Source organism: Actinoplanes rectilineatus (assembly GCF_000962825.1).
GTDB classification, from domain to species: Bacteria; Actinomycetota; Actinomycetes; order Mycobacteriales; family Micromonosporaceae; genus Actinoplanes; species Actinoplanes rectilineatus.
Genome location: NZ_JZKF01000007.1, coordinates 115,062 through 171,881, shown reverse-complemented (window position 1 = coordinate 171,881; position 56,820 = coordinate 115,062). Strand labels below are relative to the sequence as shown.

Genomic DNA, 56,820 nt, shown 5'->3' with positions numbered 1-56,820 from the left:
GCCGCCCGCTGCGGCTCGGGCAGCTCCGACGTGCGGGACAACAGCGGCCGCAGCAGCTGGTGGAGTCCGGCGAACGGCAGATGCGACTCGGCCGGCACGCCCACCGTGGCGAGCACCAGCACACCCCGCGACCGGGCGTGCCCGGCCGCGGCGGCGAGCAGATGCGACTTGCCGATCCCCGGTTCGCCGCGCACCAGCAGCACCCCACCGGCGCCACGGGCGGCGTCGTCGACGACTCCGGTGAGGATCGCCATCTCCCGCGCCCGGCCCGTGACTGTCGCCTCCACGGGTCGGAACAGTACGACATCTCCCGATGCAGTCGCGATACAGAAGCCGACAGTCCGGCCACCGCGATCTCCTGTCAAGGACAGTCACACAGACGGGGGATGACATGACGATGTTCCGGTTCTCGCTGCTCGGCCCGGTACGGGCCTGGCAGGACGGGACGGAGGCCGACCTGGGCGGTCCCCAGCAACAGGTGGTCCTGGCCGCGCTGCTGCTGCGCGAGGGAACACCCGCCACAGTGGACGAACTGATCCGCGCGGTGTGGGGCGAGGACCCGCCGCCGACCGCGGTGGGGACGATCCGCACGTACGTCTCCCGGCTGCGCCGCGTGCTCGGTGGCGCCGCCTCGCCGATCCGGTCACTGGCCGGCGGCTACGTGCTGCGGCTGCCCGCCGAGGCCGCCGACTGGACGGTGTTCCGCCGCCGGGTGGCGGCCGCGCACATCGCCCGCCGCGACGGGGACCCGCGGGCCGCGTACACCGCACTGGTCGAAGCCCTTGATCTGTGGCAGGGCTGCCCGCTGGCCGGACTTCCCGGTGAGCACGTCACCGCCCACCGCGCCCGGCTGTCCGAGGCCCGGCTGTTCGCCCTCGCCGACCGGATCTCCCTCGACCTGGAGTTCGGCCGGCACGCCGCGCAGACCGTCGAACTGGCGCTGCTGGTCGCCGAGCACCCGCTGCACGAACGGTTCCGGGAACTGTCCATGCTGGCTCTCTACGGCTCCGGCCGGCAGGCCGAGGCGCTAGCCGGGTTCCGTGACATCCAGCGGCGTCTGCGCGCCGAACTCGGCCTGACACCCGGACCGGGACTGCGCGCGCTGCACCACCGGATCCTGACCGCCGACCCGGCCCTGCTACCCGCGACACCCGCAGCCCCGGAGCCGGTGCCGCCGGTGCGCAAGCCGCACCGGGCCGCGGCCACCGACCTCCGGTTCACCCTGCTCGGTCCGCTCGGCGCGGTCCGCGACGGGGTGCCGCTGCCGGTCGGTACCCCGCAACAGCGGGCACTACTGGCCGCGCTGCTGCTGCGCCCGGGCGCGGTGGTCGCCGTCGAGGAACTCGTCGCCGTGGTGTGGGGCACCCGGGCTCCGGCCGGGGCGGGGGCGGTCGTCCGCACGTACGTCTCCCGGCTGCGCAAGACGCTGGGAGCCGCCACCGTCACCGGGACCTCCGGCGGATACACCGCCGCGATCGCCCCGGACCGCATCGATCTCGGCGTGCACCGCGACCTGGTCACCCGGGCGGCCTCCCTGCGGCGTGCCGGCCGGCCTGCCGCCGCACTGCCCCTCTACGGTACGGCCGGAGCACTGTGGCGTGGCAGCGAGCCCCTCGGCGGGGTGCCCGGTGAGTTCGCCGCCGCCCAGCGGGGCATGCTGCGCGAACTGCGGTTCGCCACCGAACTCGACGCCCTCGCCGCCGCCCTGGACGCCCCCGGCCACGACCCCGCCCCGGCCCTGGCCCGGTTGCGGATCCTGGTCGCCCGGCATCCGATGCTGGAACGCCCCCGGGAACTGCTGATGCTGGCCCTGACCCGGTCCGGGCAGCCGGCCGCCGCGCTGGCCGCCTTCGACGACGGCCGGAACCTGCTCGCCGACCGTCTCGGCGTGGACCCCGGCCCGGGACTGCTGCGGATCCGTCACACGATCGCGGCCGTCAACCGCATGTCAACCGGAGATCGGCGCCCGGCCGGTGTGCTGAACGCATGACTTCGCTCTCACCTGCGGCCCGCGGCCGGCTGGCCGACCTGATCGCCGGGCCGGTGTTCACCCCGGGCGACGACGCCTACGCCGTGGAGACCGCCGGTTTCAACCTGACCCTGCCGCACCGGCCGTCCCTGGTGGTCGGCGCGACCGGACCCGCCGACGTCCAGCACGCGGTCCGTTTCGCCGCCGACCACGACCTGGCCGTCGCCGTGCACACCACCGGCCACGGCGCGGTGGTCTCCGCCGACGGCAGCCTCATGATCACCACCCGGCGGATGTCCGGCGTGACGGTCGACGCGCCCGGCCGGTCCGCCCGCGTCCAGGGTGGCGTCCGGTGGGACCAGGTGATCCCGGCCGCCGCGGTCCACGGCCTGGCCGGCATCTCCGGATCGTCGCCGCAGGTCGGGACGGTCGGCTTCACCCTCGGCGGTGGACTGAGCCCGGTGTTCGGGCGGACCCGCGGATTCGGCGCCGACCACGTCCGGGCGTTCGACATCGTCACCGCCGACGGGCAGCTGCGCCACGTCACCGCCGACCGGGAACCTGACCTGTTCTGGGCGGCCCGCGGCGGCAAGGGCAACTTCGGCGTCGTCACCGCCCTGGAGTTCGGCCTGTTCCCGATCAGCCGCCTGTACGGCGGCGGCCTGTTCTTCACCGAGGCGCAGGCGCCGGCGGTGCTCGACGTGTGGCGGCAGTGGGCGCCGACCGTGCCGGAGAACCTGTCCACGTCGTTCTGCCTGCTCCGGCTGCCGGGCGACCCGCTGATCCTGCACGTGCGGATCGCCTTCCTGGGCAGCACGGAGGAGGGCGCGGCACTGATCGCGCCGCTGCGCGCGGCGGCACCGGCGTTCCAGGACACGGTGGCGGAGATGCCGTACACCGCCACCGCGACGATCCACAACGACCCGACCGAGCCGGGCGCCGGCATCGACCGGTCGGCGCTGCTGCGCGACCTGCCCCGGCAGGCGCTGGACACGCTGCTGTCCGCCCCGGAGGACGACCTGATGATGACCGAGATCCGGCTGCTCGGCGGGGCGTTGCAGCGCCCGCCGGCGGTGCCCGCCGCGGTCGGTAACCGGCAGGACGCCGCCTACTGCCTGTTCACCGCGAGCATCCCCGCCCCGGTCCCGGGCGACGCCGAACGGATCCGGGAGGCACAGCGGCGACTGTTGGAGCGGATGGCGCCGTGGAGCACCGGCGGGGCGTACGCCAACTTCCAGAGCACCGAGGACACCGGCCCGGCGGCGGTCCGCGCGGCCTTCGCCCCGGACTCCTGGGACCGGCTGCTCGACATCAAGAAGTACTTCGATCCCGCCAACCTGTTCCGGATCAACCACAACATCCGCCGCTGACGAGGGGCGACGACGGCGTCCCGTCCAGCCCCGGGCCGGGACGGACACCTCCCACGCGTACCGGCCGGACGGCACGTCCTCGCCCCGCACTCGGGACACGACGTGCCGTTCACCGGCCCGGATGTCGTGGCCGACGGGATCCGCCGGTACGTAGGCTGAGGATCATGACGAATGACGCGATCAGTACGACGGTGACACTGCTGCACGGCGCCGAGATGCCGCGGATCGGCGCGGGCACCTGGCCGCTGAAGGACGACGAGGCCGAACGGGTGGTCGCCGACGCGCTCACCGCCGGCTACCGGCTGATCGACACCGCGCAGGCGTACGGCAACGAGCGCGGCGTCGGCCGGGGCCTGCGCGCCGCCGGTGTGGACCGCGGCGACATCTTCGTGACGTCGAAGTTCAACAAGGAGTGGCACGGACGCGACCTGGTCGCCGAGGCGGCGAAGAACAGCCTGGACACCCTCGGTCTGGAATACCTCGACCTGCTGCTGATCCACTGGCCCAACCCGGGACACGACCGGTACGTCGAAGCCTGGGAGGGCCTGGTCCAGCTGCTCGAGTCCGGCCTGGTCCGGGCGATCGGCACCAGCAACTTCAAACCCGCCCACCTGGAACGGATCATCGCGGCGACCGGGGTGGCCCCGGACGTCAACCAGATCCAGCTCAGCCCGGCGTCCACCCGGGCCGCGTCCCGCGCCTTCCACGCCGGGTACGGCATCGTCACGCAGAGCTGGTCGCCGATCGGCGGCCAGGGTGTCCGGGTGCTCGACCTGCCGGAGGTCGGCGCGATCGCCGAGGAGACCGGCCGCACCCCGGCCCAGGTGGTGCTGCGCTGGCACCTGCAGACCGGCCTGACCGCGGTGCCGAAGTCGGCCGACCCGCAGCGCCTGCGGCAGAACCTCGACGTGTACGACTTCGCCCTCACCGACGCGCAGATGGCCGCCCTCAACGACCTCGACCAGGGCGAATCCGCCGTGGTCGACTCGGACGTCGCCGGTCACTGACGGGGACCGCGCCGTCTCGACTCCCCGGGTGAGAGCCCGCCTGTCGGGGCCGGGCTTCGCGGGTTCCGGGCGCGGCCCGGCTAGCCTCGCCGGATGGCCGCCGCGCGGTCGACCACGGGCGGGCCGGCGTCGTTGCTGCGGGACGTCGTCGCCGACATGAAGACGATGAACCGCCCCGGCGACGTCTACGACATCCTCATCCCGCCCCGGCACGACTGGCGGCGCTGACCACTGTTCACCCGCGTGTGGCCGGGTGGCCGCCGGGCGGCGATATCGTCCGGCAGCCAACTTGATCAGCGGGGAGTGACAGTGGAACCACCGTGGCGCCGGGCAGTCGCCGGCATCCTGGGCGGCGTCGTGATGCTCACCCTCTGGTTGTGGCTGGCCCACCTATCATGACCGCTTGTGATCGACATTCTTCACGGGACTGACTGGGCCGGACTGGAACATGCGCACGGGCCCGCCGGTGACGTTCCCGCGCACCTCGCGGCGCTGCTCGGCGCCGGGCCGGAGGAGCGCACCGCTGCCCTGCACTTCCTGTACACGACGGTGACCCATCAGGGTTCGGTGTATCCGGCGACCGCTCCGGCCGCCCGGTACGTGGCCGCGATCCTCACCGACGAACGGACCACCCCGATCCGGGCGGACCTGCTCGAGTGGCTGGACGACGTGGCGGCCAACGCCGTCGAGTTCGCCGGCGCCGAGGACGTCGAGGAGGACCCGGCCATCGACGACTGCTACGCGCTGATCCCCGAGTGGTACCGGGCCGTCACCACCCAGTTCGCTCACCCGGACCCGGAGATCCGGGTCGCCGCCCGGCAGGCCGCGTTCACCATGCTGGCCGCGCCGGAGCTGACGAACGAGCGCCCCGCGTCGATCCCGCACCTGACGGCCGAGCCGGATCTGCTGTCCGAGTCCTTGCGGGACCTGCTCGAGGAGACCGTGGAGGAGTGGCGCGAGCAGTGACGTGGCCGGTCCGGAGTTATGCTGGTCGGGCATGACAGATGCACAGCAGCCCCCTCGTGACACCGCCATGCTTCCGGAGGTCGACGCCGCCCGGCACGTGGCCGCCTACAGCGCGGCCTTCGCCGCCGGGTCGAGTGCCATCGTGGACCGCTTCTACGAGCCCGGTGCGATTCTCATCCCTCAACCGGGAACACCACTGACGGGTACGGCCGAGCGCCTGGCCGCGTACGAGCATCTGCTCGGATTCGGCGTCCCGATGGTCGCGGACACCCGGCACCTCTATGTCGCGGGCGACATCGCCCTGTCGGTCGTCGACTGGTCGATGCGGGGCACCGCCCGCCAGGGCTACCCGCTGAACCTGGCCGGGACAGCCGCCGATGTGCTTCGCAGGGGAGACGACGGTCGCTGGCGCTATCTCATCAACAACCCGTTCGGCACCGCCTCCTGAGTGCGATCACCGCGGCGAGTGTGCCACGTTCCTGGGGCGACGATCGTGTGGTGCCTTCGGTCACCACACGATCGCGTCTCTCGAGCGGTGTGCCCGGTCGGCCGCGAACGCCGCCGGCTCCGCGTTCCAGCTCCAGGAACGTAGGCGGCGGTATCCGAGTGGGAGGACTTCGTCGCCCTGGCCCGGCAGATCGTCAGTGCTCCTTCTTGATGACGAAGTAGGAGCCGCGGATCGTGCCGGCCAGCTTCGACTTCTGCCGGGCGAACTTGAACCCGCCCAGCTCCTCCGGAACATCCATGCCGTCGGACAGTTTGAAACCGACAGCGCGTTTGCCGCCGTCGTCGAGCGTGTACATCACGTTGATCGACAGGCCGCTCTCGTAGAACACGTACGCCATCCTGATGTTCTCCACCTGGAAGGCGGTCGCCTCCAGGGGCCGGGACGCGATGACCAGCCCGCGTTCGTCGGCGAGGATGCCGTGCACCCACTCGACGACCTCCGGAACCTCCGCGGCGGGCGACACGGTGAACACGTGGTCGTACTTCGTCTTGAAGTAGCGGGCCTCGTTGGCCCGCAGGCCGGCGAGCGCGTCCGCGACCGGTGACGACTCCAGGCCGGTGGTCGAGACGGTGCCGAAGTCCACGACAGTAGGCATGACATCCGACGCTACGGCACCCGGCGCAGCCGTCACCAGGGTTTGGTCAGGGTCGTAGCCGGCCGGGGGAATGCCCGAACTCGCGGCGGAACGCGCGATGGAAAGCGGTCACGTCGGCGAACCCGGCGTCGGCGGCGATGTCCGCCACGCGCAGGTGGGCGCGGGCCGGGTCGCGCAGGTCACGGGCGGCGCGGTCCAGGCGCAGCCGGCGTACGGTCGCCGCGTACGACAGTGGCTGCCCGGCGAAGAGGGCGTGCACCGAGCGTACCGAGATCTCCAGGCGCCGGGCCGTCGCCGGCGGTGACAGGTCGTCGTCGGTCAGGTGTTCCTCGATGTCGGCGACCGCGCGGGCGTGACTGCGCGGCGCCCGCCGTGCCGCGGCAGCCGGTGGTTCGGACAGTGCCAGGGCCAGCAGCGCGGCGGCGTGCGGGGCGAGCCGTGGCGAACCGCCGGGCAGGGCGGTCAGCAGATGCCGCAGCGCCGCACCGACCCCGGACGTGGTCGGGATCCGGGTGGCGGTGGCGACCGGGCCGCTGACCTGCGCCCGCAGTAGCCGGCCGGGCACGAAGAACGACAGCTGCCGGAAGTCGTCGCCGAACCCGAACGTGAACGGCGCGGTGGTGTCGACGACCGCCACGTCACCGGGGTGCAGCACGGTGAGCCGCCCGGCCTGGCGCATCGTGCTCACCCCGGTGAGCTGCAGGTTCGCGTAGAAGCCTGGTGGTGAGCCGCCGCCGTCGAGGTCACGGTCGACGCGCTGGCGCTGCGACGCGATCCGGGCGATCGACAGTGCCCCGAGCGGCCACTGCGTGACGGAACCGGCGAATCCGTCGCGTAGCTCCGACTCCGGGGTCAGCGCCAGGAACGCCTGGCAGATCATCTCGCGCCAGTGACCGAACTGCCGGGCCGGCGCAACCTCACGGGTGGACCAGGTCTGCGGCATACGTCCCCCTGTCCGGTGCCTGACTTCCGCACGCCATGCAACTCCGGCCGCACGCCCTGCGACACCCCGGCGCCCACGATCCGACACCGTGAGAATCATGCGGATCACCACCAGATTCTCCGAGGGGTACGGCCTGCGAATACCGATCGTGCAGGCCGGCATGGCGTTCGTCGCGTCGGCGCCGGACCTGGCCGTGGCGGTCGGCAACGCCGGGGCGATGGGTGCGCTCGGCGTCGGACTGATGCCCGCGCCGGAGGTGGCCGCCACGGTCGCCGCGATCCGGGCCGGGACCGGCGGCCCGTTCCACGTCAACCTGATCACCCCGTTCGCCACCGACGCGCACGTCGACGTGCTGTGCGGGGCGGCCGTGCCGGCTGTCTCGTTCCATTGGGGTCACCCGCCCCGGCGCTGGATCGACCGGCTGCACGACGCCGGGATCCGCGTCTTCGAGCAGGTCGGCACGGTCGACGACGGCCGTAGGGCGGCCGGCGACGGGGTGGACGTGATCGTCGCTCAGGGGCTGGAGGCCGGCGGGCACAGTCTTGCGACGCTTCCCACGTTCGTGCTGGTGCCGTTGATGGCGGACGCGGTCGCCCCGGCCATGGTGCTGGCCGCGGGCGGCATCGCCGACGGTCGCGGTCTGGCGGCGGCCCTGATGCTGGGTGCCGACGGCGTGTGGATCGGCACGCGGCTGGTCGCCACCGGCGAGTCCGGCGCCCACGACGGCTACAAACGACGGCTGGTCGCCGCGCCCGCCACCGCCACCGTGCGGACCTCACTGTTCGGTCCGGAGACCCCGGACTTCAACCCGATGCGCGTCCTGCGCAACCGGGTGACCGACGAGCACCCGGACGGTGGCGGCGACCGCCCGGTGATCGGCCACACCGTCCTCGGCGGCCGGGACATCGAGCTGCGCCGCTACACCGATGTCGTGCCGGTGCGCGGGGCCACCACCGGCGACCTGGACGAGATGCCGCTGCTGTCCGGGCAGGGCGTCGGCCTGATCGACGCCGTCAAGGACGCCGCCACCGTCATCGCCGACATGACGGCCGGGGCGATCACCATGCTGAACCGCCACCACACCCTCGGGAGGACCTCATGAAACGACTGCTCGCACTGCTCACCGTCGTTGCGGCGGCGGCCGGGACGACGGTGGGCACGGTGACGCCGGTGTCCGCGGCCGTCCTCGCCACCCGGACCGTGACCCTGTCCCAGAACGACGCCGGACGGTTCCTGGACGCCCACGAGATCGAGGAACGCGACTGGAACGTGGTGACCCGGCCGTTCCAGAACGACAGCACCCAACGCTGGGTGCTGACCGACCTCGGCACCGGCGAGTTCACCCTCCGGCAGGTCAGCAGCGGCCGGTACCTGGACGCGCACGAGGTCGCCAGCCAGTTCTACCGGGTCGTCACCCGCCCGGCGCAGGGCGACGCGACCCAGCGGTGGCGGCTGTGGAGTTACGGCGGCGGCTTCTACGAACTGCAGCAGGTCAGCAGCGGCCGTTACCTGGATGCCTCCCTGTCCAGCGCCCAGGACTTCCGCGCGACGACCCAGCCCCGCAGTTCCGGCAGCACCCAGATCTGGCGGATCGCCGACGTCTGAGTCACCCGTTGCGGAAGACGTGCCCCCGCCACAGACCATAAGAGATCCTTTCCGGGTACGCGGTGACGACGTCGACGGTGTCGAAAACGCGGGTGAGCTGCTCGCCGGCGCTCCAGGCGGGCCAGCCCGGGTCGCCGTGGGCCGCGAACGCGGTCCAGGCGGCCCGCATCCGTGCGGACAGGGCAATCGCGTCGTCGCCGGGTGGGTCGCCGATCAGCATCGCGGGCTGGGTGCCTGTCAGGTTGCCGAACACCAGCGGGACGTCGAGCCCGTGACAGGCGCCGAGAGCGCCGTCCAGTCCGGGGGCGGGCCAGCTCAACTCGTACACGAAAGCGGTGCCGTTGACCTTGAGCTGATTATCGGCGAGATGGATCGTCGGCATGCGGAACAACCAGTCCGAACCGACGATCTCGAAAAGCTGTTCCGGGGCGGCGCCGGGGAACGCCTCGCGGTAACCCCGGCCGCCGTCCGGCGCGAGCATCTCCAGCGCGGTGGCGGCCTGCTCCGCGGTGACCTCGCCGAGCAGGCCGGACATCGCGGTGAACAGCCGTTGCTCGTCGCGGGTGTGCCCGGCCAGCAGCGTGACGCCCGGATCGAGCGTGGCCTCCCACGGGCTCGTCGGCAGCACGTCGCCGTCGATCACCGGGGCGATGCGGATGTCGCGGTATCCGGCGGCACCCCAGCGCTCGGCGGGCGCGTCCGGGTTCGCAGCGATGGCGGCGGCCAGCTCGGCGGAGAAGAACGTGCCCGGCACACTCTGCGCGATGGCCCGCTGGAACAGTCCGGCCGCGCGGGGCATGGCCAGCAGCGCGGCGACCGAACCGCCGCCCGCCGACTCCCCGAAGACCGTGACCCGGCCGGGATCTCCGCCGAACGCGGTGATCGCGTCGCGTACCCACTCCAGGGCGGCGACCTGGTCGAGCAGCCCCCGGTTGGCCGGGGCGCCGTCGACGTGACCGAACCCCTGCACCCCGAGCCGGTAGTTGAGGGTGACCAGCACGACGTGGCCCTCGGCGGCGAGGAGACGGCCGTCGTACTCCGGGCGGCACGCGCTCCCGATCACGTAGGCGCCACCGTGGATCCAGACCATGACCGGCAGTCCCGCGCCCGGCCCGGGATCGGGCGACCAGACGTTGACGGTCAGGCAATCGTCGCCGGCCCCGGTCGCCTCCGCCTGCGGCACGGGCGGCCCGAACGCGGTGGCGTCCCGGACCCCGTCCCACGGCTGCGCGGGTTGCGGCGCGGCGAACCGGTGCGGGCCGACCGGGGGAGCGGCGTACGGGATGCCGCGGAACACGGCGACCCCGCCCTCCCAGGAGCCGCGCAGTGTTCCCGTGCCCACCCGGACTTCCGGTGCCGCCATGGCATTCCCCCCGCTCAGGACGGCAGCGCCGCCGTGAGGTCGATCTCGATGAGTTGCCCGGAGTAGCCGAGAGACGCCACCCCCAGCAGGGTGCTCGCCGTGGTGAAGGCGTCCGCCAGCGGCGAGGCCATGAGCTGCGCCCACACCCCGCCCAGGACGAGACTGTCGGGGCTGACCACGTAGACCACCGAACGGACCACGTCGGACGGTTTCGCGCCGGCCGCTTCGAGGACCGCAAGACAGTTCACGACGACCTGCTCCGTCTGCGCGGCGAAGTCACCCGGCGCTCCGACCACCTTGTCGTCCAGGTCGACCGGGCACTGCCCGGCGAGGTGCGCGAGCCGCCCCACCTCGGAGATCGTCACATGGCTGTAGCCGTCCGGCGCGTGCACCGTCGCGGGATTGAAGCGTTCGACCATCCGCCCATTATCGAAACCCCACCCCGATCAGACCACCGATTTTGTACGCGGAAACAGACCGTCCTCCTCGTCGACCCAGAAGGTGTGGCGCCCGTCGTCGCGCGCGGTGAACCCGAAGCGGGCGATACCGGGCCGTCCCCGCGCGTTCCACCACTCCCAGGCGTCCGCGACGTCCGGCCACCACGCCCGCGGCCCACCGAAGGCGACCGCCGACCGGCCGCCGGCGGGCAGGCCGACCTCGGCCCAGGAGCGGTCGCCGGCGACCAGGAAGACCCCGTCCCGGCCGTCGCGGACGGTGCCCCCGATCGCGGCGAGGTCCGGGATCGCCAGCTGCAGAACGAACCGGAAGTCGTCGCGACCGAAGTCGGCGAGCGGGATGCCGGTCGTGCCGGTGTGCGGGCCGTCGAAGTCGAAGGTCCCGCCTCCGTCGCGCATCGCGTGCGACCGCATCCACATGAAGTGCCCGGCCTCCGCCGTGAACCGTCCGGTGACCGCGTGGCCGGTGGTCTTGCGCGCGACGACGAGGCTGGAACTGATCCCGCCCCGCACGTCGGCCACGATCACCCCGCCGAGGCTCAACTGCCTGATCCAGGCGGCGGGAATCGCGGACACCCCGCAGGTGGCGATGACCCGATCGTAGGGTGCCCGGCCGGGAGATCCGTGGACGCCGTCCTCCGCGTACAGATGAGGAAAGATCTTCAACGCCGCGAGCCGCCGCCGGGCCGTGTCCACCAGGCCGGAGTCGACGTCGACGCTGGTCACCCGGTCGGCGCCGAGCCGGTGGCTGAGCAGCGCCGCGTTATACCCGGTGCCGGTGCCGATCTCCAGAACCCGCTCCCCGCCGGCGATCGCGAGCAGATCAAGCATCCGGGCCATCAGGCTCGGCCGCGTGGACGAACTGGTCGGCCAGGCCGGTCCCGTACCCGGAGAATCCTCGATCTGGGTTGTCAGCGCCACGTCCGAGTAGACCGCGGCGAGCCAGCGCCCGCGCCCGTCCCGATCGTCGCCGCTGACGATCTCACCGTCGTCGTCGAAGAACCGCGGCACGAGCAGGTGCCGGGGAACCTGCTCGAACGCGGCCCGCCAGTCCGGCGTCAACGCCCCGGCCCGCACCAGATCCGCGGCGAGCGCCGCCGCGTGCCCCCGCCACTCGGTCATCACCGGTGTCCTCCATCGCCTAATCCCGTAGTGCGCCGGTCACCGCCTCGATGCGGCGGCGGCCGTTGTCGCCGCGGTACCACGCCATGACGGCCTCGGAACGCTGCGGCTCGTAGGTCACCCGCCAGCCGTGGACCGCGACCTGATCGTCGAGGTACCACCGGTTCCACTCGCTCGACGCCTCCACGACCTCGGCCACCGCACCGCGGAACGCCTCCGACGGTAGGCCCTCCAACCCCCACCCGGGGCCCCTGCCGTTCACCGGGACCGCCTCCGTCCACGACCGGTCGGCCTGGATACTCTGCCCGACGGCGCAGGACTCGATCAGGTTGGTGGCGCTGTCGGCGATCCAGCAATCCGGCGACACCACACCGATCCGCCCGGTCGCCCAGCTCATCGTCAACAGATGGCCGCCCTCCTCCGAACCGACGGTCGCCACCAGGTCGCCGTCGCCGAGTTCGTCCCAGCCCGACGAGACGGAGTCGTCGAACTCGTAGCGATGCCGGTGAAGGCCGTCGCAGGGCAGCCTGCCGTCGCAGAAGGCCAGTCCGCCGAACCGGCGGACGAACTCGACCAGACGGTCCAGTCCGTCCGCCGGTCCGGGAACGACGGTGCCGGCGGCGTCGGCGCACTCGTACCACCGGCCCGGGTCGTCCAGGGAGATCGGCGAACGCACGGCGTGCTCGTCGAGGAACCGCTGTGCGCGCCCGCTCAACGACATCGGGAAGGGCATCACCACGGGTCCGGCGGTTCGAAACCGTCGATCCACCGGCAGAACGGATCCTTGGTGTCCTCGTCGCCCATCTCCGCGGGCTCGGGAACGATGTCCAGCGCGATCGCCGGGGCCGTCGCCCCGTAGGTGCGCCACAGCCAGTCCCGGAACGGCGCGTTGACCGGGTCACCGCCCTCGCGGTGCACCTGGGGCGGTGCGGCGAATTCCTTGTTCCAGCAGATGTCCTCGTAGCCGATCGCCAGCAGCCGCAGAAAGTCCAGCCCGTTGTCGGCGAGCACGCACGTCATCATCGAGCCGCTGCCGGAACCGAGGTGAACGATGCGCGTCCGCCCGTCGTCGTCGAGCCACAGCGCGCCGACGGACCCTTCGCCGCCGGTCTGCACGAACGGCCACAACCGCGCTCCGGGATTCCCCGCGGCGTCACCGAACCACGATTCCGCATAGGAGGCGGTCTCCTCCGCGGTGTAGCCCCGAAGCTCGACCTGCGTCCCGATCAGGTAGTCGTCGCTCAGCGAACCGTACAGTTCACCGTTGCGGGCGGTCGTCGCCAGCCCCTGTTCGTCGACCCACGCGAACAGCGCCTGCAAAGGCTCAAAGAATTCAAATCCCGGGGGTACGCGGGAAAGTGTCACGTCCAGGAATCCGCTCACGCCGCGAACCCTATGTTCAAGGAATCACCAGGAGTTTGCCGGTGGTCCCGCGTCCGGCGATGTCGACGTGGGCCCGATCAGCGGCTCATGACGCGCGGCTCCAGTCCGGCTTGCCGCCGGCCGCCGTCGAGGTGACGTCGGGGCCGATCAGCAGGAAGTGGGCCTCGTCGCCGTCGACTCGGGGACAGTGTTCGACGCCGCGGGGGACGACCAGCAGATCGCCGGGGCCCAGCGGGACGTCGCCGTCCCGGAGCTGGATCGTCATCCGCCCGGCCAGCAGCAGGAACGTCTCGTCCTGATCGTCGTGGGAGTGCCAGGTCGTCGAACGGGTCCCCTTGGCCACCTTGAGAAGGTTGCCGTTGGCGGCGGCGAGCACCCGCTGGGACCAGAACTCGGTCAGTCCGGCGGCCTCGTCGGCCACCGCGAATTTTGTCAGCATGTACTGATCATGAAGGCCGGGACGGAGCGGCGACGCTGCTAGAAATGACCGATGCCGCAAGGATCCTCACATCGGGTCGTCCTCGTCGTCGACGACCAGTCCAACCCGTTCGAGGTCGGCTGCGCGTGCGAGATCTTCGGCGGCCCGCTCCGGCCCGAAGTCGGATTTCAGCTGTACGACCTGCGGCTGGCCGCTCCCCGCACGTCGACGCCGATGCGCGACGGCCTGTTCGCGATGACCGCGGTGGGGCGCCTGGACGAGATCGACCGGGCCGACACGGTGATCGTGCCGAACCGGCCGTACGTGGAAACCGCCTCCCGCCCCGTCCTGCTGGCAGCCCTCCGCCGGGCCCATGCCCGGGGTGCCCGGCTGGTGGGCCTGTGCACCGGTGCGTTCACCCTCGCCGAGGCCGGCCTGCTCGACGGGCGCCGCGCCGCGGTCCACTGGGATCTGGCCACGGAGTTCCGGCAGCGGTACCCCCGGGTGAAGCTGGAACCGGACGTCCTGTTCGTCGACGACGGCGAGTTGCTGACCTCGGCCGGCAGTGCCGCCGCCCTCGACCTCGGGCTGCACATCGTCCGGCGCGACCATGGTGCGGAGATCGCCAACCATGTCAGCCGCCGGCTCGTCTTCGCCGCCTACCGTGCCGGCGGTCAGCGTCAGTTCGTGGAGCGTCCGGTGCCCGAGGTCGCGGACCGGTCCCTCGGCGCGGTGATCACCTGGGCGCAACAGCACCTGGACGAGCCGATCACGGTCGCGGACCTCGCCGGCCAGGCCGGGATGAGCGCCGGAAGCCTGCACCGCCGGTTCCGGGCCGAGCTCGGCACCACCCCGCTGGCCTGGCTGACGGTGGAGCGGGTCACCCTGGCCTGCCGCCTGATCGAGCAGGGCGGGTACGGGATGGACGCGATCGCCCGCCGGGCCGGACTGGGCACGGGGGCCAACATGCGGGCCCTGTTCCACCGCCACCTCGGTGTCAGCCCGGCCGACTACCGCCGCCGTTTCACGGCGTGACGGGCCGACCGAGCAGGACGACTTTCGGCCGGCCTCAGGGGCTCTGCCGTCGGTCGTCTACGGACCGAAGGGGCACGGCTGCCCCCACGCACGGCGGGCCCGGTTGCTCCGAACGTCGGATCCGGCGGTGGGCGGTGTCGGGCGGCCGACAATCGTGTCCACCTGACGGGGCTGAATATTCGAGTTCTTCTACGTCGTGCGCCAGAATGACGGGAACCAGTTCCCCGGTGCGGGAGGGCAGTGTGCACGCGACACCATTGATGCGGACCGTTGTCACGACCGACATGGAGCAGGACGATCTCGCGTCGCTGATCCGGTACCTGCTCTACACGAACGAGCTCGACACGGTCGGGATCGTCTACACCAGCAGCCGGTTCCACTGGGCCGGGGACGGTGCCGGCACCACCTTCTTCCTTCCCGGTCGCGAATACGGGACGCCGCAGACGTCGTGGCGGTGGACCGGGGTCCGGACGATCCAGGATCAGGTGCTTCCGGCGTACGCGAAAGTCGTCAAGAATCTGCAGGATCACGACAGGAACTATCCGAGTCCGGAGAGGCTGGCGTCGCTGATCGCGGTCGGGAACATCGCGTTCGAAGGGGAGATGGCGTCCGACACCCCGGGGTCCGACCTGATCCGGGATCTGCTGCTCGACGACGATTCCCGGCCGCTGTACCTGCAGGCCTGGGGCGGGACGAACACCATCGCGCGGGCGCTGCGGTCCATCGAGGAACGGTTTTCCGGGACCGCCGAATGGACAGCCGTGCGGGCCGCGGTGTCGGCGAAGGCGGTGATCCTGGCCAGCGGATTCCAGGACGAGACGTATGCCGGATACATCGCCCCGCACTGGCCGCGGATTCGAGTCACGGACCTGTCCGGCGGGTACGCGACCTGGGGGTACAACTGCGACGACGGCCGGGGGAATACGCGCGGGGATCTGTTCGGCGGCGCCTGGCTGCGGCGCAACATTCAGATCGGGCCGCTGGGATCGTTGTACCGTTCGTGGCTGGACGGGCAGGCGATGGCCGGTGATCCGCTCGACGTTTTCGGGGATCCGGAGGCGGCGGCCGGCGGATGGTGCAAGCCGCTCGCGCCCTACGATTTCCTGTCCGAGGGCGACACCGCGGTGTTCCATCCGCTGCTCGACACCGGCCTGCGTGATCCGAGCGATCCGTCGCTGGGCGGGTGGGGCGGGCAGGCCCGTCAGGTATCGACCGAGCCGAATCTGTGGCGGCTTGTTCCGGTGGATTCCACGACCCGCTGGGCGACGGCCGCCCAATACGATTTCGCGGCCCGGATGCGGTGGACGCTCGCCCCGTCCGGCTCGGGCGCCTACCCGCCGCGGGTGCGGATCCTCGGCGGTTCCGGAACGGTCGCGCCCGGCGGGTCGGTCGTCCTCAAGTCGGAGGTCACCGGGCGCCGGGTGGCGTTGCGCTGGTGGCAGTACCGGGAGGAGGGCACGTTCCCGGGCGCGGTCACGCTGTCCGCCCGCTCGGACGACCGGGTGACCGTCACGATCCCGGCTGAGGCGCGGCCGGGGCAGACCGTGTCGATCATCCTGGAGGGCACCGCCGACGGGCGGCATCCGCTGACCCGCTACGACCGGGTGATCCTTAACATCGGGTGAACGCTGCACCACCGGTCACCGGTAGCGCCGAATCCGCCGGGCCGGCCGGGGTGCACGCCTAGCCTGAACGGCATGTCGTACGTTGCCGCCCGCGACGGCCGCAAGAACCGCAGCGCCGCCGGCCGGGCCCCGTCCGTCCCCACCACCATCGAGGGCATGCACGGCCAGAGCGTCGGCATCCTGCAGGTGCCGCACCACATGGCCGCCGGCCACCCCAGCCGCCGCCGGTACGACCTGGCCGACCCCGTCCAGTGCCGCAACGCGTACCAGCAGATCCTCTGCGAGGCGTCCTGCTGCAACGAGGTCGAGGACCTGATCAACCCGGCGCTGCTCCGGCAGGTGTGGCGCGACCTGCACCTGCCGAGCAAGGTCCGGGAGGCGTGGGAGACCCGCCATCCGGGTCTGCGCCGCCGGACCGTCGCCAGGTCCCCGGGCGGCGAGCGCACCGTCGTCACCCGGGTCAGCGGCGACCGCACGGACGTCCGCGGATTCACCCGGCCCGGCCGCGCCCGGTCGACGCGGATCGCGGTAACCCGCTGACAGACAGTCCGATGAGAATTGCCGCTTGACCCTGACGCAGCGTCAGGCCCGCATCCTTGCGGGCATGACGATAGAGGTACGCGGCCTGGAGAAGTCCTTCAAGGAAGTACGGGTGCTGCGCGGCGTCGACATCGACGTGGCGCCGGGCAGCATCTTCGCCCTGCTCGGCTCGAACGGCGCGGGCAAGACCACCCTGATCCGGATCCTGTCCACCCTGCTGCGCCCGGACGCCGGCAGCGCCCGCGTCAACGGCTTCGACGTCGTGACGCAGGCCGCGGACGTGCGCGAGTCGATCAGCCTCACCGGACAGTTCACCGCCGTCGACCAGATCCTCACCGGCCGGGAGAACCTCGTCCTGGCGGCCCGGCTGCGGCACCTGCGCGATCCCGGCGCCACCGCCGACGACATGCTGGGCCGCGTCTCACTGACCGAGGCGGGCGGGCGGCGGGCGGCGACGTACTCCGGCGGGATGCGCCGCCGGCTGGACATCGCGATGAGCCTGGTCGGGAACCCGCCGGTGATCTTCCTGGACGAGCCGACGACGGGACTGGACCCGCAGGGGCGCCTCGAGGTCTGGCAGATGGTCCGGGACCTCGCCGCCGGCGGCACGACCGTGCTGCTCACCACCCAGTACCTCGAGGAGGCGGAACAACTCGCCGATCGGATCGCCATCCTGCACGAGGGGCGGATCCTCGTCGACGGCACGCTCGCCGACCTGCGCGAACTACTACCACCCGCCGAGATCGAGTACGTGGAGAAGCAGCCGACCCTGGAGGACGTGTTCCTGACCCTGGTCGGGGGCCGGCGATGAGACACTTCCTCGGCGACACGACGGCGCTGCTGGGCCGCTCCCTGCGGCACATCCTGCGCAGCCCGGACACCATCATCACCACGGCCATCACGCCGATCGCCCTGCTGCTGCTCTTCGTGTACGTGTTCGGCGGCGCCGTCGACGCCGGTGCCGGGGAGTACGTCGACTACCTGCTGCCGGGCATCCTGATCATCACGATCGCGTCCGGGATCTCGTACACGGCGTATCGGCTCTTCCTCGATCTGCAGAGCGGCATCTTCGAAAGGTTCCAGTCGATGCCGATCGCCCGGCCGTCGGTGCTGTGGGCGCACGTGCTGACGTCGGTGATCGCCAACCTGATCTCGGTGCTGGTGGTGATCGCGGTGGCGCTGCTGATCGGATTCCGCAGCGGTGCGGGCGTGACGGCGTGGCTCGCGGTCGGCGGCATTCTGGCCCTGTTCACGCTGGCTCTGACGTGGCTCGCGGTGATCCCCGGACTGACCGCGAAATCCGTGGACGGCGCGAGCGGTTTCGCGTACCCCCTCATCTTTCTGCCTTTCATCAGTTCGGCGTTCGTGCCCACCGCGTCGATGCCCGGCCCGGTGCGGGCCTTCGCCGAGAATCAGCCCGTGACATCGATCGTGGACGCCATCCGGAATCTTTTCGCCGGGCAGCCGGTAGGCGACGGGCTCGGGACGGCGTTAGCGTGGTGCGTGGGAATTCTCGTCGTCGCCTACCTGTCCGCCACCCTGGTCTACCGGCGCCGGATCTCCTGATCCGATGCTGACGATCGGCCGGCTGGCCTCCTACGCGGGCGTCACGGTGCGCGCGGTGCGGCACTACCACCAGATCGGACTGCTGCCGGAACCCGAGCGGGACTCCTCGGGCTACCGCAGCTACGGCGCGACCGCCGTGGTGTCCCTGATCAGGATCCGGACGCTGGCCGACGCCGGGGTGCCGCTGTCACAGATCTCGTCGCTGCTGGACGCCGACGAGGCGACGTTCGCGGCGGCGGTGCAGCGCATCGACGACCGGCTGTCGTCGGAGATCACCCGGCTGGAGACGAGCCGCAAACAGATCGCCCAGCTGGCCGCCGGCGACAGCATGGCGTTGCCGCCGGAGGTCGTCGCCTACCTGCGGCGGCTCCGCGAGATCGGGGCGTCCGACCGCATCGTGGACGGCGAACGCGACGGCTGGATCCTGATGGCGGCCCGCTGGCCGGACGAGGTCCGCAAGTGGATGCCGGCCAAGTTCGCCGAGCTGGAGGATCCGCGGATGGTGCGCCTCTACCGCATCCTGTCCGAGGTGCACGACGCCGCAACCGTCGACGAGGCACTGTTGGAGGAGGTGGCCGACATCATGGTGGCGCTGCTGCAGGAGGCGTACGAGGCGGGCGTGGTGGTCAGCGAGGACGACCTGTCCCACCACCTGCTGGACTCACTCGCCGACGAGGCCGACCCGCGGGCGGCGACGCTGCGGGCCCTGCTGCGCAAGCGGGGCTGGGCCAGCTGGACCCGCCAGCACCCGCTGCCCGACCGCGCGTCCTGACCACCCGTCATCCCCTCGCAGAGGCGAACCGGCGTTGGGCGGCGGTCCGGAGCAGGGCTTTGCCGCGTACCAGAAAAAGATTGTCGTGGGGTGTCCGCGGCGGGGTCTGCCGTTCGAGGTTCGGGTAGGAACTACGAACTAAGGAGACCACGTCGACCATCACCACCGCAGGTGCGCCGCCCTGCTCGCCCGCCGATCGGATCACCCGGTCACTGCTCGGGTAAGGCGTCCTCGCCGGCCCGTTCTACGTGACCGTGAGCCTGGCCCAGGCGCTGACCCGGGACGGGTTCGCGCTGGACCGGCACTCGTGGAGCCTGCTCGCGAACTGCAGTCTCGGCTGGATCCAGGTCACCAACTTCATCCTCACCGGGTTGATGACCGTCGCCGCGGCCGCCGGACTGGGCCGGGCGCTGACCGCCGGCAAGGGGCGGCGTTCGGTTCCGCTGCTGGCGTCGGTCCTGGAAGTCGTCTATCTGATCTTCAATGCGGGGTACGCGGCGACCGGCGGCGACGACTGGATGCGGCCCGCGTTGTGCACGGAGGCGCTGCGACTCGGACGGATCCTGGCCGGTCTCGCCCCGGCGGAACCCGGGCGGTGGCGATCAGTCACGCCGGCGACCCCGGCCGCGCGCTCGCCATCGTGGACACCCTGGCGCTGCCCGGCTATCCGCTGCTGCCGGCGGTCCGCGGCGACCTGCTCGCGAAACTGGGCCGGGACGCCGAGGCGCGCGCGGAGTTCCGCCGGGCGGCGGCGATGACCCGTAACGCCGGCGAGCGGTCCCTGTTCGCCGCCCGTGGGTTCTCCGGCGAAAACCCGGTGTCGGGCGGCGGCGGGTGATGGTAGAAAGCCCCGGTGGAAGAGACTGTGGAGTACGCCGACCTGCTGCGCCTGATGGACGAACGATCGGCCGCCTTCCAAGCCGCGGTTGCCGGTGCGCCCAGCCTCGACGTGCAGGTGCCGACCTGCCCCGAGTGGACGCTGTTCGACCTGGTGCAGCACCTGGGGCAGGGACGCCACCAGTGGGCCGCCACCGTCGCCGCGGGTCCCGCCGACGGCCCCGCGCCCGTGTCCGTCCCGCCGGTTCCTCAGGATCGAGAAGACCTGATTTCCTGGTACGCGGCCTCAGTGCGTGAACTGCTCGACGCGCTGCGGGCGGCCGGACCGGACCGTGCCTGCTGGACCTGGTGGGGCGCGTCGCAGTCGCCGCAGACGAGCCGTTCGGTCGCCCGGCACCAGCTCCAGCAGTTCGCCGTGCACGCGTACGACGCCCAGGTCACGGTGGGCGCCCCGCAGCCGCTGCCCACCGAGGTGGCGCTCGACGGCGTCGACGAATTCCTGACCACCTGCTGCGCGACGACCGGCCGGTGGCCGCACAAGCCGGCGGTCGTCGACTACCACGCCACCGAGGGCCGTTCCTGGCGCGTCCGGCTCTCCGCGGAGGGCGCCCGTGTCGCCCGGCTCCAGGATGACGAGAAGGCCGACGTCGCCGCGTGGGGCACCGCGAACGAGCTGGTCATGTTCTTCTACGGCCGGATCCCGGCGGAGGCCCTGCGGGTCGAGGGCGATGCGGGCATCTTCGACCAGCTCTTCGCCTGGGAACCCGAGGTCTAGACACCTTCGCAGTCAGGGTCTGCCTGCGTGGTGACTTCGGGCGCGCTGACCACCCGAAAACACCACACCCCCACGGGTGTGGTGACTTGGGGCGCGCAGCGCGCCCGTATTCACCACACCCACAACGGCGTGGTGATTTCGGGCGTCCAGCGCGCCCGTATTCACCACGCCCCCACGGGTGTGGTGAATTGGGGCGTCCAGCGCGCCCGTATTCACCACACCGCCACGGGTGTGGTGAGTTGGGGCGTCCAGCGCGCCCGAAATCACCACGCGGATGGGCTTCGCACCCTGACCACGAAACGTGTCTGGATCTGGACACGTTCCGACATCGACTGAGCCGTTCGCAGGGACGCAGTGTCGCGCTGGTGGGCCGGCAGGGAGAGACAGTTGATCGATGGCGTCCTCCAGTGCGTCGAGCGCCGCGGGTGACGGCCCGCGGGTCCGCGTCGGCGTATCACCGTCACGATGCCGCTGACGGACCCGCCGGGGCGTCGGCCGGGAAGTCGGTCGAGCGGGACAGCCGCTCCCAGGTGGCGATGTCGTGGTCGACGGCGGCCCGGCCGGCGCGGACGACCGTCAGCGCGTCCGATCCGAGGATCAGATGGCGGGGCGGCTCGGGCACGTCCAGGATGTGCAGGACGGCGGCCGCCGCGCGGGCCGGGTCGCCGAGCTGCCGGCCGCTGGCGTCGCGGCGGGCCTCGCGGATCGGGCCGAAGAGGTCGTCGTAGTCGGCGATGGTCCGCGGTGCCCGGGTCATCGACCGTCCGGCCCAGTCGGTGCGGAACGAACCGGGTTCGATCGCGGTGACGTGGATGCCGAACGCCGCGACCTCCTTGCCGAGGGATTCGAGGATGCCTTCGAGGGCGTACTTGCTGCCGCAGTAGGCGGAGACGCCGGGGAAGCCGGCCAGCCCGCCCATCGAGGTGACGGCCAGGATGTGGCCCCGGCGACGTTCGCGCATGTACGGCAGCACGGCCTGGATGGTCGCGGCGGCGCCGAAGACGTTCGCGTCGAACTGGGCGCGCAGGGCGGACAGCGGGGTCTCCTCGAAGGTGCCCTCCAGCCCGTACCCGGCGTTGGCGATCAGCACGTCGGCCGGGACGTCGCGCAGGGCGGCGAAGACGGCGTCGTCGTCGGTGACGTCGAGGATCCGGGCCTGTGCCCGCTGCGGGTGCCGGGCCTCGAAGGCGGCCGCGTCGGCGTCTGTGCGGACGGTCCCGACGACGGTGTGGCCGGCGTCCAGCGCGGCGACGGCGATGGCCTGGCCGAGGCCGCTGCTGACCCCGGTGATGAGGATGGTGGGGGAAGTCATGCGGCCAGCGTGTACCGGCGGCGGTCCGCCAACCAGGACGTGACGTACCCCGGCACCGCGACAGGGCAGACCCTAGCCTCGGGGGATGACCGGCAACGACCTCGGCGAGTTCCTGCGCGCCCACCGCTCCCGGCTGCGGCCCGAGGACGTGGATCTTCCGTCGTACGGGCGGCGCCGGGTCGCCGGGCTGCGGCGCGAGGAGGTCGCGGCCCTGGCCGGCATGAACGGCGACTACTACGCGCGGCTGGAGCAGGGCCGCGAACGCAGCCCGTCACCGCAGGTGCTGGCGGCGATCGGGAACGCCCTGCGGATGGACGGCCCGGCCCGGGAACACCTGTACCGGCTGGCCGGCGCGGTCCCGGACGGTCGGCCGGCGCCCCGCGAGACGGTCACCCGGCCGCTGCGGCACCTGCTCGACGGGTACACCGCGGCCCCCGCGTTCGTCCTCAACCCGGCCAAGGACGTCATGGCGGCCAACCCGCTCGCCGAGGCGCTGTTCGCTGCGTTCGAGACATTCGCGACGGCCGGCAACCTGGCCCGGATGACGTTCCTCGACCCGGCCGCCCGGCGGTTCTTCCGGCGGTGGGACCGGTTCGCCGCGTCGATCGTGGCCGGGCTGCGCCACGCCGGTGGCCTCTACCCGGACTACCCCCGCCTGTACGAGGTGGTGGGTTCGCTGCGCGCGGAGAGCGAGGAGTTCGCCGCGCTGTGGGCGTCGCCGACCGTGTACGGCAAGACCCAGGACGCCACCGAACTGCAGCACCCCGACGTCGGGCCGCTCGCCCTCGTGTCGCAGTCCTTCGACGTACGCGGGGCGGCGGGCCAGCTCCTGGTCGTCTACCAGCCCGAACCCGGCAGCCGCTCGGCCGAGGCGCTCGCGCTGCTCGGCTCCCTGCACGCCCGTTCCGGTGGAAAGGGCATCCGACCGTGAGCCCGGCGATACCGCAGAGTAAGGGTTCGGGGTCTGGTGGGCGGCGGGACGGTGCTTGGCGCGTACACCAGGAGGGGTGCGGGAAACGGTCAGGAGGTGGCGCGGGAGGACCAGGCCGACCACAGCTGGGCGTAGCGGCCCCCGGCGTCCACCAGCTCCGCGTGTGGGCCGTCCTCGACGATCGTGCCGTGTTCCATGACGATCACGCGGTCGGCGGCCGCGGCCTGCGTCAACCGGTGGGCGACCACCAGCGCGGTCCGGCCCTGCAGCGCCGCCGTGGCCGCCGACTCGAGGTCGCGGGCTCCGGCGCTGCCCGCCTCGGCGGTGGCCTCGTCCAGGACCACGACCGGCGGGTCGAGCAGGACCACCCGGGCCAGGGCCAGTTGCTGTGCGCGGGCCGCCGTCAGCTGGAAACCGCCGTCGCCGACCACCGTGTCCAGACCGTCCGGCAGGGAACGTGCCCAGGTCAGCGCGCCGACCCGGTCCAGGGCGGCGGTCACCTCGTCGTCGGTGGCGGCGGGGCGGGCCAGGCGCAGATCTTCCGCGAGGGGGCCGGCGAAGACGTGCGTCTCCTGGCTGACGATGGCGATCGTCTGGGCGGTCAGGTCGGCGACCGGGATGCCACCGACGGTGACCTGGCCTTTCTCCGGGCGCAGGATGCCCGCGGCCAGCGACGCCGCGGTGGTCTTGCCCGCGCCGGTCGAGCCGACCAGGGCGACCAACTCGCCGGGGGCGACGCGCAACGACACGCCGTTGAGGACCGGGGCGGTGCCGTCGTAGCTGAAGCTGACGTCGTCGAGGGCCAGGTCCCGTCCGGCGGCGGCCTGCCCCGAGGACCGGTCCTCGGTCTCCATGCCGATCACGCCGACCAGCCGGGCCAGGCTCGCCCCGGCGTCCTGGGCCTTGTCGAAGGTGACCATCAGCATGGCGATCGGGTTGAACAGCCGGTGGAACAGCAGGGCCGCCGCGGACACCTCACCCACAGAGACATCTGCCTGGTGTACGAGGAGGAACCCGGTCACCAGCACCGCGGCGAGTCCGGTCAGCTCGGCCCGGTTGATGCGTCCCACGAAGCGGGTGTAGAGCGCGAACACCCGAACCGAGATGTCCCGGGCGTGGGCCGACGCGCCCTCGATGTCGGCGAGGTGCCGGTCCTCGAGGCGGTAGGTGTGGACGGTTCGCAGTCCCTGCATGCCTTCGACGAACAGCTGGGAGCGGGCGGCGATGGCCACCCGTTCCGCCGCGTAGGAGGGTGCCGCCTTCGGCAGGTACCACCGCAGCGCCAGGGTGTAGAGCGGCACCGCGACCGCCCCGGCCAGGCCGAGCCGCCAGTCGATGCCGACCATGGTGGCGAGGCTGAAGACGGCGAGCAGCACCGCCGAGATCATGCCGGGCAGTACGTCGGAGACGGCCTTGTCGATGGCGGTGATGTCCGCGCCGACCCGGGACAGCAGGTCGCCACGGCCGGCCCGGTCGAGGACCTGCGCGGGCAGGCGCAGGGCCGTGCCGACGGTACGCTCGCGCAGCCCGGCCAGGATCCGCCCGCCGAGGCGGCTGATCAGATATCCGGAGAGTCCGGTGGCGCCGCCGCCGACGATCGCCGCGACGACGATGGTCACCGCGATCGGGAGGATCGCGCCGGTGTCGCCGCCGCCGCGGATGCGGTCCACGAGCAGGCCCAGCGCGTACGCCGGAACCGTCGACGCCGCGGCCGCGACCGCCCCGGCGAGCAGGGTGAGGGCCGTCGCGCCCTTGCGGGCCCGCAGCTCGGCGCCCAGCCAGGCACGGCTTTCCCGGGGTTCGGCCACCGGCAGCAGCAGGGCACTCATCGCAGAACCGTCCGTCGGTAGGTGTCGTCGCCGGCGCTGAGCGCGGCGTGCGGGCCTTCGGCCGTGACCACGCCGTCGCCGATGACGACGACCCGGTCCGCGGCGGCGAGCAGTGCCGGGCTGGTGGTGATGACGACAGTGCCGAAGCCGGTGCCGGGGCCGTGACGCAGGGCGCGGATGCCGTCGGCGATGGCCTGTTCGGTCACGGCGTCCACGGCTGTCGTCGGGTCGTGCAGCACCAGCAGCGGTGGCCGGGCGAGCAGGGCGCGGGCCAGGGTGACGCGCTGGCGCTGGCCGCCGGAGAGGTTCGCGCCGCGTTCGCTGACCGGGGCGCCGAGTCCGTCGGCGTGCAGGTCGGTGACGCCGTCGGCGGCGGCCGCCCGCAGTGCCGCGGTGAGGTCGTCGCCGCCGGTCGCGGCGAGGTCGATGTTGGTGGCGAGGGTGCCGGTGAACAGGTCGGTGCGGTGCGGTTCGACGTGCAGCAGCCGGCGGGCCCGGGAACGGTCCACGGACTCGAGGCGTTCGCCGCCGAGCAGGATGTCGCCGGCGTACCCGTCCGGGATGGACAAGACGGTGACCAGCGCTTCGGCGTCGGCGGGCCGGTGGGCGACGACACCGACGAACTCGCCGGGCCGCACGTGCAGGTCGAGGCCGGCCAGCGAACCGTGGGTGACGCCGGCCAGCCGCAGGTCGCACGTGTCGCCGGACGGGTCGGCGACGCCCGCGGGCAGGATCAGCCCGGCGGTGACGACCGAGGCGACCCGGTCCGCGGCGGCCCGGGCGGCGGCCACCCAGCTGGGCACCACGGCGAGGGTGCCGAACGGTTCGATGAGGAACTGCGCGGAGCCGATCACGGTGATGAACTGGCCGACGGTGATCCGGTCGGTGAGCGCGAACCAGCCGGCCGCGATGGCGATGCCGCCGGCGAGCAGGGTGCTCAGCATGGTCGAGCCGCTCAGGTAGGCGTTGGTGGTGCGGGACGCGCGCAGGGTGGCGTCCAGCGACCGGCGGCTGACCACCCGGTACCGGTCGGCGGCGGCGTTCTGCGCGCCGATGCCGCGCAGCGGCCGCAGTCCGGTGACCAGGTCGGTCGCCAGTGAGCTGGCCCGCCCGGCCTGTTCCTGCTGGTCGGCGACCCGGCGGCTGATCAGCGGGCCGGTCAGGTTGAGCACGGCCAGCACGATCGGGGTGGCGATCAGCACGATCAGGCCGAGCGGCGGCGAGATCAGCAGCAGGGTGACCGCGCTGACCACGACCGCGATCAGGGCGCTGGCGATCCGCGGGATGTGGTCCAGGAAGTACGAGGTGTAGTCGGCGTCGATCGTCGACACGGCGAGCAGGTCACCGGCCCGCCGGTCGGTCCGCAGGCCGCGCGGGTCCAGGATCCGGGCGGCGACCTCGACCCGCAGCCGGTGGCCCTCCTCGGCGATGGCCCGCTGCAGGAACCGGGCGGCGTAACGGTAGGTGACCGCGAGGACCAGGAAGAGCAGGGCGAGGGCGCCGACCCAGGTCAGCAGGGCGGTCACGTCACCGGTGGCCACCGCGCGGTCGACGATGACGCCGATGAACACCGGCACGAGGGCGGCGCAGAGCTGATAGATGCCGGACAGGCCGGTGCCGGTCCAGAGGCGCCGGCCGTTGCGCGCCACGGCCCTGGCCAGGATCGCAGTGCCGGGTTTCGTGTTGCTGGGCACTGCGGGACTCCCTCATCGACCTCACCCACCGAGCGGCTTAGGCTAGCCTAACCAGGGTGAGCCGGAACAACCGGATGGTGCGGTGCGAGGCCTTCTTGCGGTACGCGTCGTAGCCCGGCCACTGATCCAGCACCAGTCTCCAGAGCCGTTCCCGCTCCTCGTCACCGGCCTCACGCGCGGTGACCGTCATCTCCCGGCCGTCGAGGGTGACGGTGGCCTCCGGGTTCGCCCGCAGGTTCCACGACCAGGCCGGATCCTTCTCCCCACCCCAGTTCGACGCGATCACGATCAGGTCGTCGCCGTCGCGGACGAACTGCAGCGGCTGGCTGCGCGGCAACCCGCTGCGCCGGCCGACGGTCGTCAGGATCAGCGACGGCGCCATGCCGAGGGCGACCATCCGGCCACGCGTCACCCGGCCGAGCCAGCGGTCCACACCGACCAGGCTGCGGGCGGCCGGCGTGAAACCGGGCAGGGCGCTCGCCGCCCGCCAGAGCCTTCTCCAGACGATCATCCGTGCAGGATAGTCATCGATGCCCGGGCAGCGTGCCGAGGCCGTCCTCCCCGGATCCGCCGGCCGCGGCTCCAGGTGGGGCAGGGTCCGGCCGTGCCATCAGCGGCCCCGGTCGTGCCATCATCGGCGGGTGCGCCACGAGGAACGCCTCCCGACCCGTACCCCGCAGTCCCGGGCCTTCGCCGACCGGGTGCAGGCCGCCATGACGCTGAGCGCCCGCCTCAACGCCCTGCCGTTCGACGACCTCCCCGCACGGCGCGCCCTGCTCACCGAGATCTTCGGCGGCCCGGTCCCCGAATCGCTGTCCGTCCTGCCGCCGTTCCACTGCGACTACGGCCTGAACGCGACGTTCGGCGAACGCGTCTTCATCAACCAGGGCTGCTATTTCCTGGACTTCGGCGGCATCACGATCGGCGACCGCGTCCTGATCGGCCCGCGGGTCACCCTGACCACCGCCGGGCATCCCGTCGACCCCGGCGAGCGGTTCGCCTTCATCACCCACGCCCCGATCGTCATCGAGGACGACGTGTGGATCGGCGCCGCCGCGACCATCACCCCCGGCGTGACGATCGGTCACGGGTCGGTGGTGGGCGCGGGCGCGGTGATCGCCAAGGACGTGCCGCCGCTGACCGTGGTCACCGCCACCAGCCACATCGAACGCCGGCACCTGGGCGCCGTTCCGGATCAGACGTGGTGAAGGGCCAGGACCAGGCCCGCGACCAGGCCGGCCACAGCCGCCACCATCCCGCGTCCATCGGTCCGGTGTAACCTTCGGCGGCGGGGCACACCGGATGCGGCGGCTGTCGTCGGCGGCCCTACCATCCCGACCATGACGCGTACGACGCCGCCCCGCCCGCTGGACATCACCGCCCATTTCCCGGAGCTGAGCGGGTATGCGACGACCGCCACCCGCCTGCACCCCCGGCCGGGCGAGCCGTCCTCCGCGGAGAGTTCCGTCGGCGGGCCGCTGCTGTGGCCGTCCGGCGAGGAGTGGCCGGTGTGCACCGACGCGGACGCGCACGACGTCTTTCAGATCCAGACCCCGGACACGGTACGCCGCAGCCGCCGCATCTACGCCGCGGCGACGGCGCGGGCCGCCGCCTCCGGGGAACGGTACGCGCTGACCGACGCCGAGCGGGCCGAGCTGGCGTCCGTCGAGTTCACCGAGCCGCACGACCTCGTGCACCAGCCGATCCCGCTGGTGCCGGTGGCGCAGCTGTTCCGCTCGGACGTTCCGGATTTCGCCGGGCCGGAGGGGACCGACCTGCTGCAGGTGCTGTGGTGCCCGCTGGACCACCCGTCGGAGGGGCACAACCCGAAGGTCCGGGTGTTCTGGCGTTCCCTCGCGGACATCACCGACCCGTTGATGGTGGCGCCCACCCCGCCGGCCGTCAACGAGTCGTACCTGCCCACGCCCTGCACGGTGTCCCCGGAACAGGTGCGGGAGTTCCCGTACGGCGGTCTCCTGCCGATGCAGCTCGACGACCGGATCCGGGTGTGGGAGAAGTCCCTCGACGGGATCGCCTACCAGCGTGACCTGTCGCTGGCGCCGGGCTGGAAGGTGGGCGGTTTCGCCGACTGGTCGCTGACCGATCCGCAGCCGGTCGACTGTGCCGAGTGCGGCAGTGCGATGCTGCTGCTGTTCACCGCCGACTCCACCGAGTGGGAGGGGCAGGGCGGCAGTTGGCGTCCCGTGGACGAGCCGGGCGGCGCCGCGGCCAACCCGGTCGACGTGACCATCGGGCGCGGGTACGCACTGCACGTCTTCCGCTGCCCGGTGTCGTTCGAGCACCCGCCCGCCACGGTCATGCAGTAGCGCGTACCCCGGAAAGGGTCTGTTCTCGGAGGATGTCGGCGTGGCCGCAGTGCTGGGCCAGCTCGCGGAGCACGTGCAGGTAGACCCAGCGCAGCGGGAGCGGACCGCGACGGTTGCCCAGGATCATGTCGTCCAGGGCGAGCGGCGCGGTGTGGCGGCGGGAGTCCGCGCAGGCCGCGCGGTAGGCCGCCTGGACCGACACGATCGTGTCGGACTCGTGCAGGACGAACGACTCGTCGGGTGAATCCGGGATGCCGATCTCGGTGCGGGGGCGGCGCGTGATTCCCTCGTCGAACCAGACCCGTTCGACGAAGGTCGCGTGTTTCACCAGGCCCAGCAGCGTGGTGCGCGAGGGTACCAGCCGAACCCGGGCCTGAGCTTCGAAAAGACCGGTGAGGCTGTCGTGCAGGGATCGACGGTGCTCGTCGAGGAAGGCCTCCCACTGCTCGCGCAGGTCGTGCTGGAAGACATCGGCCGAGGTCAAGGTCATGGAAACAGGATAGGTCCCGGGTTAGTGCCAACCCCGGATGACCTCACAGCTGCTTCACAGCCGCCGGTGTCTGATGTGCGCAGAGCGGCCGGGTCACCGCGGCCGCCGGACGGGGAGGAAAGCATGACAGAGGCACAGAGACGGCACCGGTTCCGGTGGCCCGCAGTCGGCGCTGCCGCCGGTGTGGTGGTGCTGACCCTCTCCGGTGTGGGGGTCGCCGAGGCGGCCACCGCGCCGCCCGCGCTGAGCTTCGTGGCGGCGACGCCGAACGTGACCGCCGAGCGGTACGACGCGGAGGGCGAGTTCTACCTATCCCTCGACCTGGGCCTGCACGCCATCGCGGGCAAGGACGCGTTCGAGGTGCGGGCGAAGCGCACCGGGTACGACAAGCCGATCACGGCGACCCGTACGGTCGTCAAGAACGGCAAGAAGACGCAGGTGAAGCTGCCGGCCGGGACGGTGAAGGACTTCACCGGGCTGAAGGATTTCACCACGATCACCATCAAGGACAAGGCCGGTAAGACGGTCACGTCCTACCAGACGTCGTTCTGCGGCAACGCGTACTCGTCGGGCCGGACCCGGCGGGACGCGCCGGCGACGAACCCGTACCCGACCCGGTGCGGCGGGGAGAACCCGTTCACGCTGGGCGCGGTCTGGGGTGTGCAGGCGGGCTGGGACGCGGTGGTGGCCGACCAGCCGGCTTCGGTGAACGGTCTGAAGAAGGTCAAGGCCGGCAAGTACACGGTCACCGCGACCGTGAACGCCAAGTACCAGAAGATGTTCGCGATCCCGGCGAAGAAGGCCACCGCCAAGGTGAACCTGACCGTCGTCGACGTGAAGTTCGACGAGGAGAAGCTGGCCGCGGCGAAGGCCGCGGACGCCGCGACGAACCCGGGCGTCGCCGCGCAGGTGGCGTCGGAGCACGACCTGCACGACGGGGAGGGCGACGCGAGCCGCCAGGTCTCGTCGTTCCGGCCGGAGTTCCGGGCGGCGGCCAGCCGCCCGGCGACCTCCGCGAAGGCGCCGGCCGGGCCGCGCCCGGACCTCAAATCGCTCCCGGCCTGGGGGATCTCGCTCACCCAGGGGGAGGACGAGAAGACCGGCAAGGCCAACGGCAAGTGGTACGTGAACTTCGGCGCCACCGTGTGGAACGCCGGATCGTCCCCGCTCGTGGTGGACGGTTTCCGCCGTACCGGCACCGAGCTGATGGACGCCTACCAGTACTACTTCGACGCCAAGGGCAAGCAGGTCGGCTCGAAGGCGGCCGGCACGATGGAGTGGGACGCGCGCGAGGGCCACATGCACTGGCACTTCACCGACTTCGCGCAGTACAACCTGCTCAAGGCCGACAAGAAGCTGGCCGTCCGCAGCGGCAAGGAGGCGTTCTGCCTGGCCAACACGGATGCTGTCGACTACACCATCAAGAGCGCCAAGTGGCGTCCGGACAACACCGACCTGTCGACGTCCTGCGGGGCGAACACGGTGGTGGCGGTCCGCGAGGTGCTGGACATCGGCAACGGTGACACGTACAGCCAGGACCGTCCGGGCCAGTCGTTCGACATCACCGGCCTGAAGAACGGCACCTACTACATCCAGGTGCTGGCCAACCCGTCGAAGCGGCTGTCCGAGCTGAGCACCACCAACAACTCGGCACTGCGCAAGATCGTCATCGGTGGCACGGCGAAGAAGCGCACGCTGAGCGTTCCGAAGGTCAACGGCATCGCCGGCTGATCATCTGCTCATCACGGAGCCCGGATCCCGCGTGGGGTCCGGGCTCTGCCGTGCGGGGTTGCGCCGTCCGGACCGTGGTGCCACGGTCTACGTCCATGGACGTGATGATCGGCGTCGCCGACGCGATGCCCCGCCGGCCCGGCGCGCCGGAGTCGCCGCCGGGCACCCGGTTCCACGACGGGGTGGCCGTGCGGGAGCACACGTTCCGGATCGCCGACACGGTGTCGGCCACGATCGGCGCGGGCGATCTGCCCGTCGTGACCGGCGACGACAGCGCGATCCTGCTGGGCTGCCTGGCCGGCGCGGGCCGCCACGAGCGGACCGGGCTCGTCCACATCGGCGGCGGCGCCGACTTCCGGCACCCCGGCAACCATGACTTCACCGAGCCGGGCGCCGCTGCCGACTCGAGCCTGGCGCTGGCCACCGGCCGTGGCGAGCTGCTCCTGACGGACTGGCCGGGAACCCTGGTCGCGGACCGGGATGTCGTCCGGGTCGGCGATGACGACGGGACGCCGCTGCCGTTTCCCACCATCGGCGTCACCGTGCCCGCCACGACCGCCCGGCGGGTGATCGAGCTTCTCCCGGATGTTCCCGCGCTGTGGATCCACGTCAACGGCGACGTGCCCGGAGTGCTGACCGTCCTCAGAGAGACGGGCCGTGTGGTGGGGATCAGCATCACCACCGGGTCACGATCGTGAACGGCGACGGGCTCTTCGACCCCCTGATCGGTACGTGGCGGACCCGGATCCACTACCTCACCTCGGGGCGCGAGGTGGACGGCGACTGGGAGTTCGGTCCCGCCCTCGACGGCCGGGCCGTCCTCGACGTGTGGCGGGTGCCGTCCGCGACCGTCCCGGTGCCCGACGCCGATCGTGAGGTCGGGCTCTGCGTGCGGATCTGGGATCCGCGGCTGCGCCTGTGGCGTTTCACGTTCCATTCCACCGCGACGACAACCGTGATCAGCATGTACGCGCGAGCGATCGGTTCCGAGATCATCCTCGAACGGGCGGTCGCGGACCGGATCGAACGCTGGGTGTTCTCGTCGATCCTCCCGGACACGTTCGCCTGGCGCAGCGACGTCTCCGTCCGGGGCGGCGAGTGGTCCACCGTGCAGACCCTGACCGCCCGCCGGACCTGAGCCCGCGGGGCCCGCGTCGCGTCCGGGATCTCGGCGGCCACGGGGTGATGCCGTTCAGCTCAAGTCGGTCCTGAGTTTGGTGCCGGCTTCCGTGAGCGGCCGACATGATCGGTGGCATGACGGTCGGTGCGGCCGTTGCTCACGGTCCGTCCATGGGTCGAATGCGGCTCTGGTTGACGGCTGGTCGTTGCGGGCCGTCGCCGGGATTCCGTGGTCTCCGCTGTCGGAGAACAGCAGATCGACTACGACCGACTCGTCTGGGGTTCTCCGCACGACGCGACCCGGGGTGACGGTTTGGTCAAGTCCATGTCACCCGGCCCATGTTGATCGGGGCATATGAAGCTAATGATCAACTTGGCGGGACGGCGGCGGGCCAGGGGGTGCCGGTGGCGGCGTCCCAGCGGCGGACCGCGGTGCCGTCCGCGGAGAAGAGCGTGGGGCGGCCGTCCACCGGCATGGCGACGATCGCCGTCGGGGCGCGGCGGTGGCCGTACATCAACGGCCCGGACTGCTCGCCGGTGGCCGCGTCGAAACGGACGATCTGGCGGTCGACGGCGGCCGCCAGGTAGGTGCGGCCGTCCACCTCGTACGAGCAGAGCCCCGAGTTCTCGCCGACGATCTGGACGGGATCCAGGTCCGCGCCGGTCTCGGGATCGACCCGGCGCAGGATGCTGAGGCGTACGACCGCCCACCTGTCCTGCCCGTCCACCCGGTGGTGGACCGGCGGCGGGAGGTGACCCTCGAACGCGGGACCGGCCGGCCGGCCGCTGGACCGGTCGACGATCGTGATCCGCGGCTGGCCGTCCGGCCGGCGGTTGACCACGACCAGGTGCCGTTCGCCGGCGTCGAGCAGCTGCTCCCCGGGCCGGGACAGCACCGTCCCGGCCGGAGTTCCGGTACGCGTGTCGAATGCGGCGACCGTGCCGTCCGCGTACCCCACGAAGGCGGTGTCACCCGCGACGGCCAGCCCGTTCGACCGGGACCGCCACCACCGTGGCCACCGCCCGGGCCGGGTCAGCCGGATCCGGTGCCAGCGGGTTCCGTCCAGTCGCCACAGGACGGGGCCCGATGTCAGCACCCCGAGGCCCTGGTCGTCGGCGAACGGCACGACCCGCATCCGGGTTCCCCAGTGGTCGTGGCCGGCCGGGTGCGGCCAGGCGTCCGGCGGCCCCGGGTAGTCGAAGGTGTGCCGGACCGCACCACCATCCGGAGACCGGAACGCCAGCCCGGTCTCCTCCCAGGTGACCAGCAGGCCGCCCGCCACCGCGAGCAACCCGGCCGGAGCCGCCATCAGCGCGCGGGCAGTGCCCCGCCAGACCGGTTCCTCGGCGCCGCCCAGCAGGCGACCGGAGTCCACATCGTCGAGCAGTTGCTGCGGGGTGGACAGCTGGAATGCCGAGCGGCCCAGTCGGTGCGCCTCGAGCAGGTCGGGCCGGGCCGCGTCCACGGCGGCGCGCAGGCCGTCGACCATCGCGTCGAGTTCGTCGCCGGACATCGTGGGCCGGTCCAGGGCGGCGCCGACGATGCTGTCCACGAGCTCCAGGGCCGTCTCGCTGCCGACCCCGGACGGCTGGGCGGCGATCCGGGCCAGGAAGCCGATGACCGGGATCGCGGCCGGCCGGTAGCCCTCCGACTGCACGCAGGTGTGCACCCAGCTGTAGTCGTTCTCCCGGTCCTCCAGGACGGCGCCGATCCGGTGGTCGCTGTCGCCCTCCTCGGCGAGTTTCCGCAGCGCGGCGACGAGTTCAACGGCCTCGTCCGGGGCGAGCAGCCCGTCCCACAGTGCCGGGTCGAGCCCGTCGAGTGTCCCCATATCGATCATTATTCAGGTGGCGAGTCCAGGGTGTACCGGCGCTGTAACAGGATCGCGGCGGTCATCAGGGCGGCCGGGAGCAGGGTGAAGCCTAGCCGGACGGCCGTCAGCGCCACCGGTGACTGGACGGCCTGGCCGACGGCGGTGGAGGCGACGAAGCCGCCGAGGGCCAGGCAGGCCGCGTACAGGTACGGGCCGGTCGCGCCGCCGGTGGCCTCCGCGGCCGTCCACAGTCCGGTGTAGCTGCCGGCCCGGGCCGCGCCGTCCGGGCCGGCGGCGGCGATCACGTCCGGGACCATCGACAGCGGCATGAGCTGCATCGCGGCGAACGCGACGCCCAGCACCACCATCGCCGCGACCGGGACGGTCAGGCCCACCCGGCCGCCGGTCGCCAGGACCAGCGCGCCGGCCACGAACGCCGCCTGGGCGGCCAGCAGGCAGCGCTGCTTGCCGAACCGGCGGGCGGCCAGCACCCACAGCGGTGTGGTCAGCACCGCCGGGGCCATGAAGACCGCGACCAGCGCGGGTGTCAGGTCCGGCCGGCCGAGCTCGTACCCGGCGAAGTAGGGCAGCCCGGCCAGCACCAGGTTCATCGTGACCGCCATGGTCAGGTACGACGCGGTCAGCGCCCGGAAGTGCCGGTCCTGCCAGGCCGCCAGGAGACCGCCGCGGCCGCCCGGGGCGGGAGGCGGGGCCGGGGCGGCCCGGGCCAGGCGGCCCACCCCGAGGATCCCGGCCAGCATGGCGAGGAGCATGACCGCGCCCAGGATCGCGGCCATGCGGGCGTAGTCGCCGGCGTCCGGGGCGCCGCCGGTGAGCAGCGGCGCGAGCACCCCGCTGAGCAGCACCCCGACGGTGATCACGGTGTTCCGGAAACCCATCAGCCGGGTCCGCTCGTGGTAGCCGATGCCCAGGTCGGCGGAGGTGGCCAGGTACGGCACCTGGTATCCGGCGTACAACAGGTTGCCGGCGGCCAGCGCGACCGCGACCCAGACCGCGGCCGCCGTGCCGTGCAGACCGGGCGGCACCGTGAACACCGCGACGAACGCGAGCGCCACGCCGCAGCCGGCCAGCATCAGCCGGCGGCGGTGGCCGGCGCCGGCCCGGTCGGTGTCGGAGAGCCGGCCCACCCAGGGGTGCAGCAGCACGTCGGCGAGGTTCGGCAGCAGCAGCGCGAGACCGGCGACGGCCGGCGGCACGGCCAGTACGTCGGTGAGGAAGTAGAGCAGCAGGATGCCCGGCACGCTGACCCACACGCCCATCCCGATAGAGCCGGTGGCGTACGGGAGGATCGCGGGAAGGGGCAGACGAACGTCTCTCACCGATGTCTCCGAACATAGTGGACAGTGTGGGGGTGCGGTTTCAGATTCTCGGCCCGGTGCGGCTGTGGCGCGACGGCGCCGAGCTGGATGCCGGGCCGCCGCAGCAGGTCTACCTGCTGGCGTTGCTGCTGGCCCGGGCCGGGCGCCCGGTCGGCACCCCGGAGCTGATCGACCTGATCTGGGGTGATGACGCCCCGGCCACGGCCCGCAACGTGGTGCAGAAATACGTCGGTGCGCTGCGTCGGATCCTCGAACCGGGGCTGCCGGCCCGCAACAGCGGCTCGTTCCTGCACCGGCGCGGGGACGCGTACCTGTTCACCGCGGGCCCGGACATGCTGGACCTGGCCGCCTTCCGGGAACACGTGGCGCTCGGCGACTACGGTGCGGCGCTGGACCTGTGGCGGGGCCCGGCGGGCGGCGGTCTCGGCCCGGCGACGATCTTCACCTCGCTGGACGAGGAGTTCTTCCACGCGTGTACGGCCGCGGCCGCCCACGCCGTCGCCGGGGACCGCCCGGAGCGGGTGCTCCCCGGGTTGCGCCTGGCCGCGTCGATGGCCCCGTTCCACGAGCCGGTGCAGGCGGGACTGGTCGCGGTGCTCGGCGCGGCCGGCCGGCAGGCCGAGGCGCTGGCAGTGTTCCGGACGGTCCGTGAGCGGCTTGCCGAGGAGCTGGGCATCGACCCGGGACCGGCACTGGTCGAGGCCCACCGGCGGGTCCTGGCGCCACCGGAGCGAGGGGCGCCCGTGACACGGCGGTCCGGACTGGTCGGGCGGGCCGACGAGCTGGCGGTGCTGCGCCAGGTGCTGGGCGGCGCACCGACCGGGATCGGCGTGATCGAGGGCGAGCCGGGCGCCGGCAAGACCCGCCTGCTGCGCGAGATCGCCGCCGAGGCGGAAGGCGACGGGACGCTGGTCGTCTGGGGTTCCTGCCTGGAGGGGGACGGGACCCCGGCGATGTGGCCGTGGGAGCAGGCGCTGGGGGCGATCGTCGCGAGCCTGCCCGCCCCGGACCGCGCGGGGTGGCTCACCGGCGAGGCCGGCGCGGTGATCGCACCCCGGGAGGGCGCCTGGGACCTGCCCGGCGAGAACGCGCAGTTCCGGCTCTTCGAGCAGGTCGTCGCGTTGGTCGGCCGGGGCGCGTCGCGGCGGCGTACCCTGCTGATCCTCGATGATCTTCAGTGGGCGGACGCGGCCTCGCTGCAGCTGTTCCACCACCTGGCCGGCCGGCTCCCGGGCGGGACCGCGATGATCGTGGCGCTCCGCGACCGGGCGCCGACGGTCAGCACCGCGGTCTCCCGGGCGCTGGCCGCGGTCAGCCGGCTGCCCGGCCACCACCGGGTACGCCTCGGCCCGCTCGGCCCGGCCGACGTGGCGGCGCTGGTCCGCGACGAGTCCGGCGCCGACCCCGGTGACGACGTCGCGCACGCCATCCACGTGCGCAGCGCCGGCAACCCGTTCTTCGTCCGGGAACTGGCCCGGCTGCTCACCGAGTCCGGCGAGGCGGGCCTGACCGGGGTGCCGTCGACCGTGCGCGACGTGGTCCGCGACCGGATGGCCGGGCTCGGCGACCGGGCCCGCGACCTGGTGCACGTCGCCGCGCTGATCGGCCGGGACGTCGACCTGCGGCTGCTGTCGCGGGCCGGCGGGGTCGGCGTCGCGGACTGCCTCAACCTGCTGGAGCCGTTGCACGCGCTGGGCCTTCTCGAGTACGCGACCGACGACCCGTCCGCGCTGCGGTTCGCCCACGACCTGGTCCGCGAGTCGGTCACCGAGACCACCCCGAAGCAGCAGGCGGTCCGCGGGCATCTGCGGGTCGCCGACGCCCTGGAGCATGTCCACGCCGACGACGAGGTGGTGACCGAGCAGCTCGCCTATCACCTGTGGGCAGCCGGCCCGCTCGCCGAGCCGGCGCGGACCGCCGAGGCGCTGATCCGGGCCGGCCGGTGTGCCGCGACCAAACTCGCATTCGGCGCGGCGGTCCGGCACCTGCGGTCTGCGGTACGTGTCGCCTGCACCTCCGGTCTGATGGAGCAGGAGCTGGCCGCGCTGACCTTGCTGGCCGTCGTGGTGCGTCGCCAGTCCGGGTACGACGCCTCCACCGTGGACCTGCTGGAACGTGCGGAGTACCTGGCCGGGGCGCTGGGACGCGACGACGAGGCGGCCGACTTCCTGTTCATCCGGATGATGGGCGCGTTCACCGCGATGGAGAAAGACCGGGGACGGCTGGCGCTGCGGATGCGTGACCTCGGCCGGGACTCCACGGATCCGGCCGTGCAACAGTACGGCCGGCTGGCGTGGGGCCTGCACCAGTGGGACATCGGCCGGATCGGCGCCGCGTACCGGGCGTTCACCACGGAGCCGGCCGGCGGCCCGGACCGGGAGACGCCGTTGCGCCGCGACGGCAGCATCCCGGGCGAGGGCCCCGGCTGGCGGGCGGTGACGACCGCCCTGCACGGCGACGTCGCCGCGGCCCTGGCGGTCGTCGACGGGTGGGACGTGCCGGGGGACCCGTACGCCGCCTCGGTCTGGGTCTACTACACCACGATGATCGCCTCGATGGCCGGGGACGCCGGGACCGCGCACCGGGCCGGGCAGCGCTGGGCGGCCGAGGGCCTCGACCGGCTCGGCGCGCAGATCGGCCACTACGTCCGGCAGTGCCGGTGCTGGGCGCGGGCCCTGACCGGTGACGACCCGGCTGGCGCGGCGGCCGAGGCCGAGGAACTGCTGGCGGCCGGCCTGCTCGACCCGCCGCAGTGGGGGGCGGCCTACCACCATGGGCTGATCGCGGAGATGTGGCTGGCGGCGGGCCGGCTGGACCGGGCGGCGGACGCCCTGGACCGGGCCGGGCAGGCGATGGGCGACCACGGCCAGCGGTACGCCGAAGGTCTCCTCCTGCTCCTGCAAGCCCGCCTGGCGCAGGCCCGCGGCGAACCGGTCGCCGTGGTCCGGGCCGCGGCCGTCCGGGCACAGTCCTTCTCCGCAGCGTCCGGGGCGCACCTGTTCGCCCGGCGCGCCGAACGATGGGTGGCCGAGCTGTGACCGAACTGTCGGCGCTTGCCCGCGGGCTCTCCGCCCCGCGGGGTTTCGTGAACGCCAGCATGGCCGTCCCGGCGCCCGGGGCGATCCACCTGGTCGGCGGGATTCCCGCCCCGGAGGCGCTGCCGGTCGCGGCGATGGCGAGCGCGTCCGCCGCACTGTGGAGCGACCCGGTGGCGGCGACGGCGAGCCTGCAGTATTCGCCGGCCCCCGGCTCCGCGGTCCTGCGGTCCTGGATCGCGGAGCGCGAGGGCGTCGACCCGGCCCGGATCGTGATCACCAACGGCGGCATGCACGGCCTGATGCTGGCGGTGCTGACCGTCGTCGACCGGGACGCCACGGTCGCCGTGGACGACCCGGTGTTCCCCGGATTCCTCTGGGCGCTGGAGATCACCACCCGGCGGATCCTGCCGGTGCCGGTCGACGACGAGGGGTTCGACGTCGACCACTTGGCGGCCCGGCTGGCGGCTGGGGAACGGATCGCGGCGGCGTACACCGTGCCGACCTTCCACAACCCGGCCCAGGCGACGCTGTCCGCGCAGCGCCGGCACACGCTGGTCGCGCTGGCCGACAGGTACGGCTTTCACGTCATCCTGGACGACCCGTACCGGGAACTGCGGTTCGCCGGCACCGACCCGGGGACGGCGATGCTGCACGCCTCCGATCGGACGATCCACGTCAACTCCTTCACCAAGACGCTCGGGCCCGGCCTGCGGCTGGGCTGGCTGGTGCTGCCGGACCACCTGGTCGACCCGGTGGTCCGGCTGCGGAACCGGCTCGACGTGCACACCGGCGCGGTCACCCAGGCCCTCGTGGAACGGCTCGTCACCAGCGGCGACGGCTGGTACGACCGGTTGATCCGCGATGCCGTCGCCCTCTACCGGGAGCGGGCCGCCGTGCTGCGCGACCACCTGCCGGACAGCCTGGAGACCCGCGCCCCGGACGGCGGCCTGTTCCTCTGGGCGCGGCTCACCGACGACCGCCTCGACCCGGCGGACGTGTTCCGGCGGGCGGCCGCCGCGGGTGTGGTCTACCAGCCGGGAGAGTTCTTCGCGGCAGACCCGAAGCAGCCGGGCCGGTCGGCGCGGTATCTGCGGTTCGCCTACGGTGACCGCACCCCGGCGGAACTCTACGAAGCGGCCCGGCGTCTGGCCCGGGCGATATGAACGGACCAGTAGTGTGCCAGCAGGCCGGCGCCCCACCCGAGGATCGACCAGATCGGCCAGAAGTGCAGGTCCGGAGTGAACAGCCACCACACCAGGGCCTGGATGAGGTTCGCCACGACGTAGCAGAGGGCGTGGATCTGCAGGCCGATCAGCGAGGGTTGCTTCATCGGGCGGCCGCCTTCTCGATCAGGGCCACCGCGGTGGCCGGGTAGGAGACGAACACCAGGTGTGAGGCGTTCTCGACCACCTCGACGGTGGCGCCGCAGCGCTCGGCCATGAAGTGCTGCGCGGCGGGCGGCAGGATCCGGTCCGCGCCGCTGATCAGCGTCCAGCTCGGGATCGTCTGCCACGCCTGCGCTCCGGCGGCCGGTTCACCCAGCGCGGCGGCGGTCGCCGGCCGCTGGGTGATCGCATACAGCGCGGCCTGGTCGGCGGGCACGTCGGCGGCGAAGTTCGGGTGGAACACCGCCGGGTCGATGTAGAGGTCGGCCTGCCCGTCCGGCAGCGGCACCGGGCGCAGCGACTCCCCGACGGTGCTGCCGGGGAACCTCTCGACCAGGGACTGCACGCTCTCCCCGGCGGCCGGCACGAACGCCGCCAGGTAGACCAGGGCGGTCACCTCGGTGCTTCCGGCGGCGGCCGCGGAGATCACCGCGCCGCCGTACGAGTGCCCGGCCAGCACCACCGGGCCGTCGACGCTGTCCAGCAGCGCCCGCAGGTGTGCCGCGTCGGCGGACAGCCCCCGCAGCGGATTGGGTGCGGCTATCACCGGATAGCCCGCGGCCACCAGGCGCTGGGCGACGGCACGGAACCCGCTGCCGTCCGCGAACGCCCCATGGACCAGCACGATCGTCGGTTTTCTGCTCATGGCCGGAAAGCTAGGACGGGCCACTGGACATCCACGGAACGCGCCCGTTCAGTGTCTGTTCCGCCGCCCCGGCCAGCCTGGGCGGATGATCGAACAGGAACAGGCCGACGTCGTCGTGATCGGCTCCGGGATGGGCGGCCTGGCCGCGGCCCGCACGATCGCCCAGTTCGGCGGCCACCGGGTGCTCGTCCTCGAACAGCACTACACCCTCGGCGGGATGACGCACGAGTTCACCCGGGCCGGCCGCTACTCCTTCGGCACCGGGCTGCACTATCTCAGCGCGGACGCCGGGCCGTTCCTGGACTACCTCACCGACGGCCGGATCCAGCTGCAGCCGCTGCCGGACGACTACGACATGCTGCACTTCCCGGACTTCGACTTCGCGGTCCCGGCCGGCGCGGACCGGCTCCGCGAACGGCTGCTGGAACACTTCCCCGGGGAGGCGGACGCGATCGACGCGTTCACCAGGACCACCCGCCGGGCGATGACCGGGCTGGCCGCGCACCACGTCCTCGCCGCGATGCCGGCCCCGGTCCGCCGTCTCGGCCTGCCGATCGTGGAACGGCTCTTCCCGTCCACCTACCGGTCGTCGGCCGAGCAGCTGGCCCGCAGCTTCCGCGACCCGCGCCTGCGGGCGGTGCTGGCCGCGCGCTGGGGCCTCTACGGCACCGCGCCGAGCAGCAGCGCGTTCGGCTTCCACGCCGCGGTCCCGCTCACGTTCTTCCGCGAGGGCACGGCACACCCCGTGGGTGGTCCGGCCGAGGTGGGCCGGATCATCCTGCAATCCCTTGCCGGGTACGCGGTGACAGCACGCCCGCGGCAACGGGTGGACCGGATCGTCACCGACCGGGGCCGGGTCACCGGGGTCGACGTCACCGACACCGCCACCGGCCGCCGGTACCGGGTGGACACCGGCACGGTGGTGTCCGCGGCCGGCACCCGGAACACGTACGCGCTGACCGGTCGCGGTCACGAACTGGCCGGGCTGCCGGCCGAGTCGTCGGCCGTCATGCTGTTCCTCGGCATGACCCGCTCCCCGGCGCGGTTCGGCGTGCACGGGGAGAACCACTGGTTCATGCCGGGCCTCGACGACGAGCACGGCATCGTGTACGTGTCGTTCCCGTCGCTGAACAACCCGGCCGCCCGGGCGCACACCGTCGAAGTGCTGGAACTGCTCGACCCGGCTGTGGTCGACCGCTGGACGGGCACGTCCCCGCAGCAGCGGCCGGACGACTACCGCGCGTTCAAACAGCGGACCACCGACCGGCTGCTCGACCGGCTGGAACAGCAGTGGCCGGGGTTCCGGGCGGCGGTCGGGCACGCCGAACTGGGCACGCCGCTGACGTTCGCGGCGTACCAGCACAGTGTCCGGGGCTCGTTCTACGGACTCGCCGCCACTCCACAACGACTCCGGTCGTCGCGGGCGGGGTCGCGTACCCGGATCAGAGGTCTGCATGTGGCCGGGCAGGACGCCTGGGGCTCCGGGGTGGTCGGCGCGCTCGCCGGGGGTCTGATGGCGGCGACCGCGGTACTCACGCCACGGCAGGCCGGGACGATGTGGCGAACCGTCCGGTCCACGCCGGTGCCGGACCGGAGGGTCCCGTGGGAGGGCTACCTGCGGGTGGCCGCCGTGGAGGATCTGACCGCGGACGTCCGGCGGATCCGGTTCGCGCCGCTGCGGCCCGGACCGCTGCCGTTCACCGCCGTCGCCGGCCAGTATCTGACACTCGACCTGCCGGTCGCGGTGGAACCGGTCGCACGCTCGTACTCCATCTGCAGTGGTCCTGACGAGCGGGGTTTCGTGGAGATCGCGGTGAAACGGGAGCCGGACGGTCTCGGCTCCGGATTCCTGCACACCGAGATCGCGGTGGGGCAGGCGCTGCGGGTCAACGGTCCGCACGGGACGTTCACGTGGACGCCCGGCGATGCGGCGGAGACACTGCTGCTGATCGGCGGCGGGATCGGTGTCACCCCGCTGATGAGTGTGCTGGCGGCGGCCGCCCACGCCGGCTGTCCGGGCCGGATCGTGCTGCTGGCCAGCCACCGCACCGCGGCCGGGGCGGTGTTCGCCGCCGAGCTGGCCGCCCTGGAGACCCGGCTGCCCGGACTGCACGTGCGGACCGTGATCACCAGCCGCGACGGGCGGATCGGCCCGGGGGACCTGCGCCCGTACGCCGGCGACGGCACCCGGGTCCATCTGTGCGGCCCGGCGCCGATGATGCAGGACCTGATCGGACATCTCACCGACCTCGGCGTGCCCCGCGACGCCGTGCACACCGAGGCGTTCGTGTCCGGGCGCAGCCGGCAGACCCGGCGGGAGAAGGCCCACGCGATCGCCCTGGCCGCCACGGCCCCGATCTTCACGATCGGCCGCGCCGGCGACGGCCCGGGATTTCCATGCCGTCCCGGGCAGACCGTCCTGGAAGCGGCCGCCGACGCGGGCGTGCCGCTGCCACAGTCCTGCGGCGAGGGCTCGTGCGGCACGTGCCGGATCCGGGTGGTCGCGGGGGAGTGCGAGACCGACGGCCGGGGTCTGTTCTCCACCGCAGAACAGGCCGACGGGTGGACCCTGGCCTGTCAGACCCTGCCCACCGGCGACCTCGTCATCGGTCTCTCTCCCCTGCCTTCTCCCGCTGCCGGAAGCGTCCCGGGGCCAGACCGTACTCGCGCCGGAACGCCGCCGAGAAACTGAACTCGGTGGCGTACCCGGACTGCCCGGCGATCTCGGCCAGCGGCAGGCCGGTGTGCCGCAGCAGCCGCGCGCCCCGGTCCAGACGCGCCCGGGTCAGATAGGCCCCGGGCGTCTCCCCGGTCACCGCGGCGAACCGGCGGGTGAACGACGCCGGCGACATCCCGGCCAGGGTGCTCAGCTGCCGCACCGTCCACGGCTTCGCCGGGTCGTCCCGGATCGTGCGCAGCACCGCGGCGACCGGCGGATCCTGGACCGCCGCCGGATCCGCGCCGTCCTGCCACTGCCGCAGCAGATGGATCAGCAGCAGGTCGACCACCGCCGCCAGGGCGAGCTCATTACCCGGCCGCGGGTCGGCCGCGTGCTCACCCAGCAGATCGGCGAGCGTCCGCACCGCCGGGAAACGCTCGTCGTCGATGGCCAGGATGATCACGTCCGGGAGTTCGTGGAACAGCTCGGGGGCGGCACCGCGGTCCAGGTGGTAGCAGCACGACACGAAGTCCACGGCGCACACCTGCGGCTCCAGGGTCGCCTCGGCCGGCAGATCCGCGAACCGGGCCGGCGCGCCGGCGAATCCGTGCACCGGCCCGTGCGGCACGAACACGATGCTGCCCGGGCCCAGCGGCACCGCCGGACCGTGCTCCGGGACCAGCCAGGGTGATCCTTTCCGGACGATGTGCAGGCCCACCCCGTTCACCGCCGGGAACCGGACACCCCACTGTCCGGCGAACCGGCTGAGCCGCGCGACCGCCCGCCCGGCCCGACTGGTGGCGACCGCCGCACTGATCACATCCATGGTCACATCCGTATCCTCCCGAGCGATCCGCGCATGGTAACGCCGCCGCCGAACCGGTTGGATCGGGTGTGAACCGACACGGCAAGGAGCACCCCTGATGTACGAGATCGTCGTCGACGGCGTCCGGCAGGCCTACCACGTCGCCGGCCGCGGACCGGTCTGCGTCGCCCACCCCGGCGGCCCCGGACTCGACGCGTCCTACCTGCGATCCGCCGCCCTCGAGGAACACTTCACCATGGTGTACGTGGACCCGGCCGGGACCGGCGGATCCGGTCGTCCGCCCCGCTACGGCATGGACGTGTACACCCGCTCGCTCGGGGCGGTCGTCGACCACCTCGGCGACGAACCGGTGTACCTGCTGGGCCACTCGGCGGGTGGGTTCGTCACGCAGGCGTACGCGCTCGCCCACCCCGGCCGGGTGGCCGGCCACCTCCTGTATTCCACCGCACCCGCCGCGGACCAGGAGTTCTGGGCCGGGGCGATGGCCGGGGTGGCCGCGTACCCGCAACGCCACCCGGACGTCCCCGAGGCGGCACACATCCCGGACGCCTTCCGGCGGGCACAGGCCGCTCCCGACGACGCGACCATGACGGCGGCGTTCCGGGAGGCGCTGCCGGTCTACTTCGCCGACTTCTGGTCGGATCGGGAGGCGTACGCCTCGTTCGTCGCCACGGTCCGGATGTCCCGCGAAGCCGCCACCTCCGCCGACCCGGTCCCGTTCGACGTCCGCGACCGGCTGGCCGGCCTGACCGCTCCCGCCGTGGTCATCACCGGCCGCCACGACTTCATCGGCGGCCCCCGCTGGGGCGAGATGCTGGCCGCGGGCATCCCCGGCGCCCGCCACGTGACCCTCGAACACAGTGGGCATTTCGCCCACATCGAAGAGCCGGATGCTTTCGTCGCCGCCGCGATCCTCCTGCTTCCTTAGCGGGTACGCGGAAAGTGGGGTCAGCGGACCGGCAGCACGGTGCCGTTCTCGTCGACGATCTCGAGTGCCCACCCCACATGAGTCACATGAGGAGCCGGAGACGCTTCGCGAAGTCCTGGGCGGGAAGGTCCACCGCGCCACTGTCACCCAGGCCGACTTGCATTACGTGGGTTCGCTGACACTCGATGAGGACCTGGCGCGTGCCGCGGGCCTCATCGAGGGCGAGAGGGTGCAAGTCGTCGACATCACCAACGGAGCCCGTCTCGAGACCTACATCATCGCGTTGGGTGACGACCTCGCCGAGCCGGTCCCCGGGGCTGACGACCAGACCTCCGGTCGCCTGACTGCGCCGTCGGCGCCAAGCCGGTGACATCGCACATCGTGGCATCGTGATCTCTCCGTCGGGTTCCCGACGCAAAGAATCGATGAACGTGTCCGCCGGTGATGAAAGTATGGGCGGCGCGAATGGCCCTCGGCAGCGGCCAGGGGCCGCATCGAGGGGGAGATGCCGTCGTGTCAGTTCTGTCCGTGCGCCTGAAAGCGGCCGTGACCGCCCTGGTGGTGGTCACGGCGGGCGCGGCCGTGCCGGCGCCCGCTTTCGGCGTCGAGCGTGACCGTGGATATTCGGCCCTGATCCGCCGGGCCTCCTACGGCGTCCCGCACATCACCGCCGGGACCTTCGCCGATCTCGGCTTCGGGGTCGGCTTCGCACAGGCCGAGGACAACATCTGCGTCATCGCCGAGAACACGGTGACGGTCAGCGGTGAGCGTTCCCGGTGGTTCGGTGCGGCCGACGCCAACGTGCGCAGTGACCTGTTCCACCGCAAGGCGATCGACGAGCGCGTCGCCGAGCGGCTCCTGGAGGGGCCTCGCGACGGGGTGCGGTCACCGTCCGGCGACGTCCGGGACCAGGTCCGCGGTTTCGTCGCCGGCTACAACCACTTCCTGCGGCGTACCGGCGTGCAGAACCTGACCGACCCGGCCTGCCGCGGCAAGGGCTGGGTGCGCCCGATGACCGAGACGGACGTCTGGCGTACGACGTGGGCCAGCATGGTGCGGGCCGGTTCGCGCTCTCTTCTCGACGGCATCGTGGCGGCGGCCCCGCCGGCGGCCGCGAAGACCGTGGAGACCGTGGAGGTGCCTGATGCCGCCGCCGTCGTGGCCTCCCTCGACGGGGCGGGCTCCGGCATCGGCAGCAACGCCTACGGCCTCGGCGCGCAGGCCACCGGGAACGGCAGCGGGATGGTGCTGGCCAACCCGCACTTCCCCTGGCAGGGTTCGGAACGCTTCTACCGCATGCACCTCAGGGTGCCCGGCCGCTACGACGTGGAGGGCGCGTCGCTGATCGGTGACCCGATCATCGAGATCGGCCACAACCGTACGCTCGCCTGGAGTCACACCGTCTCCACCGCGCGCCGGTTCGTCTGGTACCGCCTGAGTCTCGTGCCGGGCGATCCGACCTCCTACTACGTCGACGGCGTGCCCGAGCGGATGCGTTCCCGCGCGGTCACCGTGGAGACCGGCGCCGGCCCGGTCAGCCGGACGTTCTACGACACCCGTTACGGCCCGATGGTCGTGGTGCCCGGCACCTTCGACTGGACGGCGGCCACCGCCTACGCCATCACCGACGTCAACGCGACCAACAACCGTGCCCTCGACGGCTGGCTGCGGATGGGCCAGGCCCGGGACGTCCGCCAGCTCAAGGCGGTCCTCGACCGGCACCAGTTCCTGCCGTGGGTCAACGTGATCGCGGCCGACGCGCGCGGCGAGGCCCTCTACGGCGACCACTCGGTCGTCCCCCGTGTCACCGCCGACCTCGCGGCGGCCTGCATCCCCGCGTCGTTCCAGCCGCTCTACGCCGCCGGCGGCCAGGCGGTCCTGGACGGCTCCCGTTCGGACTGCGCGCTCACCCGGGCCCCCGGCGCGGCGGTCCCGGGGATCCTCGGCCCGTCCGAGTTGCCGGTGCGGTTCCGCGACGACTACGTCACCAACTCCAACGACAGTCACTGGCTGGCGAACCCGGCCGCGCCGCTGGAGGGCTTCCCGCGGATCCTCGGCCGCGAACGCGCTCAGCGCAGCCTGCGCACCCGGCTCGGCATCGACCAGGTCGAGCAGCGCCTCGCCGGCACCGACGGCCTGCCGGGCCGGGGTTTCACCACCGCCCGGCTGTGGGACGTCACGTTCGGCAACCGGGTGTACGGCGCCGAACTCGTCCGCGACGATCTGGTCGCGCTCTGCCGCCGGCAGCCGACCGCGACCACGACGAACGGCGTGACGCTCGATCTGACCGCCGCCTGCGACGCCCTGGCCGGCTTCAACCTGCGCGTCGACCTGGACAGCCGCGGCGCTCACCTGTTCACCGAGTTCGCCCTGGCGGGCGGCATCAGATTCGCGGACGCGTTCGTGGTCACCGATGCGGTGCGCACCCCGCGCCGTCTCGACACGGACAATCCCGGCGTACGCACAGCGCTCGCCGACGCCGTACAGAAGCTGGACGGCATCCCGCTCGACGCCGCATGGGGCGACATCCACACCGACAGCCGCGGTGACCGGCGAATCCCGATCCACGGCGGCCGTGGCGAGGCCGGCGTCTTCAACGTGATCACCAACGCGCTCGTGCCTGGCGTCGGGTATCCCCAGGTCACGCACGGTTCGTCGTTCGTGATGGCGGTCGAACTCGGCCCGCACGGCCCGTCCGGCCGGCAGATCCTCACCTACTCGCAGTCGACGAACCCGAACTCGCCCTGGTACGCCGACCAGACGTTGCTCTACTCCGGCAAGGGCTGGGACACCGTCAAGTACACCGAGGAGCAGATCACGGCCGACCCGAACCTGCGTACCTACCGGATCACCGCCACCGGTGGAGACTGAGTCGGAAGCGACGTCCTGCTGTGCCGCATCACCTCGACGCGCCACAGCAGGCGTTCCTCGACGGCCGTTCGGGACGGCGGCGGTCCGCACCTCGGGTTCACGCACCGGCACATGCTGGTGATGAGCCGGTCCGAGGGGATCACGCCGGTGGCGCTGCCCGCGGCGCCGGCCCGCTAGGATCGCCGGATGTCCGAGCACGTCTCTCTGCCGCGTACCCTGACCGCGCTCGCCGTGACGCTGGTGGCCGGTGCGGCGCTGCTGTTCGGATCGCCCGCGCAGTCCGGGGAGCCGGTGCCGCCGTCGGTCGCCGCGGCCTGGCCGGACGCGCAGCGTGGCAGCATCCCGTCGCATCTGGCGGACGGTGACGCGTACACGCCGGGGCTGTTCCTCGACGCCCGGACCTCGGCCGGCACCGTCCGGACCGCGGACGGCAGGTTCCTGCGGCTGGTCGTCCTCGACGCGGACCGGACGGTTCGGGAGTTGCGGCGGGTGCCGGCGGCCGACCGTGCGCCGTTCTCCGCCCTGGCCGTGTCCGGTGACACCCTCGTCTGGGTCGAAACGGTCAAGAGCCGTCCTCAGCTGTGGACCGCCGATCTCAGGGACGCCGGGTCGGCCCGGAAGCTCACCGACGACCTGGGTTCGCTGCGGCTCGACAACTCACAATACGATCTGACCCTCGCCGGCGGTGTCGTCCGGTGGGCGGCGGCCGTCGGGGGTGGCACCGAGTTCCGGTCGGTTCCGGTGGCCGGCGGGCGGGTGTCGGTGCAGCGGGTGGACGGCGACTGGGGGCTGTCGGCGTGGCCGTGGGCGGTCGACGGGCAGACCGCGGTCGCCGGTGCGAGCACGCTGCTTAACGTGGACACCGGCGCGACCGTCGCCGTGCCGTCCGGGCAGCGTGCGGTGACCGCGTGCAGCCCGGTGTGGTGCGAGATGGTGTCGCTGGACGAGGAGGTCGACACCCGGATCGAGATGTCGCACCCGGACGGTTCGGCCCGCCGCACGGTCGCCGAGGGTGCGGTCGGCACCGTGATCAACGATGTGGCGGTGCTGGACCGGTTCGAGGTGTTCGGCCGGACCGGGCCGCAGTCCGAGCTCAGCGGCAACCAGGAGTTGCTGGTCCACGATCTGGCGACGCGGACCACGGTGCTGGTCAGCCCGGACGCGGGGGACATCACGTACCGCGCCGGGGTGCTGTGGTGGACGACCGGCGACCGCGAAACCTTCGTCCGCAACTCGCTGGACCTGCGGACCGTCTGAGTCCGCTGGACCCGCGGACCGTCTGATTCACTGGGCCTGCTTACCGTCTGGCCCGCTGGACCTGCGGACCGTTTGAGGGGAACGGCTCACTCGTAGGGCTGTGTCGGCTCCTCGATCTCCTGCCACGACTTCACGTCGACGTAGGCGAGTTGCGCCTGGTTGACCGGGTCGGTGCCGACCTCGGAGCTGTAGACGCCGACGATGTCGACCCAGGCGTCCGGGGGCGCGTCGATCGGGGCGCCGGTCAGCCCGATCTTGATCGGACGGCCGTCGGCGGCGCAGCAGGCCAGGGTCATCCGGGCCAGCATCGGTGCGCCGTCGGGTCCGGGGGTGATGAAGCCGGTCAGCTTCACGGTCCGGCCGGCGAGGCTCTTGCCGCCGTCGAAGACCGCCCGGCCGGCGTAGTCGAGCAGGCCGACCTGGACCGGGTCTCCGGCCGGCAGCGGCGGGTAGTCGGAGGCCTCGGCCGGGCCGATGCTGCCGGACTGGCCGGCGGCGAACGAGCCGAGCGCCGGCGGGGAGAGCAGCAGCAGGGCCATCACCGGGGCGAGGAGCAGCCAGCCGACGCGCAGCTCGTGGCGGCCGTGCCCGTGTCCGTCGTCATGCGGGGCGTCGTCGTGCGGAGTGTCGTCGTGTGGATTGTGATCGTGCGGAGTGTGATCGTGCGGGGCGCGGTCGCCACGGGCGGCGCGCAGGTCGTACCAGATGGTCATGATCGCGGCGGTGACCAGCAGCAGGCCGGCGCCGAGCAGGAAGGGCCGGAGACCTTCCTTGACGTAGCGCAGGAACGTGTCGGTGAGGGTGGACTTGATGACCGCGCCACCGAGCAGCAGCATGACGACCGCCTGCATGATCCGGGTCACAGCATCACCGTCCCGACGGCGGTGCCGACCACGATCGCGGCGACGAACGTGGCCGGCGCGAACCGGACCATGAACCGGCGGCCGAAGACGCCGGCCTGCATCGAGATCAGTTTCAGGTCGACCATCGGGCCGACGACCAGGAAGACCAGGCGCGACGTCAGCGAGAACTGGGTCAGCGAGGCGGCCACGAACGCGTCGGCCTCACTGCAGATCGACAACAGCACGGCCAGGGTGGCCAGCACCAGGATCGACACGATCGGGTCCTCGGCGAGCTTCTGCAGCCAGGCGCCGGGGATCACCACGTTGATGGTGGCCGCGGCGGCCGCGCCGACGACCAGGAAGCCGCCCGCGTGCATGACGTCGTGCCGGCAGGCCGCCCAGAACGCCCGCGCCTTCGAGGTGTCGTCGAGGTCGGGCCGGTGCGGCAGCTTGATCCACTCGGCCTTGCCGAGGCGCAGCCACAGCCAGCCCATCGCGACCGCGACGACCAGGCTGGCCAGGCCGCGGGCGACCGCCATCTCCGGCCGGCCGGGAAAGGCGATGACGGTGGCGGTCAGCACGATCGGGTTGATCGCGGGCGCGGCCAGCAGGAAGGCCAGGGCCGCGGCCGGTGTGACGCCGCGGCGGATCAGCGAGCCGGCGATCGGGACACTGCCGCACTCGCAGCCGGGCAGGACGACACCGGCCACGCCGGCCGCGGGCACCGCCAGAACGGGATGGCTCGGCAGGGCACGCGCCCAGAAGCTGCGCGGCACGAACACCGCGATCACCGCGGACAGGACCACCCCGAACACCAGGAACGGAACGGCCTGCACCATGACCGACACGAACACCGTCGCCCAGGTCTGCAGGCCCGGCCCGGACAGCCAGCCGGCCAGCCGATCGCGGACGAGCAGCAGCAGGACCAGCACCACGGCCAGCCACTCCAGCGACCCGATCCGCCACGAGTCCGGCTCGCCGGGTCTCTCCGCGGTGGCGGCCGGCGCGCTCTCGGCGGTTTTCACAGTTGCTCCCCTCGGCCAGGGTGACAACCTACCCGCCCGCGTCACCGGCGACGTCGCCGGTGACATGCGCGACCGAGGTGGCAGGGGTACGCACGGCGCCCATGGACGGCGGCCGGCCTGGACGGTGTCCTGCCGTTACAGGTCCGTGACCGTGCGGGAGGCGGTGTCGTAGGAGCGGGCCGCGACGGCGAGGCCGGAGAGCGGAGACAGGCCGGACAGCAGCGTACGGGCCTCGGAGTGGCGGTCGGCCGGGAGGTTGAGAGCGAGGGAGACGTGCGGGGTCCAGGCGTCCGGGGTGTGCCACGGGGAGACGGCGCCCAGCGCGGACCAGACCAGGTGCTGGAGATCCTCCAGGCCGGAGACGGAGAGGACCAGGGCACGGCCGAGGGAGACGGGCGGGCCGAGCACGACGGGGGCGGGCAGTGCGAGCGGGGGCGGTGTGGGCGGGGCCGGAGTGCTGGTCAGCGTCACGTGCGGGCGGTTCGTGAGGTGCCGGTGGGTGGCGAGGCTGGGCAGGCCGGCGTCGTGCAGGCGGGACCAGAGCACGCGGACCGCGTGGTCGAGCGCGTCGTCCAGCAGCAGTTCGACGGTGTGCATCTCCGCAGCCTACGGCGGGTTCAGGCGGCCGACTCCCACGTGGTTCCCGGCGCGTTCCGGGTCGGGCGGCGGGTCGGTGTCGCGGCCGGGGCCGGCGTGTGCCGGCCCCGGCCGCGACTGTCCTGTCAGCAGGTGGGTTCGCCGCTCTGCGCCGGCACGCTGACCGCGGTCCACGCCGCCTTGACGGCGTTGAACTCGGTGCAGCTGTTCGGGTAGAGGTTGCGGGCGGCCTGCAGCGTCCACACGCGGTACCGCAGGTACGACGAGCTGGACGTCTTCATCAGCATCGCGTTGTACAGGATCTTGATGGCGGGCTGGATGCCGATGCCGGTGAGCGTGGTGCTGTTGCAGGTGGTGCTGGCCGGCTGGCCGTTACCGCCGCCGCTGGTGCCGCGGGCGAGCAGGTAGAACCAGTGGTTGCCGGGGCCGGAGGCCGCGTGGACACCCTGGTTGGGGACGCTGGAGGAGTAGCAGTTGTTGTGGCCGGAGATCAGCGACGGGTTGTACATGTAGCGGATCGGGCCGCTGCCGACCAGGTTGACCTCTTCGCCGACCTGGAAGTCGGGGGTGTCGTTCGGGTTGTTGATGTACCACTCGGTGGCCGCGCCGAGGGTGTCGGCGATGAACTCCTGGGTGCCGCCACGGGAGATGCCGCCGGGGGTGGTGTCGTCGATGCCGTGGCCGAGTTCGTGGCCGACCACGTCGGCGGAGGCGATCCACTGGCCGGCGGAGTTACGGCCGATCTGGACCTGGGTGCCGTCGTAGTAGGCGTTCTGGTCGGCCAGGCCGACCCGGATCGGCCAGGCGCCGCCGCTGCCGTTCTGGCCGTTGCGGCCCAGCCAGGAGGAGAGCATCGTGTACTGCTGCTGGGCGACGTAGAACGCGTCGACGCAGCCGGTCTCCCGGTTGGTTCCCACGCCGTTGCCCCACACGTTGTCGGGGCCGGAGAAGGTGGCGTTGCCGGTGGCGTTCTGGCAGCGGATCGTGGTGTGCGACGGGTCCTGCAGCAGGTAGGTGGACCCGGACTGGGTGGTGTTGACGGACACCGCGCCGTTGATCCAGCCGGTGCCGGTGCCGGCCACGTCGATGACCCGTTCGCGGGAGTCCAGCACGTCGCCGGTCTGCGCGTCGACTTCGACGGTGAGTCGGCTGGGGCCGTCGTCGCCGGTTCCGCTGACCGTGGTCTGCCAGGCCAGCCGGGCCGTGGTGTCGCCGGCGGTGAACACCACGAGCGTCGTCGGTTCCACGGTGGTGACCGTGGTCAGGAGTGCTTTCGCGGTGGCGGTGGCGTCCGCGGCGCTCAGCCGGGGAGTGGTGGACAGGGTGCCGATGGGCCGGGTCTGGGCCACCGAGGTGAACCGGGTCCGGCCGGCCGTGTCGGTGACGACGACGAAGTCGCCGCCGACGACCGGGAGGCCGCGGTAGCTGCGGTCGTAGGCGACGTAGCTGACGTCACCCGACCGGATCACCCGTCGTTGGTGGAAGGTCTCCGAGGCTCCGGCCTGCAGAACGGCCGGCCGGCTGCCGACCAGCGCCTCGGCGCCGGCGGCCGCTGCCGCGGCGGGGTCGGGAGTCGGGCCGGCCGGTCGGGCGGTCGCTGCCGTGGGGGACATCGCGGTGGCCACCACGGTGGCCATCGCGACTGCCCCGGCGATGCGGGTTCGTACGTTCACGGACGCTCCTGGGGGAAACGGGTTCCGGCCGGGGATCGCCCGCCCGGAATAGATAGTGAGGAGAGTCTATATAGGCGTTGAACGATGTAAACCGCTCGACGGCGCCGGTTCGGCGAGGAGAGGGCGGCCGCATCGTGTACGAGCGGCGTCGGCCGGCCGACAGCGGCGGGTGGGCGCGGGGTCCCGCGGTGCGGGAAAAGGGGTTGGGGTGCATGCGAGCATGGGCGCGTGAGCTTCGACATCGAGGTGCTGACCATCGACGACCTGGCCGGCTGTCTCGCTCTGGCGCAGGACCGGGAGTGGAGACCCGAGGAGCGGCGCTGGCGGCTGCTGTTCGAGCTGGGCACCGTCTTCGGGGTGCGGGACGACGACGGGCGGCTGGCCGGCACCACGGTTCTGACCGCGTTCGGCACCGCGCTGTCGGCGATCAGCATGGTGCTGGTCGCGTCGGAGCACGGGGGACGCGGGCTGGGACGGCGCCTGATGGAGCACGCGCTGGCCGCGGCGCGCACGGATGACGTGATGCTCTACGCGACGGCGTACGGGCAGCCGCTCTACGAGAAGCTCGGGTTCACCGCGGGGGAGCCGCTGCACGTCCACCTCGGGGAGCTGTCGGTGCCGCCGACCTCGCGGACCCGGCCGGCCGTGCCCGCCGACCTCGCGGCGGTGACCGCACTGGACCGTGCGACGACCGGTGCGCCGCGGGACCGGCTCGTGCGGTGGCTGTTCGACAGCGCCGAACGGCTCCGGGTGCTGGAACGCGACGGCGTCATCGTGGGTTACGGGGCCGCCTGGAACAACCTCGACCAGCTGATGGTCGCCCCGGTCGTGGCCGAGAACGATCAGGACGCGAAAGCTCTGATCGGCGAGTTGACCGCGGACGCCGACCGGCCGGTGCGGGTGGACCTGCGGGAGGCAGCGGCCGCGCTCCGGGAGTGGGTGGAGCACGGCGGCGCCGCACGGGTCCTCACCAGCACGACGATGGTGCAGGGCGGGCGCACGCTACCCGGCGACCGCAGCCGCTGGGTGGTGCCGGCGACGCAGGCCCTCGGCTGAGCCCGGCCCGGCCAGGACCGGCGGCCAGGCTCGGCTCGGCTCGGCTCGGCCCGGCTCGGCTCGGCCCGGCTCGGCTCGGCTCGGCCCGAGTCGCCGGTCCTGGGCTCAGCCCGGGCCGGCCCGCGTCGCAGGCCCCGGACCGAGCGGGGTCAGCCAGCGTCGCGGATCGCGGCCAGCAGCCGGTCGGCCTGATCGTCGGTGAAGCTGATCCGGAACCGGCGTTCCAGGGTGGCGACGATGCCGATGAACGAGTCCCGGCTGTACTCCAGCATGCTGTCCACCTCCGCCTCGCTGCGGTCCAGGGCGGCGGCCAGGAACGCCGCGGTGGCCGCCCGGGCGACCGGATTGTCCAGGATGAACGACGGCTGGGTGTCGCGCAGCACCGGCCGGTGCCGGCTGGTGCTGCCGGCCGTCGTCACGTCGACGCTCGACGTCAGGTCGCGGGAGGAACGGCCGGCGTGCAGGCGTACGGTCTCGTCGTCGAGGACCCACCGCTGCCGTGCGGTGTCCCAGAAGCTCAGGTCGTCGGCGGTCACGCTGATCCGGACCGTGCCGGTCTCGCCGGGCTCCAGCTCGATCCCCGCGAAACCGGCGAGCGCGAGGAGCGGGCGCCGGACCCGGGGGTCGCGGTGCTCGGCGTAGATCTGCACGGTCTCGCGCCCACGCCGGGCGCCGGTGTTGGTGACCGGCACCTCGAGGTGCACTACGCCACCCTCGGACAGCGTGGCCACGTCGGCCGGGCCGCCCGCGGCCGGGCCGCCCGCGACCGCGCTGGATGTGACCGCGCCGGATGTGACCGGGCCGGACGTGACGGCCGTGACCGGGCCGGTCGCGAACGTCGTGTAGCCGAGCCCGTGGCCGAAGCAGAACAGCGGCTCCCGGCCCAGCGCGTCGTAGGAGCGGTAGCCGACGTGGATGCCCTCGGCGTACACGTGCCGGCCGTTCTCGCCGGGGTAGGTCAGCCAGCCCGGGATGTCCTCGATCCGGGCCGGGAACGTGGTGGTGAGCCGGCCGGTGGGTTCGGCGGCGCCGGTGAGCACGTCGGCGGTGGCCCGCCCGGCGCCCTGCCCGGCGAGGAACGTCGCGAGGATCGCCGGGACGTCGTCGCGCCAGGGCATCACCACGGCGTCCGGTGACGCCACGACCACCACGACCGGGACGCCGGTGGCGGCGAGGGCCGCGATCCGCTCGTCCTGCCCGGCGGCCAGGGCCAGGGTGCGGCGGTCGGCGCCTTCGCCGTCGTACTGCAGGTCGGTGTTGGCGAAGAACACGACGACGTCGGCGCCGGGGATGTCGGCGGGCGCCGGGTCGTACAGCACCTCCACGGCCGGCCCGAACGCCCGGCGCAGCTCGTCGAGCGGCACGTCGACCCGGGTGGGGGAGGTGGTGGCGCTGCCGGATCCCTGGATCACCGGGTCCACCGCGCCGTCACCGGCGACCACCACCCGGCGCAGGGCGGCCGGGTTCAGCGGGAGCAGCCCGCCGTCGTTCTTGAGCAGGACCATCGACCGGGCGGCCATCTGCCGGGCCAGGTCGTGGTGGGCGTCGCGGTCGAACGCCGTGGCCCGCGACGGCCGGGCGGCGACCGCCCGGTGGACCAGTTCCAGCACCCGGCGGCAGGCGGTGTCCAGGTCGGCGGCCGCGACGCTGCCGTCGGCCACCGCACGGCGCAGGGCGGCTTTACGCGACGGGCTCTCCGGCATGTCCAGGTCGTTGCCGGCGGCGATCGAGGCGGCCCGGTCCTTGATGCCGTGCCAGTCGGAGACGACCGTGCCGCGGTAGCCCCAGTCGCCGCGCAGCACGGTGTCCAGCAGCCACGGGTCCTGCGAGGTCTGTACCCCGTTGAGCCGGTTGTACGAGCTCATCACCGTCCATGGGTCGCTGCGCCGGACGACCCGTTCGAAGCCGCGCAGGTAGATCTCGCGCAGGGCCCGTTCCTCGATGACCGAGTCCATGGTCGTCCGCTCGACCTCGCAGTTGTTGGCGGCGAAGTGCTTCAGGGACGCGCCGACCCCGTTGTCCTGCAGCCCGTCCACCACGGCGGCCGCGATCTCCGCGGTGACCAGCGGGTCCTCGGAGTAGTACTCGTAGGCTCGCCCGCCCAGCGGGGTGCGCCGCAGGTTGATGCCCGGTCCGAGCAGCACGTCGACGCCGAACTCGCCGCACTCGGCGGCCAGGGCCGCGCCGAGCCGGTGGGCCAGGCCGGTGTCCCAGGAGCAGGCCAGGGCGGCGCCGGTCGGGAAACAGGTGGCCGGGCGGGTCCGTCCCCAGGCGGTGGCGGTGCCGTTGGCGCGACGGTTGACCACGGACAGGAAGTCGTCGAGGTCGAAACCGCCCTGCTCGTCGCCGGCGATCTGGCTCTCCGAGTACCGCACGCCGTAGGTGCCGTCGGTCATGACGATGCTCGGGACACCCAGCCGGGGGATCGGGGTGGTCTTCCACATGCCCCGGCCGGACACCAGGTCGACCTTCTCGTCGTCGGTGAGCGCGGCCAGCACCTGGCCGACGTCGAAAAGGCTCACGGGGGCTCCTCGGGTCACGTCTGACTATGCCGAGCCAGTGTGCGGAGCCGCCGG

General features: G+C 72.4%; 54 protein-coding genes and 1 pseudogene (1 of these 55 cut by a window edge). 31 read left to right on the top strand and 24 right to left on the bottom strand.

The genetic code is table 11. The annotated features are described in order from the left end of the window. On the bottom strand, positions 1 to 287 hold the 5' end (the start) of the coding sequence (locus tag WH85_RS08270) for a helix-turn-helix transcriptional regulator (RefSeq protein ID WP_083448864.1). The gene continues 2,392 nt to the left of window position 1, outside the view; 287 of the gene's 2,679 nt are visible here — the first part of the coding sequence; the start codon lies at positions 285 to 287; its stop codon lies beyond the left edge, outside the window. 104 nt (positions 288 to 391) lie between these two features. Here WH85_RS08270 and WH85_RS46800 point away from each other — a divergent pair, with 104 nt between their 5' ends. The 6 genes from WH85_RS46800 to WH85_RS08245 all read left to right on the top strand — a co-directional run bounded on the left by WH85_RS46800 (position 392) and on the right by WH85_RS08245 (position 5,760). Next, entirely contained in the window at positions 392 to 1,990 is a 1,599-nt protein-coding gene (locus WH85_RS46800) for an AfsR/SARP family transcriptional regulator (RefSeq protein WP_052720251.1), read from the top strand. Next, positions 1,987 to 3,339 (top strand): FAD-binding oxidoreductase, encoded by a 1,353-nt coding sequence (locus WH85_RS08260; protein WP_045741117.1) that lies wholly within the window; start codon positions 1,987 to 1,989, stop codon positions 3,337 to 3,339. The genes WH85_RS46800 and WH85_RS08260 overlap by 4 nt, the downstream gene beginning before the upstream one ends. 164 nt (positions 3,340 to 3,503) lie before the next feature. Further along, the gene (locus WH85_RS08255; protein ID WP_045741116.1) at positions 3,504 to 4,346 is read left to right on the top strand and encodes an aldo/keto reductase; all 843 of its coding nucleotides are present in this window, start codon (positions 3,504 to 3,506) and stop codon (positions 4,344 to 4,346) included. 93 nt (positions 4,347 to 4,439) lie between these two features. Continuing rightward, positions 4,440 to 4,574, top strand: a complete 135-nt coding sequence (locus tag WH85_RS53690) for a hypothetical protein (protein WP_281179048.1) — start codon at positions 4,440 to 4,442, stop codon at positions 4,572 to 4,574. 177 nt (positions 4,575 to 4,751) lie between these two features. Continuing rightward, entirely contained in the window at positions 4,752 to 5,312 is a 561-nt protein-coding gene (locus tag WH85_RS46795; RefSeq protein WP_052720250.1) for a hypothetical protein, read from the top strand. A gap of 31 nt (positions 5,313 to 5,343) precedes the next feature. Beyond that, on the top strand, positions 5,344 to 5,760 hold the full coding sequence (locus WH85_RS08245; protein ID WP_245673857.1) for a YybH family protein: 417 nt from the start codon (positions 5,344 to 5,346) through the stop codon (positions 5,758 to 5,760). A 193-nt stretch (positions 5,761 to 5,953) separates the two neighbouring features. On the opposite strand, the gene WH85_RS08240 is transcribed toward WH85_RS08245, so the two are convergent. Next, positions 5,954 to 6,415 (bottom strand): hypothetical protein, encoded by a 462-nt coding sequence (locus tag WH85_RS08240; RefSeq protein WP_045741114.1) that lies wholly within the window; start codon positions 6,413 to 6,415, stop codon positions 5,954 to 5,956. Between the two features lie 46 nt (positions 6,416 to 6,461). Next, a complete protein-coding gene (locus tag WH85_RS08235; protein WP_045741113.1) occupies positions 6,462 to 7,358 on the bottom strand; it encodes an AraC-like ligand-binding domain-containing protein in 897 nt (298 codons plus the stop codon). Positions 7,359 to 7,455: 97 nt separating this feature from the next. Between WH85_RS08235 and WH85_RS08230 the strand changes: the two genes are divergently transcribed. Both WH85_RS08230 and WH85_RS08225 read left to right on the top strand, forming a co-directional pair. After that, entirely contained in the window at positions 7,456 to 8,460 is a 1,005-nt protein-coding gene (locus tag WH85_RS08230; RefSeq protein WP_045741112.1) for an NAD(P)H-dependent flavin oxidoreductase, read from the top strand. After that, on the top strand, positions 8,457 to 8,963 hold the full coding sequence (locus WH85_RS08225) for an RICIN domain-containing protein (protein WP_045741111.1): 507 nt from the start codon (positions 8,457 to 8,459) through the stop codon (positions 8,961 to 8,963). The genes WH85_RS08230 and WH85_RS08225 overlap by 4 nt, the downstream gene beginning before the upstream one ends. Position 8,964: 1 nt before the next feature. On the opposite strand, the gene WH85_RS08220 is transcribed toward WH85_RS08225, so the two are convergent. The 6 genes from WH85_RS08220 to WH85_RS08195 form a co-directional block, all read right to left on the bottom strand. Further along, entirely contained in the window at positions 8,965 to 10,326 is a 1,362-nt protein-coding gene (locus tag WH85_RS08220) for a carboxylesterase/lipase family protein (protein WP_045741110.1), read from the bottom strand. A 14-nt stretch (positions 10,327 to 10,340) separates the two neighbouring features. Beyond that, positions 10,341 to 10,745: a RidA family protein gene (locus WH85_RS08215; RefSeq protein ID WP_045741109.1), complete on the bottom strand. Its 405-nt coding sequence runs from the start codon at positions 10,743 to 10,745 to the stop codon at positions 10,341 to 10,343. A 27-nt stretch (positions 10,746 to 10,772) separates the two neighbouring features. After that, positions 10,773 to 11,903: a methyltransferase domain-containing protein gene (locus tag WH85_RS08210; RefSeq protein WP_045741108.1), complete on the bottom strand. Its 1,131-nt coding sequence runs from the start codon at positions 11,901 to 11,903 to the stop codon at positions 10,773 to 10,775. Positions 11,904 to 11,922: 19 nt separating this feature from the next. Continuing rightward, entirely contained in the window at positions 11,923 to 12,642 is a 720-nt protein-coding gene (locus tag WH85_RS08205; RefSeq protein WP_045741107.1) for a hypothetical protein, read from the bottom strand. After that, positions 12,636 to 13,286, bottom strand: coding sequence for a hypothetical protein (locus WH85_RS08200; RefSeq protein WP_045741106.1), 651 nt, complete (start codon positions 13,284 to 13,286; stop codon positions 12,636 to 12,638). The genes WH85_RS08205 and WH85_RS08200 overlap by 7 nt, the downstream gene beginning before the upstream one ends. Before the next feature lie 85 nt (positions 13,287 to 13,371). Next, complete coding sequence (locus tag WH85_RS08195) at positions 13,372 to 13,725, bottom strand: cupin domain-containing protein (protein ID WP_045741105.1); 354 nt, start codon at positions 13,723 to 13,725, stop codon at positions 13,372 to 13,374. A gap of 51 nt (positions 13,726 to 13,776) precedes the next feature. On the opposite strand from WH85_RS08195, the gene WH85_RS08190 reads away from it, so the two are divergent. From WH85_RS08190 to WH85_RS50205, 9 genes are all read left to right on the top strand, one after another. After that, on the top strand, positions 13,777 to 14,739 hold the full coding sequence (locus WH85_RS08190) for a GlxA family transcriptional regulator (RefSeq protein WP_045741104.1): 963 nt from the start codon (positions 13,777 to 13,779) through the stop codon (positions 14,737 to 14,739). A gap of 206 nt (positions 14,740 to 14,945) precedes the next feature. Beyond that, positions 14,946 to 16,364, top strand: a complete 1,419-nt coding sequence (locus WH85_RS08185) for a DUF1593 domain-containing protein (RefSeq protein ID WP_045741103.1) — start codon at positions 14,946 to 14,948, stop codon at positions 16,362 to 16,364. A 72-nt stretch (positions 16,365 to 16,436) separates the two neighbouring features. Further along, positions 16,437 to 16,904 carry a hypothetical protein gene (locus WH85_RS08180; protein WP_045741102.1) on the top strand — a complete coding sequence of 156 codons (468 nt, stop codon included), beginning with the start codon at positions 16,437 to 16,439 and terminating at the stop codon, positions 16,902 to 16,904. 64 nt (positions 16,905 to 16,968) lie between these two features. Continuing rightward, a complete protein-coding gene (locus WH85_RS08175) occupies positions 16,969 to 17,715 on the top strand; it encodes an ABC transporter ATP-binding protein (RefSeq protein WP_045741101.1) in 747 nt (248 codons plus the stop codon). Continuing rightward, positions 17,712 to 18,470 carry an ABC transporter permease gene (locus tag WH85_RS08170; protein ID WP_045741100.1) on the top strand — a complete coding sequence of 253 codons (759 nt, stop codon included), beginning with the start codon at positions 17,712 to 17,714 and terminating at the stop codon, positions 18,468 to 18,470. The genes WH85_RS08175 and WH85_RS08170 overlap by 4 nt, the downstream gene beginning before the upstream one ends. Before the next feature lie 4 nt (positions 18,471 to 18,474). Next, positions 18,475 to 19,242: a MerR family transcriptional regulator gene (locus tag WH85_RS08165; RefSeq protein WP_045741099.1), complete on the top strand. Its 768-nt coding sequence runs from the start codon at positions 18,475 to 18,477 to the stop codon at positions 19,240 to 19,242. Positions 19,243 to 19,490: 248 nt separating this feature from the next. Further along, positions 19,491 to 20,000, top strand: coding sequence for a DUF6596 domain-containing protein (locus WH85_RS53975; protein WP_211275309.1), 510 nt, complete (start codon positions 19,491 to 19,493; stop codon positions 19,998 to 20,000). Positions 20,001 to 20,095: 95 nt separating this feature from the next. After that, positions 20,096 to 20,854, top strand: a complete 759-nt coding sequence (locus WH85_RS08150; RefSeq protein ID WP_045741096.1) for a maleylpyruvate isomerase family mycothiol-dependent enzyme — start codon at positions 20,096 to 20,098, stop codon at positions 20,852 to 20,854. Between the two features lie 27 nt (positions 20,855 to 20,881). Beyond that, positions 20,882 to 21,190 (top strand): hypothetical protein, encoded by a 309-nt coding sequence (locus WH85_RS50205; protein WP_157410885.1) that lies wholly within the window; start codon positions 20,882 to 20,884, stop codon positions 21,188 to 21,190. A 124-nt stretch (positions 21,191 to 21,314) separates the two neighbouring features. Here WH85_RS50205 and WH85_RS08145 read toward each other — a convergent pair whose 3' ends face one another. After that, entirely contained in the window at positions 21,315 to 22,166 is an 852-nt protein-coding gene (locus tag WH85_RS08145) for an oxidoreductase (RefSeq protein WP_045741095.1), read from the bottom strand. 85 nt (positions 22,167 to 22,251) lie between these two features. Here WH85_RS08145 and WH85_RS08140 point away from each other — a divergent pair, with 85 nt between their 5' ends. After that, complete coding sequence (locus WH85_RS08140; protein ID WP_045741094.1) at positions 22,252 to 23,097, top strand: helix-turn-helix transcriptional regulator; 846 nt, start codon at positions 22,252 to 22,254, stop codon at positions 23,095 to 23,097. Positions 23,098 to 23,186: 89 nt separating this feature from the next. Here the strand turns inward: WH85_RS08140 and WH85_RS08135 are convergent, their stop codons facing one another. From WH85_RS08135 to WH85_RS08125, 3 genes are read right to left on the bottom strand one after another with little or no spacing between them, the layout of a single operon-like run. Next, a complete protein-coding gene (locus WH85_RS08135; protein WP_045741093.1) occupies positions 23,187 to 24,926 on the bottom strand; it encodes an ABC transporter ATP-binding protein in 1,740 nt (579 codons plus the stop codon). Continuing rightward, on the bottom strand, positions 24,923 to 26,620 hold the full coding sequence (locus tag WH85_RS08130; RefSeq protein ID WP_045741092.1) for an ABC transporter ATP-binding protein: 1,698 nt from the start codon (positions 26,618 to 26,620) through the stop codon (positions 24,923 to 24,925). Before WH85_RS08130 ends, WH85_RS08135 begins: the two co-directional genes overlap by 4 nt. 37 nt (positions 26,621 to 26,657) lie before the next feature. Next, positions 26,658 to 27,131: a nitroreductase/quinone reductase family protein gene (locus tag WH85_RS08125; RefSeq protein ID WP_045741091.1), complete on the bottom strand. Its 474-nt coding sequence runs from the start codon at positions 27,129 to 27,131 to the stop codon at positions 26,658 to 26,660. Positions 27,132 to 27,261: 130 nt separating this feature from the next. Here WH85_RS08125 and WH85_RS08120 point away from each other — a divergent pair, with 130 nt between their 5' ends. Further along, entirely contained in the window at positions 27,262 to 27,828 is a 567-nt protein-coding gene (locus WH85_RS08120) for a sugar O-acetyltransferase (RefSeq protein ID WP_045741090.1), read from the top strand. A gap of 132 nt (positions 27,829 to 27,960) precedes the next feature. After that, positions 27,961 to 28,947 (top strand): hypothetical protein, encoded by a 987-nt coding sequence (locus WH85_RS08115; protein WP_045741089.1) that lies wholly within the window; start codon positions 27,961 to 27,963, stop codon positions 28,945 to 28,947. On the opposite strand, the gene WH85_RS08110 is transcribed toward WH85_RS08115, so the two are convergent. Then, positions 28,937 to 29,437, bottom strand: coding sequence for a DinB family protein (locus WH85_RS08110; RefSeq protein ID WP_045741088.1), 501 nt, complete (start codon positions 29,435 to 29,437; stop codon positions 28,937 to 28,939). The two genes, WH85_RS08115 and WH85_RS08110, sit on opposite strands and share 11 nt — an antisense overlap. Positions 29,438 to 29,560: 123 nt before the next feature. Between WH85_RS08110 and WH85_RS08105 the strand changes: the two genes are divergently transcribed. From WH85_RS08105 to WH85_RS46790, 3 genes are all read left to right on the top strand, one after another. Beyond that, positions 29,561 to 31,168: a lysyl oxidase family protein gene (locus WH85_RS08105; protein ID WP_045741087.1), complete on the top strand. Its 1,608-nt coding sequence runs from the start codon at positions 29,561 to 29,563 to the stop codon at positions 31,166 to 31,168. A gap of 95 nt (positions 31,169 to 31,263) precedes the next feature. Beyond that, complete coding sequence (locus WH85_RS08100; protein ID WP_052720248.1) at positions 31,264 to 31,866, top strand: arginase family protein; 603 nt, start codon at positions 31,264 to 31,266, stop codon at positions 31,864 to 31,866. After that, on the top strand, positions 31,863 to 32,306 hold the full coding sequence (locus tag WH85_RS46790) for a hypothetical protein (RefSeq protein WP_052720247.1): 444 nt from the start codon (positions 31,863 to 31,865) through the stop codon (positions 32,304 to 32,306). The genes WH85_RS08100 and WH85_RS46790 overlap by 4 nt, the downstream gene beginning before the upstream one ends. Before the next feature lie 349 nt (positions 32,307 to 32,655). Here WH85_RS46790 and WH85_RS08090 read toward each other — a convergent pair whose 3' ends face one another. Both WH85_RS08090 and WH85_RS08085 read right to left on the bottom strand, forming a co-directional pair. After that, entirely contained in the window at positions 32,656 to 34,119 is a 1,464-nt protein-coding gene (locus WH85_RS08090; protein ID WP_045741086.1) for a WD40 repeat domain-containing protein, read from the bottom strand. 8 nt (positions 34,120 to 34,127) lie between these two features. Beyond that, positions 34,128 to 35,441 carry an MFS transporter gene (locus WH85_RS08085; RefSeq protein WP_045741085.1) on the bottom strand — a complete coding sequence of 438 codons (1,314 nt, stop codon included), beginning with the start codon at positions 35,439 to 35,441 and terminating at the stop codon, positions 34,128 to 34,130. Between the two features lie 32 nt (positions 35,442 to 35,473). Here WH85_RS08085 and WH85_RS08080 point away from each other — a divergent pair, with 32 nt between their 5' ends. Beyond that, positions 35,474 to 38,479, top strand: a complete 3,006-nt coding sequence (locus WH85_RS08080; protein ID WP_245673856.1) for an ATP-binding protein — start codon at positions 35,474 to 35,476, stop codon at positions 38,477 to 38,479. After that, on the top strand, positions 38,476 to 39,642 hold the full coding sequence (locus WH85_RS08075; RefSeq protein ID WP_211275308.1) for an aminotransferase-like domain-containing protein: 1,167 nt from the start codon (positions 38,476 to 38,478) through the stop codon (positions 39,640 to 39,642). Before WH85_RS08080 ends, WH85_RS08075 begins: the two co-directional genes overlap by 4 nt. Here WH85_RS08075 and WH85_RS08070 read toward each other — a convergent pair. Beyond that, entirely contained in the window at positions 39,606 to 39,809 is a 204-nt protein-coding gene (locus tag WH85_RS08070) for a 2TM domain-containing protein (RefSeq protein WP_045741082.1), read from the bottom strand. The genes WH85_RS08075 and WH85_RS08070 overlap by 37 nt on opposite strands. Beyond that, on the bottom strand, positions 39,806 to 40,510 hold the full coding sequence (locus tag WH85_RS08065; RefSeq protein WP_045741081.1) for an alpha/beta fold hydrolase: 705 nt from the start codon (positions 40,508 to 40,510) through the stop codon (positions 39,806 to 39,808). The genes WH85_RS08070 and WH85_RS08065 overlap by 4 nt, the downstream gene beginning before the upstream one ends. A gap of 85 nt (positions 40,511 to 40,595) precedes the next feature. Here WH85_RS08065 and WH85_RS08060 point away from each other — a divergent pair, with 85 nt between their 5' ends. Then, a complete protein-coding gene (locus WH85_RS08060) occupies positions 40,596 to 43,202 on the top strand; it encodes a 2Fe-2S iron-sulfur cluster-binding protein (protein WP_045741080.1) in 2,607 nt (868 codons plus the stop codon). On the opposite strand, the gene WH85_RS08055 is transcribed toward WH85_RS08060, so the two are convergent. After that, positions 43,114 to 43,995 (bottom strand): AraC family transcriptional regulator, encoded by an 882-nt coding sequence (locus WH85_RS08055; protein WP_045741185.1) that lies wholly within the window; start codon positions 43,993 to 43,995, stop codon positions 43,114 to 43,116. The genes WH85_RS08060 and WH85_RS08055 overlap by 89 nt on opposite strands. A gap of 97 nt (positions 43,996 to 44,092) precedes the next feature. Here WH85_RS08055 and WH85_RS08050 point away from each other — a divergent pair, with 97 nt between their 5' ends. The 4 genes and pseudogenes from WH85_RS08050 (at position 44,093) to WH85_RS08035 (ending at position 49,051) form a co-directional block, all read left to right on the top strand. After that, positions 44,093 to 44,923, top strand: a complete 831-nt coding sequence (locus tag WH85_RS08050; RefSeq protein WP_045741079.1) for an alpha/beta fold hydrolase — start codon at positions 44,093 to 44,095, stop codon at positions 44,921 to 44,923. Between the two features lie 64 nt (positions 44,924 to 44,987). Continuing rightward, positions 44,988 to 45,203, top strand: a pseudogene (locus WH85_RS52800) (aspartate 1-decarboxylase); the annotation flags it as partial. Between the two features lie 233 nt (positions 45,204 to 45,436). Next, positions 45,437 to 47,794, top strand: coding sequence for an acylase (locus WH85_RS08040; protein WP_245673855.1), 2,358 nt, complete (start codon positions 45,437 to 45,439; stop codon positions 47,792 to 47,794). A gap of 186 nt (positions 47,795 to 47,980) precedes the next feature. Further along, the gene (locus WH85_RS08035; protein ID WP_045741077.1) at positions 47,981 to 49,051 is read left to right on the top strand and encodes a hypothetical protein; all 1,071 of its coding nucleotides are present in this window, start codon (positions 47,981 to 47,983) and stop codon (positions 49,049 to 49,051) included. A gap of 86 nt (positions 49,052 to 49,137) precedes the next feature. Here the strand turns inward: WH85_RS08035 and WH85_RS08030 are convergent, their stop codons facing one another. The 4 genes from WH85_RS08030 to WH85_RS08015 all read right to left on the bottom strand — a co-directional run bounded on the left by WH85_RS08030 (position 49,138) and on the right by WH85_RS08015 (position 53,152). Then, on the bottom strand, positions 49,138 to 49,914 hold the full coding sequence (locus tag WH85_RS08030) for a TIGR03943 family putative permease subunit (RefSeq protein ID WP_045741076.1): 777 nt from the start codon (positions 49,912 to 49,914) through the stop codon (positions 49,138 to 49,140). After that, a complete protein-coding gene (locus WH85_RS08025) occupies positions 49,911 to 50,918 on the bottom strand; it encodes a permease (protein WP_045741075.1) in 1,008 nt (335 codons plus the stop codon). The genes WH85_RS08030 and WH85_RS08025 overlap by 4 nt, the downstream gene beginning before the upstream one ends. A gap of 135 nt (positions 50,919 to 51,053) precedes the next feature. Continuing rightward, positions 51,054 to 51,515 carry a hypothetical protein gene (locus WH85_RS08020; protein ID WP_045741074.1) on the bottom strand — a complete coding sequence of 154 codons (462 nt, stop codon included), beginning with the start codon at positions 51,513 to 51,515 and terminating at the stop codon, positions 51,054 to 51,056. A 125-nt stretch (positions 51,516 to 51,640) separates the two neighbouring features. Next, positions 51,641 to 53,152 carry a M4 family metallopeptidase gene (locus tag WH85_RS08015; protein WP_045741073.1) on the bottom strand — a complete coding sequence of 504 codons (1,512 nt, stop codon included), beginning with the start codon at positions 53,150 to 53,152 and terminating at the stop codon, positions 51,641 to 51,643. Positions 53,153 to 53,416: 264 nt separating this feature from the next. Here WH85_RS08015 and WH85_RS08010 point away from each other — a divergent pair, with 264 nt between their 5' ends. After that, entirely contained in the window at positions 53,417 to 54,244 is an 828-nt protein-coding gene (locus WH85_RS08010; protein WP_045741072.1) for a GNAT family N-acetyltransferase, read from the top strand. Positions 54,245 to 54,393: 149 nt separating this feature from the next. Here the strand turns inward: WH85_RS08010 and WH85_RS08005 are convergent, their stop codons facing one another. Continuing rightward, positions 54,394 to 56,766: a beta-glucosidase gene (locus tag WH85_RS08005; protein WP_045741071.1), complete on the bottom strand. Its 2,373-nt coding sequence runs from the start codon at positions 56,764 to 56,766 to the stop codon at positions 54,394 to 54,396. Between the last annotated feature and the right edge of the window lie 54 nt (positions 56,767 to 56,820).

Bases quoted from the DNA above. Each gene is read 5' to 3' on its own strand.
- WH85_RS53690 (WP_281179048.1), top strand. From the start codon at position 4,440: ATGGCCGCCGCGCGGTCGACCACGGGCGGGCCGGCGTCGTTGCTGCGG.
- WH85_RS08070 (WP_045741082.1), bottom strand. From the start codon at position 39,809: ATGAAGCAACCCTCGCTGATCGGCCTGCAGATCCACGCCCTCTGCTAC.
- WH85_RS46800 (WP_052720251.1), top strand. From the start codon at position 392: ATGACGATGTTCCGGTTCTCGCTGCTCGGCCCGGTACGGGCCTGGCAG.
- WH85_RS08090 (WP_045741086.1), bottom strand. From the start codon at position 34,119: ATGGGGACACTCGACGGGCTCGACCCGGCACTGTGGGACGGGCTGCTC.
- WH85_RS08050 (WP_045741079.1), top strand. From the start codon at position 44,093: ATGTACGAGATCGTCGTCGACGGCGTCCGGCAGGCCTACCACGTCGCC.
- WH85_RS08235 (WP_045741113.1), bottom strand. From the start codon at position 7,358: ATGCCGCAGACCTGGTCCACCCGTGAGGTTGCGCCGGCCCGGCAGTTC.
- WH85_RS08100 (WP_052720248.1), top strand. From the start codon at position 31,264: ATGGACGTGATGATCGGCGTCGCCGACGCGATGCCCCGCCGGCCCGGC.
- WH85_RS08195 (WP_045741105.1), bottom strand. From the start codon at position 13,725: ATGCTGACAAAATTCGCGGTGGCCGACGAGGCCGCCGGACTGACCGAG.
- WH85_RS08260 (WP_045741117.1), top strand. From the start codon at position 1,987: ATGACTTCGCTCTCACCTGCGGCCCGCGGCCGGCTGGCCGACCTGATC.
- WH85_RS08105 (WP_045741087.1), top strand. From the start codon at position 29,561: ATGACAGAGGCACAGAGACGGCACCGGTTCCGGTGGCCCGCAGTCGGC.
- WH85_RS08110 (WP_045741088.1), bottom strand. From the start codon at position 29,437: ATGACCTTGACCTCGGCCGATGTCTTCCAGCACGACCTGCGCGAGCAG.
- WH85_RS08185 (WP_045741103.1), top strand. From the start codon at position 14,946: ATGACGGGAACCAGTTCCCCGGTGCGGGAGGGCAGTGTGCACGCGACA.
- WH85_RS08190 (WP_045741104.1), top strand. From the start codon at position 13,777: ATGCCGCAAGGATCCTCACATCGGGTCGTCCTCGTCGTCGACGACCAG.
- WH85_RS08035 (WP_045741077.1), top strand. From the start codon at position 47,981: ATGTCCGAGCACGTCTCTCTGCCGCGTACCCTGACCGCGCTCGCCGTG.
- WH85_RS08135 (WP_045741093.1), bottom strand. From the start codon at position 24,926: ATGAGTGCCCTGCTGCTGCCGGTGGCCGAACCCCGGGAAAGCCGTGCC.
- WH85_RS08170 (WP_045741100.1), top strand. From the start codon at position 17,712: ATGAGACACTTCCTCGGCGACACGACGGCGCTGCTGGGCCGCTCCCTG.
- WH85_RS08060 (WP_045741080.1), top strand. From the start codon at position 40,596: ATGATCGAACAGGAACAGGCCGACGTCGTCGTGATCGGCTCCGGGATG.
- WH85_RS08140 (WP_045741094.1), top strand. From the start codon at position 22,252: ATGACCGGCAACGACCTCGGCGAGTTCCTGCGCGCCCACCGCTCCCGG.
- WH85_RS08240 (WP_045741114.1), bottom strand. From the start codon at position 6,415: ATGCCTACTGTCGTGGACTTCGGCACCGTCTCGACCACCGGCCTGGAG.
- WH85_RS08015 (WP_045741073.1), bottom strand. From the start codon at position 53,152: ATGGCCACCGTGGTGGCCACCGCGATGTCCCCCACGGCAGCGACCGCC.
- WH85_RS08210 (WP_045741108.1), bottom strand. From the start codon at position 11,903: ATGACCGAGTGGCGGGGGCACGCGGCGGCGCTCGCCGCGGATCTGGTG.
- WH85_RS08020 (WP_045741074.1), bottom strand. From the start codon at position 51,515: ATGCACACCGTCGAACTGCTGCTGGACGACGCGCTCGACCACGCGGTC.
- WH85_RS08230 (WP_045741112.1), top strand. From the start codon at position 7,456: ATGCGGATCACCACCAGATTCTCCGAGGGGTACGGCCTGCGAATACCG.
- WH85_RS08215 (WP_045741109.1), bottom strand. From the start codon at position 10,745: ATGGTCGAACGCTTCAATCCCGCGACGGTGCACGCGCCGGACGGCTAC.
- WH85_RS08255 (WP_045741116.1), top strand. From the start codon at position 3,504: ATGACGAATGACGCGATCAGTACGACGGTGACACTGCTGCACGGCGCC.
- WH85_RS08115 (WP_045741089.1), top strand. From the start codon at position 27,961: ATGACGCGTACGACGCCGCCCCGCCCGCTGGACATCACCGCCCATTTC.
- WH85_RS08165 (WP_045741099.1), top strand. From the start codon at position 18,475: ATGCTGACGATCGGCCGGCTGGCCTCCTACGCGGGCGTCACGGTGCGC.
- WH85_RS08180 (WP_045741102.1), top strand. From the start codon at position 16,437: ATGTCGTACGTTGCCGCCCGCGACGGCCGCAAGAACCGCAGCGCCGCC.
- WH85_RS08175 (WP_045741101.1), top strand. From the start codon at position 16,969: ATGACGATAGAGGTACGCGGCCTGGAGAAGTCCTTCAAGGAAGTACGG.
- WH85_RS08245 (WP_245673857.1), top strand. From the start codon at position 5,344: ATGACAGATGCACAGCAGCCCCCTCGTGACACCGCCATGCTTCCGGAG.
- WH85_RS08055 (WP_045741185.1), bottom strand. From the start codon at position 43,995: ATGGATGTGATCAGTGCGGCGGTCGCCACCAGTCGGGCCGGGCGGGCG.
- WH85_RS08125 (WP_045741091.1), bottom strand. From the start codon at position 27,131: ATGATCGTCTGGAGAAGGCTCTGGCGGGCGGCGAGCGCCCTGCCCGGT.
- WH85_RS08220 (WP_045741110.1), bottom strand. From the start codon at position 10,326: ATGGCGGCACCGGAAGTCCGGGTGGGCACGGGAACACTGCGCGGCTCC.
- WH85_RS08065 (WP_045741081.1), bottom strand. From the start codon at position 40,510: ATGAGCAGAAAACCGACGATCGTGCTGGTCCATGGGGCGTTCGCGGAC.
- WH85_RS08225 (WP_045741111.1), top strand. From the start codon at position 8,457: ATGAAACGACTGCTCGCACTGCTCACCGTCGTTGCGGCGGCGGCCGGG.
- WH85_RS08145 (WP_045741095.1), bottom strand. From the start codon at position 22,166: ATGACTTCCCCCACCATCCTCATCACCGGGGTCAGCAGCGGCCTCGGC.